The sequence below is a fragment of the Campylobacter concisus genome, from assembly GCF_003048445.1.
In the GTDB taxonomy this organism is placed as follows: Bacteria; Campylobacterota; Campylobacteria; order Campylobacterales; family Campylobacteraceae; genus Campylobacter_A; species Campylobacter_A concisus_BF.
Window position 1 is genome coordinate 57,672 of sequence record NZ_PIQW01000008.1, and the last position, 57,671, is coordinate 115,342.

General features: G+C 41.6%; 54 protein-coding genes (2 of these 54 cut by a window edge). 22 read left to right on the top strand and 32 right to left on the bottom strand.

The window, feature by feature from the left end:
- Positions 1–511, top strand: partial view of a hypothetical protein gene (locus CVT14_RS06075; RefSeq protein WP_107849934.1) — the 3' end only. It extends 770 nt beyond the left edge of the window; the window shows 511 of its 1,281 coding nt (coding positions 771–1,281); its start codon lies beyond the left edge, outside the window; the stop codon is at positions 509–511.
- A gap of 12 nt (positions 512–523) precedes the next feature.
- Here the strand turns inward: CVT14_RS06075 and CVT14_RS06080 are convergent, their stop codons facing one another.
- The 14 genes from CVT14_RS06080 to abc-f all read right to left on the bottom strand — a co-directional run bounded on the left by CVT14_RS06080 (position 524) and on the right by abc-f (position 16,446).
- A complete protein-coding gene (locus CVT14_RS06080; RefSeq protein ID WP_021089854.1) occupies positions 524–913 on the bottom strand; it encodes a YbgC/FadM family acyl-CoA thioesterase in 390 nt (129 codons plus the stop codon).
- 20 nt (positions 914–933) lie between these two features.
- Positions 934–1,449, bottom strand: a complete 516-nt coding sequence (locus tag CVT14_RS06085; protein ID WP_002940362.1) for a threonine/serine exporter family protein — start codon at positions 1,447–1,449, stop codon at positions 934–936.
- Complete coding sequence (locus CVT14_RS06090; protein WP_021089791.1) at positions 1,442–2,224, bottom strand: threonine/serine exporter family protein; 783 nt, start codon at positions 2,222–2,224, stop codon at positions 1,442–1,444. The genes CVT14_RS06085 and CVT14_RS06090 overlap by 8 nt, the downstream gene beginning before the upstream one ends.
- On the bottom strand, positions 2,208–2,687 hold the full coding sequence (locus CVT14_RS06095) for a DUF4149 domain-containing protein (protein WP_021089800.1): 480 nt from the start codon (positions 2,685–2,687) through the stop codon (positions 2,208–2,210). Before CVT14_RS06095 ends, CVT14_RS06090 begins: the two co-directional genes overlap by 17 nt.
- 10 nt (positions 2,688–2,697) lie before the next feature.
- Positions 2,698–3,510, bottom strand: coding sequence for a peptide chain release factor N(5)-glutamine methyltransferase (gene prmC / locus CVT14_RS06100; RefSeq protein WP_107849935.1), 813 nt, complete (start codon positions 3,508–3,510; stop codon positions 2,698–2,700).
- Positions 3,500–4,702 carry a M48 family metallopeptidase gene (locus tag CVT14_RS06105; protein WP_107849936.1) on the bottom strand — a complete coding sequence of 401 codons (1,203 nt, stop codon included), beginning with the start codon at positions 4,700–4,702 and terminating at the stop codon, positions 3,500–3,502. Before CVT14_RS06105 ends, prmC begins: the two co-directional genes overlap by 11 nt.
- Positions 4,703–4,710: 8 nt before the next feature.
- On the bottom strand, positions 4,711–5,823 hold the full coding sequence (locus tag CVT14_RS06110; RefSeq protein ID WP_021089847.1) for a hypothetical protein: 1,113 nt from the start codon (positions 5,821–5,823) through the stop codon (positions 4,711–4,713).
- A 3-nt stretch (positions 5,824–5,826) separates the two neighbouring features.
- The gene (locus CVT14_RS06115) at positions 5,827–7,200 is read right to left on the bottom strand and encodes a sodium-dependent transporter (protein WP_035170154.1); all 1,374 of its coding nucleotides are present in this window, start codon (positions 7,198–7,200) and stop codon (positions 5,827–5,829) included.
- Positions 7,201–7,352: 152 nt separating this feature from the next.
- Positions 7,353–7,805, bottom strand: a complete 453-nt coding sequence (locus CVT14_RS06120; RefSeq protein WP_021089816.1) for a hypothetical protein — start codon at positions 7,803–7,805, stop codon at positions 7,353–7,355.
- Between the two features lie 1,176 nt (positions 7,806–8,981).
- Positions 8,982–10,922, bottom strand: coding sequence for a BCCT family transporter (locus CVT14_RS06125; protein WP_107849937.1), 1,941 nt, complete (start codon positions 10,920–10,922; stop codon positions 8,982–8,984).
- A gap of 125 nt (positions 10,923–11,047) precedes the next feature.
- Positions 11,048–12,493, bottom strand: a complete 1,446-nt coding sequence (locus CVT14_RS06130) for a DKNYY domain-containing protein (RefSeq protein ID WP_107849938.1) — start codon at positions 12,491–12,493, stop codon at positions 11,048–11,050.
- The gene (locus CVT14_RS06135) at positions 12,493–14,004 is read right to left on the bottom strand and encodes a DKNYY domain-containing protein (RefSeq protein ID WP_107849939.1); all 1,512 of its coding nucleotides are present in this window, start codon (positions 14,002–14,004) and stop codon (positions 12,493–12,495) included. The genes CVT14_RS06130 and CVT14_RS06135 overlap by 1 nt, the downstream gene beginning before the upstream one ends.
- A 74-nt stretch (positions 14,005–14,078) precedes the next feature.
- Positions 14,079–14,513, bottom strand: a complete 435-nt coding sequence (locus tag CVT14_RS06140) for a hypothetical protein (protein ID WP_107849940.1) — start codon at positions 14,511–14,513, stop codon at positions 14,079–14,081.
- 1 nt (position 14,514) lies between these two features.
- Positions 14,515–16,446, bottom strand: coding sequence for a ribosomal protection-like ABC-F family protein (gene abc-f, locus CVT14_RS06145; RefSeq protein WP_107849941.1), 1,932 nt, complete (start codon positions 16,444–16,446; stop codon positions 14,515–14,517).
- A gap of 95 nt (positions 16,447–16,541) precedes the next feature.
- Between abc-f and CVT14_RS06150 the strand changes: the two genes are divergently transcribed.
- The 3 genes from CVT14_RS06150 to CVT14_RS06160 all read left to right on the top strand — a co-directional run bounded on the left by CVT14_RS06150 (position 16,542) and on the right by CVT14_RS06160 (position 19,056).
- Positions 16,542–17,861: an MATE family efflux transporter gene (locus CVT14_RS06150; RefSeq protein ID WP_107849942.1), complete on the top strand. Its 1,320-nt coding sequence runs from the start codon at positions 16,542–16,544 to the stop codon at positions 17,859–17,861.
- On the top strand, positions 17,816–18,499 hold the full coding sequence (locus tag CVT14_RS06155) for a M48 family metallopeptidase (RefSeq protein ID WP_107849943.1): 684 nt from the start codon (positions 17,816–17,818) through the stop codon (positions 18,497–18,499). Before CVT14_RS06150 ends, CVT14_RS06155 begins: the two co-directional genes overlap by 46 nt.
- Before the next feature lie 71 nt (positions 18,500–18,570).
- The gene (locus tag CVT14_RS06160) at positions 18,571–19,056 is read left to right on the top strand and encodes a tetratricopeptide repeat protein (protein WP_107849944.1); all 486 of its coding nucleotides are present in this window, start codon (positions 18,571–18,573) and stop codon (positions 19,054–19,056) included.
- A gap of 99 nt (positions 19,057–19,155) precedes the next feature.
- On the opposite strand, the gene CVT14_RS06165 is transcribed toward CVT14_RS06160, so the two are convergent.
- The 6 genes from CVT14_RS06165 to CVT14_RS06190 form a co-directional block, all read right to left on the bottom strand.
- Positions 19,156–21,222: a TRAP transporter permease gene (locus tag CVT14_RS06165; RefSeq protein ID WP_107849945.1), complete on the bottom strand. Its 2,067-nt coding sequence runs from the start codon at positions 21,220–21,222 to the stop codon at positions 19,156–19,158.
- 87 nt (positions 21,223–21,309) lie between these two features.
- A complete protein-coding gene (locus CVT14_RS06170; protein WP_002940425.1) occupies positions 21,310–22,251 on the bottom strand; it encodes a TAXI family TRAP transporter solute-binding subunit in 942 nt (313 codons plus the stop codon).
- A gap of 211 nt (positions 22,252–22,462) precedes the next feature.
- Complete coding sequence (locus CVT14_RS06175; RefSeq protein WP_021084837.1) at positions 22,463–23,335, bottom strand: carbon-nitrogen hydrolase; 873 nt, start codon at positions 23,333–23,335, stop codon at positions 22,463–22,465.
- Between the two features lies 1 nt (position 23,336).
- Complete coding sequence (locus tag CVT14_RS06180; RefSeq protein ID WP_021089315.1) at positions 23,337–24,263, bottom strand: cation diffusion facilitator family transporter; 927 nt, start codon at positions 24,261–24,263, stop codon at positions 23,337–23,339.
- A gap of 2 nt (positions 24,264–24,265) precedes the next feature.
- A complete protein-coding gene (locus CVT14_RS06185) occupies positions 24,266–25,234 on the bottom strand; it encodes an agmatine deiminase family protein (RefSeq protein WP_021089329.1) in 969 nt (322 codons plus the stop codon).
- The gene (locus tag CVT14_RS06190; RefSeq protein WP_021089339.1) at positions 25,231–25,476 is read right to left on the bottom strand and encodes a CBU_0592 family membrane protein; all 246 of its coding nucleotides are present in this window, start codon (positions 25,474–25,476) and stop codon (positions 25,231–25,233) included. The genes CVT14_RS06185 and CVT14_RS06190 overlap by 4 nt, the downstream gene beginning before the upstream one ends.
- 109 nt (positions 25,477–25,585) lie before the next feature.
- On the opposite strand from CVT14_RS06190, the gene CVT14_RS06195 reads away from it, so the two are divergent.
- The 5 genes from CVT14_RS06195 (at position 25,586) to CVT14_RS06215 (ending at position 28,917) form a co-directional block, all read left to right on the top strand.
- Positions 25,586–26,239, top strand: coding sequence for an amino acid ABC transporter permease (locus CVT14_RS06195; protein WP_107849946.1), 654 nt, complete (start codon positions 25,586–25,588; stop codon positions 26,237–26,239).
- Positions 26,226–26,894, top strand: coding sequence for an amino acid ABC transporter permease (locus CVT14_RS06200; RefSeq protein WP_107849947.1), 669 nt, complete (start codon positions 26,226–26,228; stop codon positions 26,892–26,894). The genes CVT14_RS06195 and CVT14_RS06200 overlap by 14 nt, the downstream gene beginning before the upstream one ends.
- A gap of 1 nt (position 26,895) precedes the next feature.
- Positions 26,896–27,633, top strand: a complete 738-nt coding sequence (locus CVT14_RS06205) for an amino acid ABC transporter ATP-binding protein (RefSeq protein ID WP_021084805.1) — start codon at positions 26,896–26,898, stop codon at positions 27,631–27,633.
- Between the two features lie 91 nt (positions 27,634–27,724).
- Complete coding sequence (locus CVT14_RS06210) at positions 27,725–28,582, top strand: cysteine ABC transporter substrate-binding protein (protein WP_087581880.1); 858 nt, start codon at positions 27,725–27,727, stop codon at positions 28,580–28,582.
- Positions 28,583–28,602: 20 nt separating this feature from the next.
- Positions 28,603–28,917 carry a TfoX/Sxy family protein gene (locus CVT14_RS06215; RefSeq protein ID WP_035142669.1) on the top strand — a complete coding sequence of 105 codons (315 nt, stop codon included), beginning with the start codon at positions 28,603–28,605 and terminating at the stop codon, positions 28,915–28,917.
- 67 nt (positions 28,918–28,984) lie between these two features.
- Here the strand turns inward: CVT14_RS06215 and CVT14_RS06220 are convergent, their stop codons facing one another.
- The 3 genes from CVT14_RS06220 to groES form a co-directional block, all read right to left on the bottom strand.
- A complete protein-coding gene (locus tag CVT14_RS06220; protein ID WP_021089309.1) occupies positions 28,985–30,352 on the bottom strand; it encodes a phosphomannomutase/phosphoglucomutase in 1,368 nt (455 codons plus the stop codon).
- 128 nt (positions 30,353–30,480) lie between these two features.
- Complete coding sequence (groL, locus tag CVT14_RS06225; RefSeq protein ID WP_002940160.1) at positions 30,481–32,115, bottom strand: chaperonin GroEL; 1,635 nt, start codon at positions 32,113–32,115, stop codon at positions 30,481–30,483.
- Positions 32,116–32,132: 17 nt separating this feature from the next.
- On the bottom strand, positions 32,133–32,393 hold the full coding sequence (gene groES, locus CVT14_RS06230; RefSeq protein ID WP_009293641.1) for a co-chaperone GroES: 261 nt from the start codon (positions 32,391–32,393) through the stop codon (positions 32,133–32,135).
- A 168-nt stretch (positions 32,394–32,561) separates the two neighbouring features.
- On the opposite strand from groES, the gene CVT14_RS06235 reads away from it, so the two are divergent.
- The 3 genes from CVT14_RS06235 to CVT14_RS10970 all read left to right on the top strand — a co-directional run bounded on the left by CVT14_RS06235 (position 32,562) and on the right by CVT14_RS10970 (position 36,727).
- Positions 32,562–35,102: a tryptophanyl-tRNA synthetase gene (locus CVT14_RS06235; protein WP_107849948.1), complete on the top strand. Its 2,541-nt coding sequence runs from the start codon at positions 32,562–32,564 to the stop codon at positions 35,100–35,102.
- Positions 35,103–36,263, top strand: a complete 1,161-nt coding sequence (locus tag CVT14_RS06240) for an MFS transporter (RefSeq protein WP_021089332.1) — start codon at positions 35,103–35,105, stop codon at positions 36,261–36,263.
- A 335-nt stretch (positions 36,264–36,598) separates the two neighbouring features.
- Complete coding sequence (locus tag CVT14_RS10970) at positions 36,599–36,727, top strand: hypothetical protein (RefSeq protein ID WP_021089323.1); 129 nt, start codon at positions 36,599–36,601, stop codon at positions 36,725–36,727.
- A gap of 232 nt (positions 36,728–36,959) precedes the next feature.
- Here CVT14_RS10970 and uvrB read toward each other — a convergent pair whose 3' ends face one another.
- Positions 36,960–38,936 carry an excinuclease ABC subunit UvrB gene (uvrB, locus tag CVT14_RS06245; RefSeq protein WP_021089311.1) on the bottom strand — a complete coding sequence of 659 codons (1,977 nt, stop codon included), beginning with the start codon at positions 38,934–38,936 and terminating at the stop codon, positions 36,960–36,962.
- A gap of 125 nt (positions 38,937–39,061) precedes the next feature.
- On the opposite strand from uvrB, the gene CVT14_RS06250 reads away from it, so the two are divergent.
- The 8 genes from CVT14_RS06250 (at position 39,062) to CVT14_RS06285 (ending at position 46,606) form a co-directional block, all read left to right on the top strand.
- Entirely contained in the window at positions 39,062–39,295 is a 234-nt protein-coding gene (locus CVT14_RS06250) for a hypothetical protein (RefSeq protein WP_021089317.1), read from the top strand.
- Positions 39,296–39,318: 23 nt separating this feature from the next.
- On the top strand, positions 39,319–39,555 hold the full coding sequence (locus CVT14_RS06255) for a hypothetical protein (RefSeq protein ID WP_009293636.1): 237 nt from the start codon (positions 39,319–39,321) through the stop codon (positions 39,553–39,555).
- Entirely contained in the window at positions 39,552–39,962 is a 411-nt protein-coding gene (locus CVT14_RS06260; protein WP_021089344.1) for a type II secretion system protein, read from the top strand. The genes CVT14_RS06255 and CVT14_RS06260 overlap by 4 nt, the downstream gene beginning before the upstream one ends.
- On the top strand, positions 39,962–41,812 hold the full coding sequence (locus tag CVT14_RS06265; protein WP_021089338.1) for a primosomal protein N': 1,851 nt from the start codon (positions 39,962–39,964) through the stop codon (positions 41,810–41,812). Before CVT14_RS06260 ends, CVT14_RS06265 begins: the two co-directional genes overlap by 1 nt.
- A 647-nt stretch (positions 41,813–42,459) precedes the next feature.
- Positions 42,460–43,518 (top strand): flavodoxin-dependent (E)-4-hydroxy-3-methylbut-2-enyl-diphosphate synthase, encoded by a 1,059-nt coding sequence (gene ispG, locus CVT14_RS06270; protein WP_021089343.1) that lies wholly within the window; start codon positions 42,460–42,462, stop codon positions 43,516–43,518.
- Between the two features lie 4 nt (positions 43,519–43,522).
- The gene (locus CVT14_RS06275) at positions 43,523–44,935 is read left to right on the top strand and encodes a replicative DNA helicase (protein WP_107849949.1); all 1,413 of its coding nucleotides are present in this window, start codon (positions 43,523–43,525) and stop codon (positions 44,933–44,935) included.
- A gap of 2 nt (positions 44,936–44,937) precedes the next feature.
- Positions 44,938–46,185, top strand: coding sequence for a ComEC/Rec2 family competence protein (locus tag CVT14_RS06280; RefSeq protein ID WP_107849950.1), 1,248 nt, complete (start codon positions 44,938–44,940; stop codon positions 46,183–46,185).
- 52 nt (positions 46,186–46,237) lie between these two features.
- A complete protein-coding gene (locus CVT14_RS06285) occupies positions 46,238–46,606 on the top strand; it encodes a hypothetical protein (RefSeq protein WP_107849951.1) in 369 nt (122 codons plus the stop codon).
- A gap of 29 nt (positions 46,607–46,635) precedes the next feature.
- Here CVT14_RS06285 and CVT14_RS06290 read toward each other — a convergent pair whose 3' ends face one another.
- From CVT14_RS06290 to CVT14_RS06325, 8 genes are read right to left on the bottom strand one after another with little or no spacing between them, the layout of a single operon-like run.
- On the bottom strand, positions 46,636–47,499 hold the full coding sequence (locus tag CVT14_RS06290) for an EamA family transporter (RefSeq protein WP_107849952.1): 864 nt from the start codon (positions 47,497–47,499) through the stop codon (positions 46,636–46,638).
- Entirely contained in the window at positions 47,496–48,731 is a 1,236-nt protein-coding gene (locus CVT14_RS06295) for a TolC family protein (protein WP_107849953.1), read from the bottom strand. Before CVT14_RS06295 ends, CVT14_RS06290 begins: the two co-directional genes overlap by 4 nt.
- Complete coding sequence (locus CVT14_RS06300; RefSeq protein WP_107849954.1) at positions 48,728–51,754, bottom strand: efflux RND transporter permease subunit; 3,027 nt, start codon at positions 51,752–51,754, stop codon at positions 48,728–48,730. Before CVT14_RS06300 ends, CVT14_RS06295 begins: the two co-directional genes overlap by 4 nt.
- A complete protein-coding gene (locus tag CVT14_RS06305) occupies positions 51,751–52,494 on the bottom strand; it encodes an efflux RND transporter periplasmic adaptor subunit (protein ID WP_107849955.1) in 744 nt (247 codons plus the stop codon). Before CVT14_RS06305 ends, CVT14_RS06300 begins: the two co-directional genes overlap by 4 nt.
- Positions 52,491–53,756, bottom strand: a complete 1,266-nt coding sequence (locus CVT14_RS06310) for a TolC family protein (RefSeq protein WP_107849956.1) — start codon at positions 53,754–53,756, stop codon at positions 52,491–52,493. The genes CVT14_RS06305 and CVT14_RS06310 overlap by 4 nt, the downstream gene beginning before the upstream one ends.
- Complete coding sequence (gene fliP / locus CVT14_RS06315; protein WP_196779718.1) at positions 53,756–54,478, bottom strand: flagellar type III secretion system pore protein FliP; 723 nt, start codon at positions 54,476–54,478, stop codon at positions 53,756–53,758. Before fliP ends, CVT14_RS06310 begins: the two co-directional genes overlap by 1 nt.
- Positions 54,479–54,489: 11 nt before the next feature.
- Positions 54,490–55,269, bottom strand: a complete 780-nt coding sequence (locus CVT14_RS06320) for a flagellar motor protein MotB (RefSeq protein ID WP_021089312.1) — start codon at positions 55,267–55,269, stop codon at positions 54,490–54,492.
- Complete coding sequence (locus tag CVT14_RS06325) at positions 55,269–56,036, bottom strand: motility protein A (protein ID WP_021089326.1); 768 nt, start codon at positions 56,034–56,036, stop codon at positions 55,269–55,271. The genes CVT14_RS06320 and CVT14_RS06325 overlap by 1 nt, the downstream gene beginning before the upstream one ends.
- Before the next feature lie 136 nt (positions 56,037–56,172).
- On the opposite strand from CVT14_RS06325, the gene glmU reads away from it, so the two are divergent.
- The gene (glmU, locus tag CVT14_RS06330; RefSeq protein ID WP_021089334.1) at positions 56,173–57,483 is read left to right on the top strand and encodes a bifunctional UDP-N-acetylglucosamine diphosphorylase/glucosamine-1-phosphate N-acetyltransferase GlmU; all 1,311 of its coding nucleotides are present in this window, start codon (positions 56,173–56,175) and stop codon (positions 57,481–57,483) included.
- Positions 57,470–57,671 carry the start of a bifunctional phosphopantothenoylcysteine decarboxylase/phosphopantothenate--cysteine ligase CoaBC gene (gene coaBC / locus CVT14_RS06335; RefSeq protein ID WP_107849959.1) on the top strand. 971 nt of this gene lie beyond the right edge of the window, so only the first 202 of its 1,173 coding nucleotides appear in the window; its start codon is at positions 57,470–57,472; the stop codon falls past the right edge of the window. Before glmU ends, coaBC begins: the two co-directional genes overlap by 14 nt.

The following is a 57,671-nucleotide window of genomic DNA, read 5'->3' on the forward strand; positions in this document are numbered from 1 at the left end:
TAGCGACTACTACGAGAGCTCGATCACTGGCAAAGATATAAATTTAAACGATACTTTGAGCAAAAAGTCTAAATTTGATAACGCAAGCGTCTTTTTAAACATCCCTATCGTCAAAGCCTCCCTTGTAGCAACGCAGATGAGAGGCTTTGAGATAAAGCCTTACGCGCTTTTAAGCACGCAGATAAATTTCTTGCCAAATATCTTTAGCGCCATCACGCAAAGAGATAGACAAAATCTCTTTGTGGCAAATTCGCTAAATTCGCTTGATGAGAGATTTTTAGGGCTTGGAGATCTTTTTGGAGTTGATTTTAGATACTCACAGATCGGCTACTCAAGTGCGCTGGGAGTGGAGTATATCTATACAAATTTCATAAACAAAAATGCTAGCAAAATTTTTGCTGAGAGGGTTGAGGGCTCGCAAGTTTTATATGATGTGAAAATTTATGATACAAAAAGCGATCACTTTAATGAGGCAAATTCGCAGGAGCAAAAGAGCACAAACGGGATTTAGCTGTTTTGTTTGCTAAAATTTAACCCCATTTATAAAAGCCTTCATGCTCTCATCTATCTTTGCTAGCCTGCCCTCTTTCATAAAAGCTAGCGTGATAGTCGCTTTAAAGAGCACTTTTTCGGTATCTTTTTCTTCAAATTTATAAATTTCTTGCTCTAAAACAAGGCTTGCCTTTTTAAGCTCTATGAGCCTTGTTCTCACAAAAACCTCATCGCCAAGCACGGCTGAAGCGAGAAATTTAGCCTCAAGAGCTGAAACGACAAAGTATCCGCTCTCTTTTGTAAAATTTAGCCCAGCCTTAAAAAACGCCTCACTTCTGGCTCGCTCGCAATATTTAATATAGTTTGTATGATAGACAATGCCGCCTGCATCGGTATCTTCGTAATAAATTCTTATCTTCACTGCAAAGCTCCTTTAAATTTTCATTTGCTCTTACTAGGCTTGCCTTTAGCGCCTCTAGTTATCGTAAGTGACTGATCATAAAACAAGATAAGCACCACCGAAACACCCACGCCAAGCGCTAGTGAGACCGTCGTAGTCGTGATAGCGTTATCAAAAAATATGATCAAATACTCATTTTTCTTAGCGATACTTGTCTCATTTAAAAATGAAAAAAGTGCCAATATCCCTTTATACGCAAAAACTCCTGGCACCATCGGCAAAAGCGCTGGAAATGCGATGATCTCAGCTGGCACCTTTAGCCGTTTGGCAAAGAGCATGCCTAAAATTCCACTCATAAAAGAGACAATGAGCGTTGCGACACTGATGTTGAAAAATCCCATCTGCATGATCCAAAAGCGGCTAGCATGCGCAAATGCAGCGAGCAAAGCGCAAAAGATGAGAGTTCTTTTTGGAGGCGAGCTAGCATAGGCAAAGCCAAGTCCAGCCACCGCAGCAAAGCCAGCATCTACAAGCGTTTCACTAAAAAGCTCAAACATTTAATATCTCCGCACTGCTAAGCGTTAGCGTGATATAGACGCCAACAGCCATGCAAAGTATAAGGATGCCCGTGCTTATGGCCCTGCTGATGCCAACAAGGGTGTTGTCATTTAGGATGTCAAAGACTGAATTTATGAGAAAAACGCCGGGCATCATAAAGAGCACAGATGAGCCTATCGCCACGTCGCTTGTATGTGTAAGCCCGTAAGATACGCCAAGATAGGCGATAAATGAGACGACAAAGGATGTTAGGACGTATTGAATTTTTAAATTTACACCCATTTTCGCAAGGGTAAATTTAAGAGTGTAGCCAACAAGCGTTGCAAAAAATATGCAAACAACCGAGCCAGCATCGCCTCCAAAAAGTCTGCAAAATGCCGCATTTGCAAGGCTTATCAAGATAAGTGAGCTAGCAAATTTATTTGCACTGACACTCATCACGCCATCAAAGCTCTCTTTAGCTTCATCTAAACTTAAACCCTCGTCTAAAATTTGCCAGCTAAGTGAGGATAGCTCAGAAATTCTATTAAAGCTAACCTGCCCTAGAGGGATCTTTCTCACATAAGTTCGGCGCAAGGAGTTATCCTGTGAGTCCATCACGCTAATGGTAAAATACTTCACAAAAATGGTCACGCTAACGTCGTAGCCGTAGTGATTGGCTATGCGGTCGACGCACTTTTCTACGCGCGCAGTGTATGTGCCAGCGCTCACCATCGCGGTTGTGTATTCGGCTAAAAAATTCGTTAAAATTTGGATATCAGGCTTGGCGTTCATCTTGACTGATCTTAAATTTCATAAAAAACAAAATGAGCTGCAAAACAAGCACCACTTTCATCACATATTCGCTTGCGCTATGCATCTTGGCAAACTCTGCTGTCTGCGTCGCATCAGCACCTAGGCTTTGAGCCTGCACGATAAAAGGCGTGAAGATAAAGACAAAGCTAAGTGCTAAGACTAAGTTTAAAAACGAGAGCATAAATGTGCTAAATTTTAGTGAAAATGCAAGCTTTTTTCTTAGATCAAAGAGCTCGCTAACTGCCACAAATGCGCTTACAAATAGCAAAACATAGTTAAATTTTAAAAATATCTTTGTCATCATCTGTCCGCTCATAAAATGCGTAAGCACCCCCTCGCCTATGATGCTTTGTGGGAAAAATATAACTGGTGCGACCAAAATTCCAAGCGTTAGCTCAGTGCCGATCACCGCTGCTAATAGTAAAAAATAGATGCTTCTCAATCTCTCTCCTTTATAGTTTTAAACTTGCGCAAAAGCCCCTGTCAAAGCCCGCTAAGTCCTTGTAAAAAGCGCTTTTAAAGCCATTAACTTTTAGTGCCATCTCCATGCTCGCTCTTTGATCATATCCCATCTCGCAGGCGATATTTTTTATGCTGCGATTTCTAGCGATAAGGATGATATTTTTTAAAATTTCATCTCCGACTTCGCCACCAAATAGCGCCTCATGCGGCTCGTTTATCACAAATTTATCAAGTTTATAGTCTCGTGCGATATAAGGCGGGTTTGAGACCAAGATGTCGATATCACCTGAAATTTCATCGATATAAGAGCACTTTACAAAATCGATCTTCTCGCTTACATTAAATTTAAGCGCATTTTTTTTAGCCAAATTTAGAGCCTTTTCATTTATATCGGTGGCTACTATTTTAGCGTTTGTTTTTAGAGCTAGCATGACACTTATTATCCCGCTGCCAGTGCCGATCTCAGCGATCTTTGGTGCTTTATAGCTGCTTGCAATCTCAAGCACTTTATCAACTAAAATTTCAGTCTCGGGGCGCGGTATCAAAACGCCACTTTCTACCTCAAACTCCAAGCCATAAAAGCCAGCCTTGCCAGTTATATATTCAAGTGGCTCATAATTTTCAAAGCGCTTTACGAGGGCAAAGTAGCCGCTCTCATCAAATTCGCTCTTTTGGTTTAAAAATATCCACTCGATGCTCACATCAAGGTAGCTCATGAGCAAAACCCTAGCTACTCTGCTTGGATTCTCACAAAGCGACTTTAGTCTTAAATTCGCCTCTTTAAGCGCCTCTTCAACTCTCATTTTCTAGCTCATTTATCCGCTCAAAAAGGCTTGGGTGCGAGTGATAGACAAATGAGTAAAGCCAGTGCGACTTTGGAAATGCTTTGTTTTCGCTGCCAAGCTTGGTTAGGGCGTTTATCATGTCGTTTTTGTTTGAAATTTCTTTTGAAAACTTGTCTGCGCCAAATTCATTTTTACGGCTAAAATATGAGATGATCGGCGAAAAAAGAAAGCTAAAAATAGGCGAAAAAAGCACCAAAAAGATGATGATACTAGCGCCATTTTGCCCTAACCCTATCGCCTCGTATGCGCCAGCACTAACGTTTCCAAAGATGAAAAATAGACAAAATAGCATAATGGCACTTAGCGCTATCATTTTTAGGATATCTTTATGCTTAAAGTGCCCAAGCTCATGCCCTAAAACCGCCACGATCTCCGCGGTGCTTAGCTTTTTTACGAGCGTATCAAAAAGCACCACTCGCTTTGTCGCTCCAAGCCCGCCAAAATAGGCATTTAAGCGGTTGTCGCGCTTGCTAGCGTCTATCGTAAAAACGCCACTACTTTTAAAGCCGCATTTTTTAAGCAAATCCTCTATCGAGCCTTTTAGCTCGCCATCTTCAAGCGGCGACATCTTATTAAAAATAGGCGCGATGAGCGTTGGGTATATTAAATTTATAATTAAAGCGATGCCAAAACTTAGCAAAAACGCCCAAAACCACCAAAACTCTCCAAGAAAATTTATACATAAAAGCACGAGCCAGACGAAGGCCGAGCCAAAAATGAGCATTAGCGCTAGCGACTTTATAGTATCAACTAAAAATATCTTTGCGCTCATATTTGAAAAGCCAAGCTTTTTGTCTTTTACAAAGCTCTCGTAGATATTTAGCGGTAGATCAAGCAGCGACGATATCAGCAAAAAGCTCATCACAAAGAGGATATTTTCAAACGTAGTGCCATCTTTTAGGCAAGCGCTTGAGAGCATTTTTAGCCCAAAGCTTATCCACGCAAAGAAGATAACGGCGTGATAGATGAGGCTAAAAATTTCAAATTTTAGGTTTGTCACGGCGGCGTCTGCGGCGTTTTTGTATTCGATCGCTTCAAGCACAACTGGCTCTTTTTTAGCTTCAGCCCTTACAAAGCCGATCTGTAAATTCGCCAAAAATAGTTTAAAAATCACATAAAAAATGTAAATAAATAAAAGTGTATAAAACATATTCTCCCTTAAATTTCATAAAGACTAAAGCAGCCATAGTCCGTTCTAACTGCGAGCTTGCCATCTATAAATTTAGCCTCGCAGTTTTTCACGACATGATCTAGCGTAAATTCCACCCTCACATCGCCGCTTTTTAGATTGGTGACGTAGGCTCTGCTTTGATCTACCACTACAAGCTTGCCAGCCTCCACGCAAAACTCGCTCGCTCTTAGATACTCGTCCTTTATCCAAGGCTGTTTTGTCACCTTTGCGCTCTTTATATCAAGGCAAAATAGCTTGTTTTCAAGATATTGCCTAATCAAAAGCGTGCTTTCGTCCAAAAAGCAAATTTTATCAAGCGCGCCAAATTCGGCTATTGCTTCGCTTAAAATTTCGCCATTTTTTGCGTTTAAAATTTGCAGTTCATTCTCTTTTGTGCAAAGCGCAAGCATGCTAGTATCCGCACTAAGAGCTGCGCAAAGTATCGGCACGTGGCTTTTTGTGCTGCATTTATACTCGCCAAGCTTTGAAATTTTACCCTCACAAAAGACAAAAATCTGCCCAAACATGCCAAAAACCGCCATATCATTTGAAGCGCAGATAAAGCTAGCTATCTCGCTACTTTTCTTAATATTTTGCTCGGCTAAAATTTCACTAAATTTAGCCTCTTTTGGCTCAAAAATGTAAATTTCATGATCAAGGTCTAAAAGCAAATTTTCGCTTGCACGCTGGGCGTCCCACACAAGCGGCTTTGGCAAGGCGATCTGCTCTTTTATAGCGCCGCTTCGATCAAGTCTCACCAAAATATCACTAGGCTTGCCTCCATCTTTTTGACAGCCACTTTTATAGACATAAATTTCATCTCTTACGCTTGCAAACGAGAGCGCACCAGTGTATCCGCCGCCGATATAGACATGCAGGCTCGCTTTGCCGGCTTTTGCCTTGCTATTTTGCAGGATAAAGCCCTTTTTTAGGCTCTCCCACTCTTTTTTAATGCAGGCTTTTTTAGCCTCTGTCTCGCTTGCAAATTCTTTTTTACTCTGCTTTGTTTTACCGCCTTTTTGACTCACACTCACCAAAGCTTTATCCTCTACACCAAGCCATAAACGCTCGCCGCTATCAAAATTTACAAGCTCACGCATATTTCACTTCAAAAAGTTGTCGTAAAAACTACTGATAAATAGCACCAAAATGACAAAAGGCACGATAAATTTGATATAGAAAAACCAAATATTTATGAGCTTTGCGTACTTTTCGCTGCCTTGCAAGATCTCTTTTTTCGCTTCATCTTTTAGCACCCAGCCGACAAATATCGCACATCCAAGTGAGGTCAGCACGAAAAATATGGTCGCACTTATCGCGTCGTATGCGTCAAAGATATTTTTACCAAAAATGCTCACATGGCTTAGTAAATTTGTAGCCATTAGCGATGGTAAATTCCCTAGCACAAAGATGATGCTAAGCACTAAAAATATAGCTTTTTTGCGTTTTATCTTAAATTTCTCTTGCAGCGTTGTAATGATCACTTCATATATCGGTAGCGACGTCGTAAGCGCAGCGATCATAAGAAGCGCGAAAAACGCCACCGCGAAAAATCCGCCAAAAGGCATGTGCGAAAAGACGATCGGAAGCGACTTGAAAACTAGGCTCGGCCCGCTATCTGGCGAGACGCCGTAGCTAAAGAGCGACGGAAATATCATAAAGCCAGCAAGCACGGCTATGACGGTGTTTAAGATGCCTGTGATGATAGAAATTTTAACTAAGCCCTCGTCTTTTTTCACAAAACTTGAGAGCGTTATCATCACGCCAAATCCGAGTGAGAGTGCAAAGAAAACCTGCCCCAAAACCTCTACAAAAAGCTTTAAGCTTATCTTTGAAAAATCAGGCGTTAAATAAAATTTCACACCACTCATCGCACCATCAAGCGTGATGTTTTTAGCGATCATGACGAGCATCAAGATAAAAAGCAGTGGCATTAGATATTTTGCTGAGCGCTCGATGCCGCCAACTGCGCCTTGCACCAAGATAGCGTAATTAACCAGAACAAAAACAAGGGTCGCAAAGCTGATGGCTAGCGGGTTGCTGACGATATTTTGCTCGTAAAATGCGCTAGTTTGCTCAAAGCTCACGATGTGCGATAGATCAAGCAAACCAAATGAAATTTGAGCGATATAGTTTAAGACCCAGCCTCCGATAACCATATAATAAGCCATGATGCCAAATGCGCCAACAAGGCCCATCCAGCCGACTATCTGCCACTTTTTGCTAATCTTTTTGCCATTTATCGTGCCGCCAAATGCATCAACGGCGTTGCACTTTAGGCGCCTACCGATGGCATTTTCAACCAAAATCATAGGAATACCAATGACTATCATCGCTATGCAAAACACGAGAACATAGGCCCCACCGCCGTTTTGACCGACCAAGTAAGGAAACCGCCACGTCGCGCCAAAGCCGACCGTAGCCCCTGCAACAGCTAAAATGTATGTAAGTCTTGAACTCCACGATTTTCTATCCATATTATCTACCTTTGTAAAAAATGTGGATTATATAAAAAAAATGATTAAATTTTGCTAGCAAAAGGCGATGCTTGCGTGTAAATTTGGCTTTTTTGCTAAATTTTAGGACTTTTATGGACGGAATTTATTTTTAAATTTGCGTGTAAATTTAATCAAAAAGTCTGTTTATCTAAAACACCAAATTCTACGTATCCCTCCATCGCAATGAGTAATATCCAGCCCTCTTTTGGGCTGCAAAAATAGTGATGTTGCGGGACATTTTCAACCATAAATTTTAAAAAATCATAAAAGCATTCAGGCGCAAATTTAAGCTCTAGGCTAGTTAGACTATCGCCGACGTAGCTTATCTCGCCACTTAAAATTTTACTTTGAACGCTTGTGTGTGAGCTTAGAAAATTTTTAATATCAGCGAATTTTTTATAATCAGCCGTTTTATAATCTTTTAAATTTTGTAAAAGCGGTTTTGAACCGACAAAGGTAAAATTTCGCTCTATAAAGTCTGCTACATCATCGCTTTTGTGCCATTTTTGACCCAAATTTGACAAAAAAGCAAGCACCTCATCATCAGCTGGTGCAAAATTTAAAACTGGACTTTTCTGGCTCATTTGCCTCCTTTTTGTAAAGTCGCTACGCCTTTGTAAAAGAGGGATTATATAAAATTTTATTTAAGCTTTTGATGTGATATTGCAATTTTACGTATCAAAACCTGTGCGTAGCACAGCAACTTCTAACGTGCGAGGGGCATACGAAGGTGCTGATGCACTGCATGCGGTTTATTATTGGGCAAGTATCAGGCAAATTTTAAAATTTCATGAACGAGTAATTTCGGCTCTAAAATTTGAGCTAAGCTGCAAGCGAAGCCAAATTTTAGTAGTCAATTCTTGCGAGTGAATGGAATTTTAAAATTTGAAAAAATAGTAAATTTATTTTTAAAATCTGTAATTTAAATTTTAAAATTAGAGCTGGCATATCACGGCTCTAAATTTAGTGGCGAATATTTATGAGCCCTAAATTTAGTAAGCTGCTAAGGCGAGTGAGTAAGATTTTAAAATTTTACTTGCAAAGTAAATTTATCCAAAAGGGGAGACAAGGGGACTTGAATTACGAAGCCGTCCCCTTATCCCCCTTTTTAAATCCCCCAAACCCCTCGCACGTTCAAGGTGCATGCAATTGTGCTAAAGCACTGCATGCGTTTTATGACAAAGAAACTCAAGCAAATTTTAAAATTTCATGAACGAGTAATTTCGGCTCTAAAATTTGAGCTAAGCTGCAAGCGAAGCCAAATTTTAGTAGTCAATTCTTGCGAGTGAATGAGATTTTAAAATTTAAAAGATAGCTTGATTAAATTTGTAAATTTCTTTTTATTTAAAAGGGAGACAAGTGGACTTGAATTTTGCTTCGCAGGCTCGCAACTGCAGGGCAGACACGAAGCCGTCCCCTTATCCCCCTTTTTAAATCCCTCGTCTGCTTGCAGTTACGAGGCGAAGCCCGAGTAAAAACCTCTCGCACGTTAGAGGTAGCATGCAATGGTGCTGGCGCACTGCATGCAGTTAAAAAACTACGGCATTTTTTATTTATCACGCCAGATAAGCATAAGGCAAATTTTAAAATTTCATGAGCGAGTAATTTCGGCTCTAAAATTTGAGCTAAGCTGTAAGCAAAGCCAAATTTTAGTAGTCAATTCTTAGGGGTAAATGGATTTTTAAAATTTGCGGAACAACTAGATTGAATTTGCAAATTTGCCTAGAAATTTTAAAAATCTAGGCAAATTTCATTCAAATTTACTCTCTAACGACGTGTAAAAACTGCATGTGTTTGCGGTATTGCTCTATGACATCATTTATCAGTGTGGCTTCGCTCCAGCCAAGCACATCGTAGTCCTGACCGCCCTCTTTTAGATAGACCTCGGCCCTGTAGTAAAGATCGTCGCCGTCAAGCTCTCTGGTGTAGTCTGGACTATGGCTCTTAGTGAGATAGACGCCATATCTAAAGTCCATCTCGTCGCCAAGTCCGACATTTAAATTTACAAAATTTTCGCCATTTGTGACCTTTGCTTCAAGGCCGTTTTTGGCAAATTCCTCTTTTAGCTCGTTAAAAGCTTTTAGTACAACCTCGTTTAAAAATTTCTTGCCATCTTTCTTGCCTGGTAGCGTAATGATCGCACTTAGGCGCTCTTGCCACGGCTTTGAAAGATCACTAATGGGCATGTTGCTAAAGTTATTTGTCTCTTTTTTGGTTAGATCCACACGTAACGCCTTAAATAGCCCATAAATGGCGCCAAGTAGCACTATGGAAAATGGCAGTGCTGTGGTGATCGTAAGTGCCTGAAGTGAGCCAAGACCACCAGCTAGCATCAAAAATGCTGCCACGACGCCCACTGTAACGCCCCAAAAGACCTTTTGCCAAACTGGCGTATCGTCTTTGCCGTTTGAGCAAAGCATGTTCATAACGATCGCTGCTGAGTCAGCAGAAGTGACGAAAAATATGACGATCATAAAGACTGCGATCACGCTTAGCACGCCTGAGAAGCTAAATTTCTCTAAAAACATAAATAGCGCTGAGGCTGAGTCAGAATTTACGGTCGTTGCTAGCTGGCTAAAGCCATTTTGCACGAGTGAGATCGCCGAGTTGCCAAAGAAGCTCATCCAAGCAAAGGTAAAGCCAGTCGGCACTAAAAGCACGCCTATAACGAATTCTCTTATCGTTCTGCCTTTTGAAATTTTAGCGATGAATAGCCCCACAAATGGCGACCAAGATAGCCACCAAGCCCAGTATAGCAGCGTCCAACCGCCAAGCCAGCTCTCGTTTTGCCTCTCATAGGCGTAGAGGTTAAAAGTGTTTGAGATGAGCGTAGAGATGTAGTCGCCGCTGTTTTGCACAAACGACTTTAGAAGCTGCGTCGTATCGCCCAAAAATAGTATCAAAAACATAAAACATATAGCTAGCGCGATATTTGCGTTTGATAAGATCTTGATGCCCTTATCCACGCCGCTTGCCGCTGAGATAGTAGCTGCAAAACAAAGCACTATTAGAAGCGTGATATGCATAGTCGGCAGGCCAAAAACGTGCGTAAGGCCAGCATTTACCTGAAGTACGCCATATCCCAGCGATGTCGCCACGCCAAAAAGGGTCGCTACGACGGCAAATGTATCGATGGCACTACCTATCTTGCCGTAAATTTTATCTCCGATGATCGGATAAAACGCCGATCTAAGCGTTAGTGGCAAGCCGTGTCTATACGAGAAAAAGGCTAGAATTAGCGCTACGATAGCATAAACTGACCATGCGCTCATGCCCCAGTGAAAAAATGTGATATTCAACGCAAGCTTTTGCGCTGCGATAGTTTGCGCGTCGCCAACTGGTGGGTTTAGATAGTGCATGAGCGGCTCGGCCACACCAAAAAATACTAGACCTATGCCCATGCCAGCGGCAAAAAGCATAGAAAACCACGAGATATTTTTGTGCTCTGGCTTTACATGGTCAGCTCCAAGCTTGATCTCGCCAAGCTTACTAAAGCCAAGAATGATGACGCTTAGCAGTATGACGGCAACGACTAGGATATAAAACCAGCCAAATTTGGCCGCGATGTAGTTTTGCATACCCTTAAAAAACTCATTTGAGAAATTTGGAAATATCGCTGCAAATGCCGCTATTAAAAATATGATAACAAGCGATGGGATAAATACTGAGTTGTTAAATTTTGACCTTTGAAATTTAAACATTTTTCTCCTTTTTATAAATTTCAGTTTTGCCTTAAAATAACAAAAAAGAGTAAATAGGTCAAATTTTCTCTTTAAATTTTTATGAAATTTTAAGCTTTAACCACCAAAAATAGCCACTTTGAAATTTATCTCAAGTCTCTTTCATCTCTCTTTGGTTTTGCAAGAGTTGTTAGCACTATGACGAAAAAAGCGATGCCAAATGTGATATACAAGATGATCTTTGGCGAGTCAAACTCTATCCTAGATCTAGCGACCTCTTCGCCGCTTGCCTCCACTAGCTCGCCGCGCTTTATCATCTCGCTGATATCTTTTGCGCTAAGCTCTTTAGACGGCCTTGTTAAAATTTCTATGACGCTAAGATCTGCCACCTCATAAACGCTATGTCTAATGCCATAAAATGGCTTTATACTGCTAAAAAAATAGACCTTATCGCCGTTTGCATAGACCGCGCCATACTCGCCATCTTTTACCAGTCCTATCTCGCGCCATGATGAGCTTGGGGCAAATTTATACAAAGAGACGGTTTGTGCCACTAAGTGCCTGCCGTGCTTTGAGCGCTGCCACTCTTCGCCTTGTTGTAAAAAATATGCTGAGCTATCATCTACAAAAACGTCAGCATAGAGCCTTTTTAGCTCGCCTTTTAGCTGGTAGTCTGAAATTTTAGCCTGCTCATTTTTACTGCCATCCCAAAAGTAAATTCCATTTTTGCTTGCAAAAAGAGGCCAAAACGAATGCACGTTATCCACGCTATAAATGGCGCTATAAGGCATATTTTGAGCGCTAAATTTGAGCTCATTTGCAAACGCCGCCCCACTTTTTGGCTCAAAAAGATATTCTATATCGTGCTTTGGGTCATAGCATATCTGGCGCGTCCCATCTGAATATCTTGCATCAAGCCTATAAAAGCCTAAAAACAAGCTTTTGCCGTCTGTGTAATATCCGCTAGCAGCGCCGTTTTCTGTCGTGATGTATCTTAGCTCGTTAGGATCTGCGTCAAGCTTTTCGCCCTTGTAGTAAAGCGTGCCGCCGTCTCTTGCAAAGCCAGCGTCAAATATAGGCTCTAAATTTGTGCTTTCAACCCTTTTTGTCCTGTAAAAATAAGGGCTATCATCGTAGCTTTTTATAAAGACGTGAACAAGGTTTTTCATAATGGCGCCAAATTCGCTAAATCCCGCCTCTTTCTCGCTTCTAGTGGCGCAATAATAGCTTATCTTGCCATCACTTAGATAGCCATTGCCAAGCACTTTTGTGCTGTTTGGATCAAGACCTGGCAAAATTTCTCTAGCGCAATAGACATGATTTTTATCAGCCGCCACATTTGAGTAATCATACGCGTGTTTTAGCTTTAAAACCCTAAAACTAGCCTCATCGACGCCTTTTAGCTCATACTTGCCACTGCCTGAAATTTGAACGTAAATTTTACCCTCTGGTGAGCGGTAAAACTCGCTATTATCAATGTTTGCAAAGCTTCTTTGATACTCGCCCTCATGCCATAGATAAAGCATCGCCAAAACAAAAAATAGCGTCAAAATGACAAAAAGATAAAGGATCTTAGTCGCAATTTTTCTCATTATCTATAATCATCCACCCTTTTTTTAAGCTCGCTGTTTTGCTTTTTGTTTTTAAAAATAGCGCCAACCACCGAGAGCACAAATGCGATGGCTAAAAATATCCAGTAGGCATATTTTTGCGAGTAATCATCAAAGTCGCTTATCGCATCGATCACCACCTCGCCATCAGCTGGCACCATAGCGCCTTGATCTACCATTTTTACTATCTCATCAAGTTTTAAATTCTCAACATTTGAGTCATAAGGACGAGTGAGGATTTCAACCACGCCAAGGTCGTTTATATCATAAACGCTGCTGTTAAAACGCCAGCCGTAACCGACATTATCAAAATAATATGTCTTATCGCCGTTTGCATAGACCGCTCCGTAGCCATCGTTTCTTACAAGGCCGATCTTTCGCCACTGTTCTTTTGTATCGAGCCTAACGATACAAGTGTGGCGTGAGCTTAGGCCGTGGCTAATTTTTGTGTTGTGCCAAATTTCATAGGTTTTTAGAAAATATGTCTTGCCATCACTTATCACCACGTCGCCATATAGCGGCGTTATCTCGCCTTTAAAAGGATCGTCTCCGTCTCTTACAAACTCGCCCTCATCTATGCTGTTATACCACTGCCACTTTCGCTCCCAGTGATAGATACCGCCTTTGCCACGAAAGAGCGCATGATAGGTGTGCCTGTCTTCTAGGTTAAAAAGTGGCTCGTATGGGGCAAATTTTGGGTCAAATTCATGGTTATTTGCATAGACCATGCCAGAATTTGGCTCATAAAGATAGTGAATGCGCCATATCTCGCCGATATCACGCATTTGTGGGCTAAATTTGATCCCTAGTTTTGTGCTGTCATAATAGACATTTTCTCCGTCAGTCGTAAAATGCATGCTCTTTCTGCCAGATGCCTGCTCGATGTAGCGCATTTTGCTGGCATTTGCGCCCTCTAGCTCTTTGCCCTCATAATAGACCTTTACTCCGTCACTTGCGTAGCCAAAGCCCAAGATCGCTGCTAAATTTACATTATCAACCTGCCTAAATTTATAGATATGAGTTTGCGCTTTTGGGGTATTAAACATTTTGTGTGAGACGATGTCCCAAAACTCTTTAAGTGCGGATATTTCGAGGTTTGTCTCGCTTTCGCTATCGCAAAAATATGTTACATTGCCATCGCCAAAGTAGCCATTGCCAAGCGCTCTAACGCCATTTGGATCAAGCCCACTCATCACGAGATTACCACAATATACAGCCTTATCGCTAGCGCCAACGTTTCTGTTGTCGTATTTGCCAGTGTCAATGTATCTAAATTTGCTGGCCCTCACGCCTATCAGCTCAAATTTACCGCCGCTTGGCACCATGGCGTAGACCTTGTCGTCTTTAACGTAAAAAAAGCTATTATTTAACTCTTTACTATCGCCAATGTCGTCATCTAAAACAGAAACTAACCCAAAGATAAAAAAGTAGGTAGCAAAAAATATCACAACAATGGCGATTATTACAGAGATTAGCGGATGTTTTTTTAGCATTTTAGCTCCGTTTCAAACAAATTTAGCGACCTTATCATGGCGCAAACCTTTCATACATTTAAATTTCAAAGTACCTATCCAAATATAAAATATCTAAAAATTAAAAACCTAAAATATGCGGATTTACCCATCCAAAATAGAAAACAAGTGGCTGCTAACATAACAAAAAGCCTATAAATGCTAAATTCCAACGTGATCCCATAATAGATAACTCCCAAAGCAAGAAAACAAAGATACAAGGCAACAAGCAAATAAAATAAATTTTCGATCCTTGCAAAAAGTCCTGACTCTTCGCTGCTTTTTGCGATTAGCCTAATTGTCTCTATCTTATTTAAAAACCCAACCTTTTTATATTTTATCCGGACTAGGTCGCCCACTTCATATTTATATATCTCAGGTGAAAATATCTCACTAAACCTCATCTTATCAACGATAATGCTAAGGCTTATAACAGAATTTTGCCTAACAACTCTCGTATTTAGCGCGCTTATCCTACCGATCTTTTTCAAGCTACTCTAGCTCCTCAGCGATCTCAAGCACATCAAAATACTCATTTTCTAGGCTTTCTAGCTGGGCTTTTGCACTTTCTAGCTCTTCATAAAGCTTAGTAAGCCCCGCTTCTTGATAAATTTTTGGATCGCTAAGCCCCTCATTTAGCTCAGCCACTCTTGCTTCAAGGGCTGAAATTTTATCTGGATATGTGTTTAAAATTTGCGTTTGTTTATAGCTTAGTTTTACGCCAGATTTGCTCTTTTGTTTGGCTTCATTTTGACTGTTTGTTAGCTCTTTTTCAAATTTATCAAGCTCTTTCATCTCATCTTCAAGCTCCAAATAGACGCTATACTCTTCGTGCAAGACATTTATCTTTGTCCCCTCAAATGCCCAGAGCTTATTTGCCATCTTATCGACAAAATATCTATCGTGACTAACTAGCAAGATAGCCCCCTCGAAGCTTTGCAAGTAGTCTTCTAAGATGTTGATAGTTGCGATATCAAGGTCGTTTGTCGGCTCGTCAAGCACCAACACATCGTAAGTTTTGGTAAAAAGCATCGCAAGCGCGACGCGGTTTTTCTCGCCACCACTTAAAACGCCTATCTTTTTATCTAAAAATTCCTTTGGAAAGAGGAAATTTTTAAGATAGCCATAGACGTGCATATTTCGCCCACGAACCAGCACGTGATCGCCGCCATTTGGGCAAAATGTCTCTATAAGGCTCTTGTCATCATCAAGGACATTTCTAGCTTGATCAAAGTAGCCTATACTCACCTCGCCTCTTTTTATCTCTCCGCTACTTGGCTTTTCAAGCCCTAGCAAAATTTTAAGCAGCGTGCTCTTTCCACTGCCGTTACGCCCCACAATGGCGATCCTCTCGCCCTGCAAGACCCTTGCGTCAAATTTTTCAAAAAGCATCTTGCCGTCTATACTTTTGCTTAAATTTTTAAACTCAAATAGCATTTTTTTGCGGTTTTGGCTCTGCGTTTGGTTGAAATTTTTACTAGCACGCTCAAGCTCTAGCCTCACGCGCCTTATCACACCTGGGTTTTTCTTTGCCTCTTCACGCATGGCGAGCACCCGCTCTTTTCTGCCCTCATTTCGCTTTAGCCTAGCTTTTACGCCGCGCCTTAGCCACTCCTCTTCAGCCTTTAGCTGCTTTAGCAGCGTCTCATGCGACTTTGCAAGGCTTGCTAAAATTTCCTCTTTTTTGGTTAGATAGTTTGCATATCCGCCCTCGAAATTTTTTAAGCTTGCATCCTCGACCTCAACGCACCTAGTAGCGAGGGCATCGATAAAATACCTATCGTGGCTTATAAAAACTATGCTTTGATTTGAGCTTTTAAGCATATCTTCAAGAAATTTGACCATATAGACATCAAGGTGGTTTGTCGGCTCATCAAGCAAAAGCACATCTGGCTTTTTAAGGATGAGCGCACCCAGTGCCACGCGGCGGATCTCGCCACCACTTAGCGAGCAAATGGGTCTATTTTCATACTCTTTTAGCTTAAATTCTTGCAAAATTCGCTCGATCTTATGCTCGATATTCCAGCCGTCTTTTGCCTCTATAAATTTTAAAAGCCTCTCTTGCTCTTTTAAAATTTCTTTGTTTTCTGGGTCGTTTGCTAGTAAAACACCGCTCTTTTCATACTCACTTATCGCGTCAAATATCTCTTTTAGCTCGTTATTTAGCGCATCTCTTACGCTAAATGTGGCGTTAAAATTTGGATTTTGCGCTAGCATCTCGACGCTTATCAAGCTCTGCACTATGCGTCTGCCACTATCTGCTGCCACCTCGCCAGAGATGATCTTCATAAGCGTGCTCTTGCCGCTGCCATTTTTGCCGATGATCGCTATCTTTTCATTTTCATTTACGCTAAGACTTACGCTGTTTAAAATTTCATTTGCGCCAAATTTTTTACTTACGTCTATTAGGTCGATTAATGCCATTTTTCTCTCAAATTTTAAATTTTTTGGATTATATCAAAAGGGAGCTAAAACCTAATTTGGCTATAATCGCCCAAAATTTAAAAAAGGAGAAATTTATGAATCTTTCTATGAAAAAGCTGGTCGTCCCTATATTTTTAGATATGTTTTTGCACTTTATAACGCTTATCATAAACACCTACATGGTGACAAAAGTGAGCGTGCATCTAGTTGGCGCCATGGGTGCGGGCAATCAAGTGATGGACCTTTTTATGACCATTTTTAACTTTTTAAGCATGGGCTGCTCAGTCGTCGTCGCACAAGCACTTGGAGCAAAGCAAAACGAGCTAGCTTCAAGCGTCATACACGCAAGCATCACGTCAAATACGGTCTTTGGCATCTTTTCAGCCATCATCATCTACGTCTTTGGCTACAACATCTTAAATTTACTAAACGTGCCAAGTGATCTCATAAACGATAGCTTCTCATACCTTCACATCCTTGGCTTTGCATTGCTATTTGATGGCATCGGCATGGTGCTAGCTGCGGTGCTTCGCGTCTATAATCTAGCAACTGCTGTGATGCTAACTTCGGTTTTGATGAACATCATCACCATCTTTGGCAACGCCATCGCTCTTTTTGGCTGGTTTGATCTGCCAAATTTAGGCCTGCAAGGTGTTGCTATCTCGACATTTGTGGGCAGACTAATAGGCCTTTTTGTCCTACTTTACATGCTCATACGCGTGGCAAAAGTTAGAATTTATCTTAGCAAACTGCTTGTCGTGCCGTTTGGAATTTTAAAGAAAATACTCTCAGTTGGCCTACCAAGCGCTGGCGAAAATTTACTCTGGATGGCGCAATACATGGTCGCTTTTGGCTTTATCGCGAGCATGGGCGAGGCAACTCTTAGCGTGCAGACGATCTACTTTCAGATCACACTTCTCATCTTGCTTTGTGGAGCTAGTATCAGCGTGGCAAACGAGGTCATCGTGGGGCATTTAGTGGGAGCTAGCGAGTTTAACGAGGCTTACGCAAGAACCTTTAAAGCCTTGTGGCTTGGAATTTCTATCACGCTCGTCGTCGTTTTGATCGCCTACGCCTTAAAGTATAAGATCATGGACGCGCTAAATTTAGATGAGAGCTTGCGCAAGATAATGCTACCGCTCTTTACCCTCTCGATCGTGTTAGAAGCTGGCAGAACCTTTAACATCGTCATCGTAAATGCCCTTCGTGCAAGTGGCGACGCGAAATTCCCGCTAGCGACTGGGCTTATCTTTATGTGGGGGCTTTCGCTGCCGCTTGGGTATTTTCTGGGCATACACCTTGGTTGGGGCATCGTTGGCGTTTGGATAGGATTTTGCGCTGATGAGTGGCTAAGAGGCCTTGCAAATACATGGCGCTGGAGAAGCAAAAAGTGGCAAGAAAAACGCCTAGTTTGAGACAAAAGAGCCTAATTTTAGAATTTTATGGCTTAAGCGTTTTAATAAATTTTAAAACAAATGTAAAGGCTGTGCGATTAAGAGTTGGCAAGGACGCTAAGATCACGCTTTCTATGCCATTTTATAGCACGCAAAAGATGGCTCTTAGCTTTCTAGAGACGCACAGAATTTGGCTTGAAAATGCTTACAAAAAAGCTCTTTTAAATTTGCCAAAAGATGATGAGATGAAATTTCTTGGGCAAATTTATAAGATCAAATTTGATGAGAGCGTAAATGTGCCATTTTTTGAAGATAAATTTATCATAACGCCAAATTTAAAGGCACTTGAGCACTTTAAAAAAGCAAGAGCAAAAGAGCTATTTTTAGAGCTTGTAAGCTACTATCAGCCTCGTATCAATAAGCCAGTTAGTCGCATCGTCATAAGAGATAGCAAAACTCGCTGGGGCAGCTGCAACCACAAAAAAGGCTATATAAACTTAAGCCTAAGGCTCATCGAAAAACCGCTCTCAGCCGTGCGATACGTCGTGCTTCACGAGCTTACTCACCTGCTCTATCCGCATCATCAAAGCAGCTTTTATAAATTTATAGAGGCCATCATGCCTGATTACAAAGAGCAAGAGCAAATTTTAAAATCATAATTATTTTTCATCAAGTAAGTGTAAATTTAATTATGTTAAAATTGCATATTACTTTACAAAAGGAAATTTAAATGAAAAAAATGATTTTTATCTCGCTTCTTGCAGCTTGCGCTCTAGCAGGCGACTTTGAAGATGGCTTGAAAGCTTATGCTGACTCAAATTTCACTGAGGCTTTATCTAAATTTGAAGCAGGTTGCGCGGCAAATGACGCAAGATCATGCGTAATAGCAGGTGCGATATACCAGGTTGGCAAAACTGACGTGCCAGATAGCAACAAAGCGCTAGAGTTTTACAATAAAGCTTGCCAAGGCGGTGAAAAAGAGGGTTGCTCAGCAGCCGGTGGAATTTATCTAAATAGCGATCCGCAAAAAGCAAGAGAGCTTTTTAACAAAGCTTGCGAGCAAAATGACGGCTACTCTTGTGGCATGATAGGCTCGATACTAATAGAAGCTAAGAAATTTAAAGAGGCTTACACATTTTTAGAAAAAGGTTGCAAGCTAAATGATAAGATGTCTTGCGAGTTTGCAGGCGATCTAAAACGCTCAAAACAGCTTTGATCTTTAGGCTTTTAAAACCTAAATTCTCACTTTTTACAAAATCAATAGAAATTTATAAATGAAATTTAAAAGTTTAGGCAAGAGGGCTCTTGCCTAGTGTTAAATCGCTCTTATTTGATCGAGCGGTTTATCTTTTATGCCCCACTGAGTCATAAAGACAAAGCCATAAAGCCCTGCGGCTACCATGTAAGCGACAAATTCGTTTGGCATCAGACCAAATTTCACGCAGATATTTGGCAAAAGAGCTAGTGGCACGACAGGGATAAGTAGCAACCTCTCCCAAATCCTAAGCTTTGTGACGTAGTAGCCTTGCAGCAAGCTAGAAAAGGCGAACATTCCCACTATCGCCATGCCAAAGACGAGCAAAATTTCAAGTGGATTGCTCATCCAGACTATCCCTTTTGAGTCAAGCGGATCGCCAGTATTTATGCTCTCAATAAGCATAAGTTTGTTGTTAAAGAAAAAGGCAAATGGCAAGATCGCTGTTCTTAGATCGTAAAAAAATCCTTGCACGCCAACGGTTATTGGATTTGCCTTGGCAATGCCCGCTGCTGCGTAGGCTGCGATGCCAACTGGTGGCGTGTCATCAGCTAAAATTCCAAAGTAAAAAACAAAAAGATGTACGGCGATGGCAGGGATCAAGAAGCCATTTTTATGCGCTAAAAACAAGATAACTGGTGCAACAAGACTTGAGACGACGATGTAGTTTGCTGTCGTTGGAAGCCCCATGCCAAGGATGAGCGACATAAGAGCCGTTAAAAGTAGGATCATCATGATATTATCGCCTGCTAAAAGCTCGACTAGATCAGAAAGTACTTGACCAAGGCCAGTTAGCGAGATAGAGCCCACGATGATGCCTGCAAGCGCGGTTGCGATGGCTATTGTGGTCATGCTCTTTGCAGCTGCGACCATCGCCCAAAATATATCCTCAAAGCCAAGAAGCACATCGTTTAGACCTACTTTTTCGCCTGAAGCTAGCTTTTTAGTTGGCTCTTGAAAGATCATTATCAAAAATAAAAATCCAATCGCATTAAATGCTGCAGCTATGGCTGACTCTTTTGCGATTAAAAGCGTATAAAGCAGGATCAAAATAGGCGTTATATAGTGAAGACCACTTACAAAAATTTTAAATCTTGAGTGAAATTCGCTCTGATTTATGCCTTTTAGTCCAAGCTTGACGCTCTCTAAATGCACGATGAAAAATAGTGACAAATAACAAGCAAATGCTGGGATAACCGCTGCCATCATGACATTTGTATATGTCATACCTAAAAACTCAGCGATGATAAAAGCAGCCGCACCCATGATAGGAGGCATGAGCTGTCCATTTACGCCAGCTGCAACCTCGATGGCTCCAGCTTTTGTGCGTGAAAGACCAGCTTTTTTCATAAGCGGTATGGTAAATGTACCAACGGTTACGACGTTTGCTGTTGAGCTACCTGAGACCATGCCAGTTAGGCCACTTGCGATGACTGAAGCTTTGGCTGGACCACCTCTATATTTGCCAAGAAGTGAGAAGGCTAAATTTATAAAGTATTGTCCAGCGCCTGCTCGCTCTAATAATGAACCAAAAAGAACAAAAAGATAGATAAAGCTAACACTAACGCCGATAGGCACGCCAAAGATGCCCTCGGTTGTCAAGAACATGTGTCCTGCGATCTTTTCAAAGCTAGCGCCTTGGTGAGCGATAATGTCTGGCATATAAGGGCCAAAGTGATCATATATCAAAAATAATATACAAATGATAGGAAGCGCTGGTCCCATGACACGCCTGCCAGCCTCGAGCAATACAATGATCGCTAAAAACGATATGACGATATCTTGAGTGATGTAGTCCCCTGTCCTATCAGCTAACTCGTAAAAATAAACCGCTGGATAAAGCACGGCAACAACGCCTACCACGCAAAAAACTAGGTCGTAAAACGGCAAACTTGAGTGAGCCTTTTTATGAAAAGTGACTGGATAGAGCAAAAATACAAGCCCAACCGCAAAAGCTAGGTGCACTGAGCGCGAAATGTTAGTATTTAGTGGGAAATACGCTATATAAAGCTGAAAAACCGACCAAGAGAAACACGCAAATGCGATGAAATAGTTGTAAAAATTGCTATTTATCTCTCTTGTCTTTACTTCGACAAATTGTTCTTCGTTGTCATTAACTTCGTTCATCTTTCTCCTTTAAAATTTAAATATATAAATTTAGAAGAAATTTGCATATTTAAATTTTATCCAGAGGCAAAAGCCCCTGGAGATGGATTATTTTAAGATGCCAGCCTCTTTAAATGCAGCCTCTGCAGCTGGGTGAAGCGGAGCTGAAAGACCTTGAACAAGATCTTCTTTTTTAACTGATTTTAGCGCTGGGTGAAGAGTTTTATACTCATCAAAGTTGTCTAAGATAGCTTTTATCACAGCTTTTACAGCCTCATCTTTTGTATCTTTGCTAGTTACTAAAACAGCTTTTACGCCGATAGTATTTACATCGTGATCGACGCCATCATAAGAGCCTTTTGGGATCACGCCTTTTGCAAAGTATGGTTTTTCTTTAAGAAGGTTATCGATCTCGCTGCCTTCGATGTTTAGGATATCGATCGGTAAAGATGTTGCTGCATCAGTGATATTTGCAGTTGGGTGACCAACGACAAAGCTATATCCGTCTATCTTTTTATCTTTTAGTGCGTGTGGACATTCGCCAACTGTTAAAACGCCGCGGTATCCTAGTTTTGAAACATCAAAGCCCTTTGCTTTAAAGACTTCAAGTGTGCTAACTTCGTTGCCGCTGCCTGGGTTTCCGACATTGTATTTTTTACCAGCAAATGAAGAGAGATCGCTTGTTAGACCGCTATCTTTTGCTACAACGAATGCAAGAAGCTCTGGATAGATCGCAACTACTGAGCGTAAATTTTCATCTTTTGCTCCGTCAAATTTGCCAGTGCCGTTATACTTATCGTAGACGACGTCACTTTGAACAAAGCCAAATGTGAGCTCTTTTTTAAGGACGTTATTTACGTTATAAACAGAGCCGCCAGTTGATTGAACAGAGCATTTTACGTCTGTATTTTTATTTGCCAAGCGGCAGATCGCTCCACCTATCGGATAATATGTGCCTGTCATGCCACCAGTGCCGATACTGATAAATTCTTTTGCTGAAAGTGTTGTTGCCAAAAGCAATCCAGCAAGTGCCAAAGAAGTAGTTTTCATCTAAAATCCTTTCAAAAAATTTAAGGCTATTTTATTCTATAAATTTAGCTTTGTATCTTTTTGATATGATATTTTTATGCCATTTTGGTAAAGTTGCAACTATTCTACACAATCAAGGCTTAAAAAAATATTTTCTTAAGAATAAATTTATATTTCTTTTACGAGCATTCTAAAATTTAAAGAGCTAGAAGTAAAATTTCTAGCTCTAAATTTAATCGATAAATCTTTTTGTGATATTTGCGTAGGCATCGATCCTGCGGTCTCTTAAAAATGGCCAAATTCTGCGCACTTCTTCGCTTCTTTTCATATCTATCTCAACGATCTTACAAAGCTCATCTGTGCTATTTGCGCGGAAAAGCTGCTCGCCTTGTGGCCCGAAAACAAAGCTATTTCCCCAAAACTTAATCCCATCCATCACGCCGCTATCATCTTTTTCAAAGCCCACGCGATTTACTGCAACAACTGGCAGGCCATTTGCCACGCTGTGACCTCTTTGCACCGCTACCCACGCTTCAAGCTGTCTTGACTTTTCATCCTCGCTATCGCCCTCAAACCAGCCAATAGCCGTTGGATAGATGAGAATTTTTGCCCCTTTTAGCGCCATTAGCCTCGCTGCCTCTGGATACCACTGATCCCAACAGACCAAAACGCCAAGCTTGCCAAGGCTAGTTTCAACTGGCTCAAAGCCAATGTCGCCAGGCGTGAAGTAAAATTTCTCGTAAAATCCAGGGTCATCAGGGATGTGCATTTTTCGGTATTTGCCAGCCACACTGCCGTCACGCTCGAAGACAAAGGCGGTGTTGTGATAAAGTCCGTCAGCTCTCTTTTCAAATAGCGAAGTGACTAAAACCACGCCATTTTCTTTTGCCACCCTACCCCAAAAAGCGACGTCTTCTTGCCAGTCGTTTGCGTGATCAAAGAAATTTGTATCCTCGCTTTGGCAAAAGTACTGCGTCTGGTGCAGCTCTTGGCAGACAACTAGATCAGCGCCACCTTTTTTTGCCTCAGCGATTAGCTCAAGTGTCTTTGCAATGGTCGCCTCTTTTGTCCCTTTAAATTCTTGTTGAAGTAGTGCTACTTTCATCTCATCTCCCTTCTTTGTCGTTATATGGGTCTAAATGCGTGGTTATCTGCCACGAAAATTCCTTAAATTTCTCTCTTATCTCAGCTTCAAGCGAGTCAGCCACCTCATGCGCGTCGTAAAGCGAGATATCTTTGTTAAAAACTAAATGCAGCGTTAAAAATATGGTATTTGCGCTCTGCCTTGTGTTTAGGTAGTGAAAGTCTGAAATCCTCTGCTTTGCCTTTATCATCTTGATGATCTCAGCTGTGATCTTGGGGCTTGCTGCGTGATCTAGCAAGACACCAAAGGCGTCTTTGCCAAGACTGATGGCGCTTTGAGCGATGTAGCCGCTTATTACAATACCAAAGATCGCATCTATCATCACAAATCCGCTAAATTTAATGATAAGCAGCGAGATGATGACTGCAAGGTTGCTAAAAAGGTCGACCTTATAGTGCAGCGCGTCTGCTTTAATGATAAGGTTGCCACTTTTTTTAGAAATTTGGTTTAAAAATAGCACCAAACATAGCGTCACAACTACCGAAAATACCATCACCCCAAGGCTTAAGCCAAGGTCTATCTCTAAATTTGGCTCGCTAAATTTCTTAACGCTCTCATAAAATATATATCCAGCAGCCAGCACGATGATAACGCACTCAAATAGCGCTGCCAAGGCCTCCAGCTTTGTGTAGCCAAAGTTAAATCTCTCATCGGCTTGCTTTCTTGACTTTCTAAGCGCAAATAAATTTAAAAGCGAGACGATAAAATCAAGCATCGAATCAATCGCCGAGCCAAGCACAGCGACTGAGCCGCTAAAAAGTCCGGCTGCAAATTTCACAAGTGCGAGCAAAAAGGCGCAAGCTCCAGCTGCGATAACTGCCTTATTTTCGCCCTGCGTGCACTCCTGCTTATTTATGCTGTTAAACTCATAATCAAACGGACTTGACAAGGCTAAGCCCTTTTGTATCTATTTTGACTTGAGCAGTGAAGTGAGCCATTTTGACGGACAAAAACTAGCGAATTTACACCGATGATCTTTCTATCAGGCAGCGCCTTGGCTAGTAAATTTAGCACCTTTTCATCGTTTTCGTCGTTATATGTTGGAACGATTAGTGCGCCATTTATAAAGATGAAGTTTGCGTATGTGCAGCCAAGCCTTTTACCATCATAAAATTTAGGCTTAGGAAGTGGCAGAGCAAGTAGCTTAAAGCCAGTTTTTTTAAGCTCATCTTCCATCCTTTTTAGCTCATCAAAGTGCTCATCACTCCCATCTTCGCAAGCTGCGTAAGCGATAGTATCAGGCGTGATAAAGCGAGCTAAAGTGTCGATGTGGCTATCTGTGTCATCGCCTTTTATAAAGCCATTTTCAAGCCAGATGATACGCTTTAGACCAAATAAATTTTTAAGCTTTTCTTCTATCTGCTCTTTACTAAGCGCTTTGTTTCTATTTTCATTTAGCAGGCATTTTGTGGTGGTTAAAAGCACGCCATCTCCGTTAAATTCAACACTTCCGCCCTCTAGTATCATATCAACAGGCTCAAGCTTAGTTTTGTAAATTTTAGCTAACTCTAAATTTAGGGCATCATCTTTTGAGCTCTTAAATTTACCGCCCCAAGCGTTAAATTTAAAGTCGTAACTTTTTACGCCGTCTTTTGTGCAAACATCGATCATACCGTAATCTCTAATCCAAGTATCGTCAGTCTCAAGCTTTACAAACTCAACATTTTTAAATTTCTTAAACCTAGCAAAATTTGCCTCATCAGGGCAGATGAGCACCACCTTTTCAAAGGGCGTAACAGCAGCCACAAGCTCCTCATAGCCCGCCAAAATCTCCTCTAAATAAGGCTCCCAGTCGCTCTTGCTATGTGGCAGCGATAAAAACAAAAGCTCCTGCTCTTCCCACTCTGCATACGCTCTCACGCTCTCTCCTTATAAATTTTATAAATTCCATATATCGTAATGATTATCCAAAAGACCTCTATCAAAAATGAGCCGAGGTTAAAGTGCACAAAAAGCGAGATTATAAGTAGCACCGCACCTGCTAAATTTATTATCTGGTAGGCTAGATCGCGGCTATTTAGGCGGCCGATCTGAAGTAAAAAGTAGCCCATCACGATACAAATCATCCCTAAAAAGCCGATGATCTGAAAAAGATCGATCAAATTTTATCCTTTTTGTAAGCTTAAATTTAAAGCGTGATCATATCTAATTAGTTTTAAATTTATGATTATGGGATAAAATATCTCCATTTTTCAGATTGGATTAAAGTTTATGGATTTTGAGTTTATTGAGAAATTTTACCCCCTTTTTGTAAGAGCTGGGATTCTCACCTGTCAGATCGCCTTTTTGGGGATCGTTTTTTCTATTTTGATAGGCATTTTTTGCATGGCTGTGAAATTTTACAAGCTAAAATTTCTCTCAAAACTAGTTGATTGCTACGTTGAGCTTTCAAGAAACACGCCACTTCTTATCCAGCTCTTCTTTTTATACTACGGCTTGCCAAAGCTTGGAGTGTCGATGAGCGGCTTTACCTGTGCAGTCGCGGGACTTAGCTTTCTTGGTGGCAGCTACATGAGCGAGAGCTTTAGACTTGGCTTTGAGGCGGTTAGAAGGTCACAGATAGAAGCAGGACTTAGCATCGCACTTAGCAAAAACCAGCTCCTAAGATATGTCATCTTGCCACAAGCCTTTAGTGTGGCACTGCCAAGCATCAGCGCAAACGTCATATTTTTACTAAAAGAGACCAGCATCGTTAGCATCGTAGCGCTTGCTGATCTAGTCTATGTCGCAAAAGATCTCATCGGGCTTTACTACAAGACAGACGAGGCGCTTTTTATGCTGGTTATTAGCTATCTTGTCATCATCTTGCCAGTCTCGCTGGCACTTAGCTACGTCGAAAAAAGGGTGAGAAATGCAAGGAGTTAGTATATTATTTGACACGCAAAATTTACTAAGGCTGTTTGAAGGTCTTGTGGTAAGCACCGAAATTTCGCTCATCTCTATAGTGATCTCCGTTATCGGTGGCCTCATACTTGGCGTTTTGATGAGCATGAAAAATAAATTTATCTATCTTATTTTAAAAATTTGCCTCGAGATCGTGCGCATCATGCCTCAGATCGTCTGGCTATTTTTATTTTACTTTGGCGTTAGCAAGGCTTTTGGGCTGCATATCTCGGCATTTACCGCCTCACTCATCGTCTTTAGCCTTTGGGGCGTTTTTGAGATGATGGATATCGTGCGCGGCGCTATCACCTCGATACCAAAGCACCAGTTTGAGTCAGCTGCCTCACTTGGACTTAGCAAATTTCAAATTTACTTTTATGTCATCATCCCTCTTGCCACAAGAAGGCTGGTGCCTGGAGCTGTAAATTTACTAAGCCGTATGATAAAAACGACCTCTATCGTCGTGCTAATCGGCGTTGTAGAGGTGGTCAAAGTCGGTCAGCAGATCATCGAGCGAAATGTATTTACAAATCCTATGGCGCCATTTTGGATATATACGCTCATATTCTTTTTATATTTTGCGATCTGCTATCCAGTCTCAAAACTATCAAAAAAACTAGAAGAAAAATGGAGCTAAAATGAGCGAAAATATCTTGGAACTTAAAAATTTAAACAAATTTTATGGAGAGCTTCACGCCTTAAAGGATATAAGCTTAGAGGTAAAAAGTGGCGAAGTGGTCGTGCTTCTTGGGCCATCAGGCTGTGGCAAGAGCACAACACTTAGATGCATAAACGGCCTTGAGAGCATCGCAAGCGGCGAGATCGTCATAGACGGCGAAGTGATAGATGCTAAATTTAAAGAGTGGCAAAGGATCCGCCAAAAGGTCGGCATGGTCTTTCAAAGCTACGAGCTATTTGACCATATGAACGTCATAGACAACGTCCTTCTTGGACCTTTAAAGGTGCAAAAAAGAGATAGAGCCGAGGCTGAAAAAACGGCTGATATGTGGCTAAGCAAGGTTGGGCTACTTGATAAGAAATTTGCCTATCCAAAGGAGCTAAGCGGCGGTCAAAAGCAGCGCATAGCCATAGTAAGAAGCCTTTGTTTAAACCCTGAGATCATGCTATTTGACGAGGTTACGGCTGCGCTTGATCCAGAGATCGTTAGAGAAGTGCTTGATGTGATACTAAATTTAGCCAAAGACGGCATGACGATGCTAATAGTCACTCACGAGATGAGCTTTGCAAGAGCGGTTGCAAATAAGATCGTATTTATGGACGCTGGAGCGATCGTGGAGATCAGCGAGCCAGAGGAGTTTTTTACTAATCCAAAGAGCGAGCGAGCGAAGAAATTTCTAAATTTATTCTCATTTTAGAAAAAATAAGAGATAATTTGCCGTTTTTTCAAAATGCGTTTAGAGCGAGATTTGACCGCTCTTATTTACTAAATTTTTCAAAGGAGAAAGAGTGAGAAAATTTAAATTTTTCTTATTAGCATTAGTCGCTACCGTCTTTCTAACGGGTTGTGGTGATGACAAAGGTGCGGACAAAGCGGCCGCTTCAAACCAAGCTGACACGATCGCAAAGATCAAAGAGCGTGGATATATAAGGATAGGCGTTTTTAGCGACAAACCGCCATTTGGCTACGTTGATAAAGACGGCAAAAACCAAGGCTATGACATCTATTTTGCAAAACGCATCGCAAAAGACTTGCTTGGCGATGAGAGCAAGGTTAAATTTGAGCTAGTCGAGGCTGCTGGCAGGGTCGAAGTACTCACAGCTGACAAGGTCGATATCACGCTTGCAAATTTTACAAAGACGCCTGAGCGCGCACAAGTTGTTGATTTTGCGCTTCCATATATGAAGGTCTCACTTGGCATCGTTAGCCCTGAGGGCGCTGTGATAAAGAGCGTCGATGAGCTAAAAGATAAAACTTTAATCGTCAATAAAGGCACAACTGCGGACGCATTTTTTACAAAAAATTATCCTGATATCAAGCTTTTAAAGTATGATCAAAACACCGAAACTTTCGCAGCTTTGGTTGATAAAAGGGGTGCGGCTCTAGCGCATGATAATGCCCTACTTTTTGCCTGGGCGAAAGAGACTCCTGGCTTTGTCGTTGGCGTTGAAGCGCTTGGCGATGTGGATGTGATAGCTCCAGCTGTCAAAAAGGGCAACAAGGCCTTGCTTGATTGGTTAAATAACGAGATCATCGAGCTTGGAAAAGAAAATTTCTTCCACAAAGACTATGACGCAACACTAAAACCGATCTATGGTGACAGTGTCAATCCTGAATCTCTAGTCGTCGAAGGCGGCAAACTCTAAATTCAAAGTGAGTGATCATAGTGAATGAATTTAATGAATATGTTCGCGATAGATTTTCTGAATTCGGCGATATTGTCATAAAATCCATGATGGGTGGATACCTTGTATATTTTAACGGTAAACTGATAGGTGACATTTGTAATAATGAACTGTTTTTAAAGAGAACGCCGACATCGGACAGACTTCTTGCAGACTCAGAACTACGTTATCCTTATAATGGCTCAAAGACGTTAATGCATGTATTCGAGAAATTTGAGGATGCGAATTTGATTGGAGAATTGTTGCGCGGCATGTATGCGGAACTGCCCGAAAAGAAACCAGCAAAAGCCAGATAAGTTGGATGTTTAAATAAAAATTTGAAAAGCATTTTGGAGTAAATTTAACCCAAAATGCTTTTATTGGCTACATTAAGCCCTTAAGCAAATTTGTCACTTTTTGCTCGATCTCTTCTAAGAATTCCTTGCTCTTAGCTTCAAATCTAGTAACAATAACTGGCGTTGTATTTGACGCACGCACCAGCGCCCAGCCATTTTCAAACTGAATTCTTATGCCATCAATATCAATGATATTTTTTATCCTTGGCAGGTCACAACCCTCGTTTTTCACGCACTCTTTTAACTTGGCAACTATCTTAAATTTAGCCTCGTCAGTCGTCTTTACCTTGATCTCATCGGTGCTAAAGACAAGTGGCATCTTATCAAGCTCGCCGTCAAGATCAAAGCCTTTATGCACTAGCTCAAGCACCCTCATCATCGCATAAAGCGCGTCATCAAAGCCAAAATAGCGCTCTTTAAAGAATATATGACCGCTCACTTCAGCTGCGAGATCTACGTTTAGCTCTTTCATCATCTTTTTTATATTACTGTGTCCAGTCTTGCCCATGAAGACTTCGCCGATCTTGGCGATCTCATCATACATATTTTGTGAGCATTTTACCTCGCCAAGCACCTTTGGATGTTTCATATTTAGCGCATAAAGATAGGCTAGCTCATCGCCTTTTATATCTCTTTTTGGCGTTATAACCGCGATCCTGTCACCATCTCCGTCAAAGCCAAATCCAAGGTCAAATTCCTTCTTTTCGATGAGCGAAAATATCTCTTTTAAATTCTCTTTTTCACTTGGGTCTGGGTGGTGATTTGGGAAATTTCCGTCTGGATCTTCATATAAAATTTTCGCATTTAGCCCAAGCGCCTTGACGATAGGCACCAAGCTCACGCCTACAGCGCCATTTGCGCAGTCGATGACAAAAGGCTTTTTGAAATTTTTAAGCTCACTAAATTCTTTTACAAAAAACTCAACGTATTTTTCTAAGATGTTAAATTTCTCACAGCTCTCATCGTCTGCTATTTGCTCACCAGAGGCGATTATCTCATTCACCTTATCTTTTAAAATTTGCAAATCTTTGCCAAAAAAACTATCTTTTTTAATGGTGATCTTAAAGCCGTTATAATCTTTTGGGTTGTGAGAGCCCGTGATCATGATGTTTGCATCGAAATAGTCAGCATAAACGCTAAAGTAGCCAACAGGAGTTGGTAGCAAGCCGATGTTATAAATTTTAAAGCCACCAGCCTTGTTTAGACCGCTTAGCAGATACCTAAAAAGTGTGCTAGCACTTAGCCTTGCGTCAAAGCCAACGCTTAAAGTTTTCACGCCAAATTCGTTAAATTTCTTACCCAAAGCAAGTCCTATAGCCTTGACACTGTCCTCTGTCAAGTCTTTTTCAAAAATGCCGCGGATGTCGTATTCTCTAAAAATTTCATCATATTTCATTGTAAACTCTCCCTAAAAAAATGCAAAAATGATACAAGAATAAATTTAAAAAGGAGTAAATAATTTTATAAATTTAGTGAGGTTAAAATTTAAATTCGAGCTAGAAAGCTCTAGCTCGAAAAGGGCTGCTACATCATGCCGCCCATGCCACCCATTCCGCCCATGTCAGGCATTGCAGGCATTGCTTTTTCTTCTTTTATCTCGCTGATAGTTGCCTCAGTTGTTAGTAGCAAGCTAGCCACGCTAACAGCGTTTTGAAGCGCAACTCTCTCAACTTTTACTGGGTCGATGATACCAGCTTCAAACATATTTACATATTCGCCAGTTGCAGCGTTAAAGCCAAAATTTGCATCTTTGCTTGTCTCAACAGCATTTGCTACCACGCCAGCGTCAAAACCAGCGTTCTCAGCGATCTGGCGAAGTGGAGCACGAAGCGCTCTTCTAACGATCTCAGCACCGATTGCCTCGTCACCTTGTAAATTTAAATTTACACTCTTTGAAGCGAGGATAAGAGCTGAACCGCCACCTACTACGATGCCCTCTTCAACAGCTGCACGAGTAGCGCTTAGAGCGTCATCTACGCGGTCTTTTTTCTCTTTCATCTCAGTCTCAGTCGCAGCACCTACTTTGATAACTGCCACGCCGCCGCTTAGTTTTGCAAGGCGCTCTTGAAGTTTTTCTTTGTCGTAGTCGCTTGTAGTCTCTGCGATTTGAGCTTTTATTTGAGTGATTCTAGCGTCGATCGCTGACTTCTCGCCTGCACCATTTACGATAGTTGTGTTATCTTTGTCGATAACTACGCTTGAAGCTTGTCCAAGGTCGTTTATAGTGGCACTCTCTAGTGTTCTGCCTAGCTCTTCGCTGATAACTTCGCCACCTGTTAAGATAGCGATATCTTCAAGCATTGCTTTTCTTCTATCGCCAAAGCCAGGAGCTTTTACAGCTGAGATGTTTAGCACGCCACGAAGTTTATTTACAACAAGCGTTGCAAGTGCCTCGCCTTCGATATCTTCAGCGATGATTAGAAGTGGTTTGCCACTCTTTTGTACTTGCTCAAGCACTGGAAGCAGGTCTTTTAGATTTGTGATCTTCTTGTCAAATAGCAATATAAATGGATTGCTTAGCTCAACTTGCATCTTTTCAGGGTTTGTGATGAAGTATGGGCTTAGATATCCGCGGTCAAACTGCATACCCTCAACTACGCTTAGCTCGTCTTGGATAGACTTTGCCTCTTCTACTGTTATGACGCCGTCTTTGCCGACTTTCTCCATCGCATCAGCGATAAGCTTGCCGATGCTCTCGTCTGAGTTAGCAGAGATAGTAGCGATCTGAGCGATCTCTTTTGAGCCAGAAACTTTTTTAGAGATATTTTTTAGTGCATCTATAAGAGCTGCCACTTCTTTATCCATGCCGCGCTTTACTTCGATAGGATTTGCGCCAGCAGTTACGTTTCTAAGACCCTCTTTAAATATCGCGTGAGCTAGCACAGTTGCTGTTGTAGTGCCGTCACCTGCTTGGTCGTTTGTCTTGCTAGCTACTTCTCTAACTAGGCTTGCACCCATGTTTTCGATAGTATCTTTTAGCTCAACTTCTTTAGCCACGCTAACGCCGTCTTTTGTGATGTTTGGAGCGCCAAAGCTCTTTTGGATAAGGACATTTCTGCCTCTTGGTCCCATTGTCACTTTTACAGCGTCATTTAGTTTTTTTACGCCCTCGTATAGGCGGTTTCTTGCATCATCAGAGTAAAAAATTTCTTTTGCCATTGTCTTTCCTTTTTAAATTATTTAATCACGCCTAAAATGTCGTCGATGTTTAAAACAAGATATGTTTTATCATCTAAATTCACCTCAGTGCCAGCGTATTTAGCAAATACTACTTTTTCGCCAACTTTTACGCCCTCAGCTTCAGCACCAACTGCTTTTACCTCGCCGCTTAAAGGTTTTTCTTTTGCGTTATCAGGTATAATTATGCCCGAAGCTGTCGTCTTTGTCTCTTCTACGCGTTCGACTAGGACACGCTTGCCTAATGGTTGAAAGTTCATTGTTCATCCTTTTAGTTTAATTGTCTTTTTTAGCACTCTTTATTTTTGAGTGATGAAATCCTAGCATTTTTTTCTGAAAAAGTCAATAATTTATAGTGAATTTTATTAAAAACTTTAGTCTAAGTGACTAAAGTTTTATGATATGTAAAACTAATATAAAGGAATTTTATGAAAAAAGTAGCTTACATAGTTGGCGCGCTTGTGCTCATAGTAGCTTGCATCTTTGGCTTTATCTTTAGCTCAATTGGCAACAAATTTATAGCCAGTAAAATAGAAAAAGAGGCGCTAGCTCGTGGTATTGATGTCAAATTTAAAGAGTTTAACCTTGGTCTTAGCACCTTAAATTTAGAAGTGACCGTGATGAACGCCATAAATTTAAAGGCAAATGGCGAGCTTTCCTTGCTTGCTCAAAGTATGAATTTAAACATGGATATAAACGCCGACAAGGCAAAGGCTAGCGAGCTTGGTCTAAAAAAAGATGTCGCTCTTAAAGCAAACGTGGCTGGTAAATTTAGCGACTTTAAGCTAGCGGCAACTGGCACGGCGCTTGGCTCAAATATAAATTTAAACGCAAATTTAAAAGACTATCTGCCAAAAGCCCTAAATCTTGACGCTAAAAATATCGAACTTTCTGAGATCTCAGCTCTTGCTAAAAAGCCAAATTTAGCTATCGGTAAGCTTGATCTAACGAGCAATATGCAAGGAGTTGATGAGAAAAATGAGCCCATCATTAACGCTCAAATTTTAGCAAGCGATGCAGCGATAAACAAAGAAATTCTTAAAAATGAATTTGGGCTAAATTTAGCAAAAGATATAAGCTTTAAAGGCGGCGTAAATGCTAAATTTGCAAATGAAAAAGTGAGCGCAAAAACCCTTATCATCGCACCTGAAGCCACTTTAAAAGCAAACGAGACGACTTATGATTTAGCTAGTAAAAATTTAAAGAGCGACTTTTCGCTAAATGTGCCTGATCTTGCCCTTTTTGGCAAGTTCTTAGGCGAGCAACTAAGTGGCGCTGTGGATGCAAACGGCGAAATTACAATGCAAGAAAATGCTCTTAAAAACTTAAAAGCTGAGATAAACGGGCTTGGTGGCAAGATAAATGCAAATTTTGATAGCAAAAACTTAGCCCTAAATGCAACTAACATCAAGCTAAAAGAGCTTCTAGCACTTGCCTTGCAGCCTAGCTACGCAGACGGGCAGATAAATTTAAACGCAAATTTTAGCGGATTTGACGAGCTAAAAAAGCTTGCGGGCGAGGCTAAATTTGAGATAAAAAATGGCCTTATAGATAAAGGGCTTGCAAAGCTTAAAAATGCGGCGAAATTTGAGCTAAAAGGTGGCGCCACAGCAAAAGGTGAGCTTGTAAATTTTGACGCAAACATGCTTAGCGACCTTGGCGAACTAAAGGATGTAAAGGGCGTTTATGACTTAAAAAACGGCCAAATTTTTAGCAAATTTGCCCTGCTCATTAGCGATCCTGAAAAATTTAAAGCGGTTAGTGGCTTTGAGGTGAGCTCAAAGATGGCGCTTGCGGGCGATATGAAGGTTAAAACAAGCAAGATAGATGAGCTAAATTTAGGCGGCGATGCCTTTGCTGGCAAGCTAAACGCCACCATAAAAAATGAAAATCTTGATCTTAGCCTAAAAGAGGCGCAGTTAGGAGAAATTTTAGCACTTAGCGGCAACGACAGGCTGGCAAACGCTAAGACGAATATCCAAGCAAAGGGGCAAAATATCTTTAGCAAAAGTCCAAGCGTCACCGCAACGATCGCTTTAAATGATGGCAAATTTAACGCCGCAGCGCTTAGTAAAATGCTTGATAAAAAATTCCCAGAAAATGAGAAATTTAGCTCAAATTTGAGCCTAGATTACAAAGGCGACGTAGCAAAATTTAGTGGCGACTTTTTTAGCTCGCTAGCTGATATAAAGGGCATAGATGGCAGCTTTGACGTGGGCAAAAGCACGCTAAACTTAAAGCTTCAAGCGGTAGTTTCGGAGCTAAATAAGCTTGCATTTTTAGCTGGCCGCGAGCTTCACGGTAAATTTGCAGCCCTCGTAACGGCAAATGGCAAAGTGGATGATCTAAGCGTGAAAGCCACTTCAGATGATCTATTTAAAGGCAAACTCGAGGCAAACTACAAAGGTGGCGTGCTTGATGCAGTGCTAAAAAACTTTGAAGTCAAGGGGCTAACGCAGACTTTAGGGCTAGAGCACCTCTATGACGGCAACGGCGATGCTAAATTTGACTACGAGACAAAGCAAAAGCTCGGTAAATTTGACATCTTACTAAAAGAGGGTCACCTAGCCAGCACAAATCTCACAAACAATATAAAAACCTTCACCGGCAAGGACATCACAAAAGAAATTTACAAAGACGGCAAAATTTATGGCGATATAAAGGGCGATAACGTCATCTTTAACGTAAATTTAAGCTCGCCAAAGAGCGACATAAAGGTTGCAAACGGCACTTACAATACCGCGACAAAAATGCTTAACGCGCCGCTTGTTTGCAGGCTCGAAAAGACCGATCTAAACGTGCAAATTTCAGGTACGACAGACAAGCTAAAATACGACGTCAGATCGCAGTATCTCGAAAATAAGGTCAAAAAAGAGATAGGTAGATTTTTAGATAAAAAGCTGGGCAAAGATGATGACGCAAGCGGCGAAAAACAAAATTTAAAGGGGCTTTTAAAAGGGCTATTTTAGATGAAAAAGGCGGAAAATTTAAAGTATCTAATGGGACTTGGGCACTTTTGTAGCGACATAAACCAAAGCGCGCTTGGTGCGATGCTGCCATTTTTTATCGCGAGCTACCACTACGACTACGCCACAGCCGCCTCGCTCGTGACCACCACAAATTTAGCAAGCTCGCTCATCCAACCACTTATCGGCCGCCTAAGCGACAAAAAAGAGCTACCATACGTCATCCCGCTTGGGCTACTACTTGCAGGCGGGGGCATGAGCCTAACTGGCTTTGTGACAAACTACTACATCATCCTAGTTTGCGTGATGATAAGCGGTATCGGCGCCGCGCTCTTTCACCCAAGCGCCGCAAGGATCGTAAACTACGCTTCAAACGCCAAAAATAGAGCCAAAAGCATAAGTATATTTTCATTTGGTGGCAACGTAGGCTTTGCAGTTGGGCCCATTTTAGTCGCCGTTTTTGTGGGAAATTTTGGTCTAAAAGGGACGCTAGTCTTCATCATACCTCAAATTTTGCTAACACTTTTATACCTCAAAAAGGGCAAATTTATAAAAGCGCTCGAAGGCAATCACAAAAAGCAAATTTCACAAAAAACAAGCGCTCTAAAAGACGATCTGGGTGCATTTTTGAGGCTTTGTGTCTGCATATTTTCACGCTCTATCGTCGCATTTGGCTTTTCGGCATTTTTTAGCATCTATCTCATCAAAATTTTTGGCCTTAGCAAAGAGGCTGCAAATGTAAATTTAAGTATGTTTTTTGCTGCAGGCGCGATCTCTACGCTATTTGGCGGAGCTCTAGCAGATAGATACGGCCTAGTTAGGCTCATCAAAATAAGCCTAAGCATCGCTGCGCCACTAGTCGTGCTAATGCTCTTTATCGACAGCTACGCGCTATTTCTCGTGGCCTCCATCTGCGTGAGTGCTTGCATCAGCCTATCTTTTAGCCCCTCTATCGCCCTTGCACAGCTTTATCTGCCAAACCAGATCGGCCTAGCCTCTGGCGTAACGCTTGGACTTAGTATAACAATCGGCGGTATATTCGCAACGGTCATCGGTAAGATCGCTGACATCTTTAGCCTAACGCACTCGTTTTACTTTATCGCAGCAGTTTCGCTCATCTGCGCGGTGTCGAGCTATTTTTTAAAGCCGGTTAGCAAGATATAAATTTACAAAAATAGCTTGCTAACAGCGGATAGAACAGCCTTGCTATCATCTCTGATGTTGTAAGCGATCTGGCCACCTCTTTTTGATGTCTCAAATGTTGCGGCTTTTACCAAGCTCTTTTGCTCAAAATGGCACTAGATAGCAGTGCCCCGAGCCACAGACTAGATCCTTTGCACACCCGACTTTGGCGCAAAGCTACGAGAAACGCAGTTAAATTTCTCGCCCCTAGAGCTGATTTTGTAAATTTTACTTTTTGGACTTTAAATTTTGTTGAGCAAGCGAAATTTGATACGAGCTGAAATTTAGACAAAACTTGCCAAAGAGAATAAGTTTTTTTGCTTCTCTACAAAAGCAAAGCTAAATTTAAAAATCCAAAAGAGCCAAACTATGGCATTTGGCAGCAGTATTTTGTGATAGATTTAAATGTTGTGCAGTTAAAATTTGCGCAGACCATAGACACGTAGAAATTTAAATTTTAGCTACCAAAACATCAAGGCAAAGTATCTTGTGATGATTTTAAATGCTATGAAGAAATTTCTGACCAAAAATAGAATAAGTAAATTTAAGCCATCAAGACAAGAAAATTTTTGTTTCAGACAAGGCGGATGAGCAAAAACGAGGGAGCGTATATATGATACGTGACCGAAGTTTGAAGCGATATCCAACGCAGTATAAAACAAAAAGGGCTTGTCTTTTTTAAAGTTTTCTCATCTTTGCTATCTCATCTCTTAGCGCCGCCGCCTTCTCAAACTCCAGCTGCGCCGCCGCTTCAAGCATCTGCTTTCTTAGCTCTTTTACTATCGCAGCTCGCTCGCTAGCTGGCATCTTCTCTAAATTTTTACCACGCTTGTAAATTTCACCATCATCCTCAACGTGCAAGCTCTCTTCGATATTTCTGCTAGCAGAGTGCGGCGTGATGCCGTGAGCTTTGTTGTATTCATCTTGAAATTTACGCCTAGCTGTCGTCGTATCGATCGCCTCTTTCATCGAGTGCGTGATCTTTTTGGCAAACATTAGCACCTTGCCATTTACATTTCTAGCCGCACGCCCCATCGTCTGTATAAGGCTCGTTGTCGAGCGCAAAAAACCCTCTTTATCGGCGTCCATTATCGCTATCAGGCTCACTTCAGGCAGGTCAAGCCCCTCACGGAGCAAATTTATGCCTATTAGCATGTCAAATTCGCCGCTTCTAAGCCCTCTAATGATCTCATTTCGCTCGATCGCATCGATGTCTGAGTGCATATACTTGACCTTTATGCCAAGCTCGATATAGTAGCGGCTTAGCTCCTCGGCCATCTTTTTAGTTAGCACCGTAACTAGCACTCGCTCACCTCTAGCGATGACCGCCTTTGCCTCGTCAAATAGCGCCTCGACTTGATTGTCACTATCTTTTATCTCGATGATCGGATCAAGTAGCCCAGTAGGTCGCAAAATTTGCTCATAGACGTGGCCCTGGCTGATACCAAGCTCATATTCGTTTGGCGTGGCTGAGACAAAGAGAAATTTCGCCTTTTTGCTTATAAACTCGTCAAATTTAAGCGGCCTGTTATCAAGCGCTGAAGGCAAGCGAAATCCATACTCCACAAGCACCTCTTTACGGCTCCTATCGCCTGCGTACATACCCCTAAACTGCGGCAAGCTCACGTGGCTCTCATCGACGATGACTAGATAGTCTTTGCCACTTATCTCAAAGTAGTCAAACATCGAGTATGGCGTCTCTCCGGGCTTTTGACCGGTTAGGTGGCGCGCGTAGTTTTCGATGCCCTTACACATGCCAGTGCTTGCCATCATCTCAAGGTCAAACTCCACCCTTTGTTTTAGTCTTTGCGCCTCGACTAGCTTGCCCTGCTCGTTAAATTCTTTTAAACGCGCATCAAGCTCCTCTTCGATCTCTTTCATCGCGATCTTTAGCCTATCAGCGCCCACGATGAACTGGCTGGTGGCGTAAAGCGTAAATTTGGAGATATCCTTTAGCCTTTTGTTGTCAAGCACGTCAAAATGATACATCGCATCGATCTCATCGCCAAAAAACTCGACCCTTAAGGCTTCGTCGTTGTAGTAAGCTGGGTAAATATCCACCACATCGCCATTTACACGAAAATCCCCCCTATCAAAGTAGTTGTCATTGCGCTTATAGCCCATATCCACAAGCTGCTCTAAAAGCTTTCTTTGGCTTATCTTCTCACCCACGCTAAGATATGCCACCATCCCTTTATACTCGCTTGGATTACCAAGGCCGTAGTTTGCAGAGACTGAGGCCACACAGACGACATCATCAAAGCTTAGCAAACTAGCCGTCGCAGAGAGGCGCAAGCGCTCAAGCTCCTCATTTACTGAGCTATCCTTTTCTATATATAGGTCGCTTCTTGGGATATAGGCCTCTGGCTGGTAGTAGTCGTAGTAGCTTATGAAGTACTCGACGTGGTTTTTTGGGAAAAAGCCCTTAAATTCGCTGTAAAGCTGAGCGGCTAAGGATTTGTTATGCGTCATTATAAGCGTTGGCATGTTTAGCTCGCGTATGACATTTGCCATGGTAAAGGTCTTACCAGATCCTGTCACGCCTAGAAGAGTTTGGTATTTATTGTCTGATTTTATACTTTTTACTATCTCTTTTATCGCTCTTGCTTGATCGCTGCTTGGGCTAAATTTAGATGAAATTTCAAATTTACTCATTAACTACCTTTAAATTTGGGCGAATTTTATAGCAAAGATAGTGCTTTGTCAAATGAGAATTTTAAAAAGAATTTAGCCTCTGCGTGTTAGAATACGGCATTAATTATTATTTTAAAGGAACCTTTATGTTTGAAGATAATGCGATCTTAACCACACTAAGCGATAAAGTAAATGACCTCATCACAAAATACGATGAAGTTTGCAAAGTAAATGAAGAGCTACGTAACGAGATCGTAACATTAAAAGCACAAAATGAAGCAAAAACCAACCAGATCATGCGCCTAGAAGAGGATTTAGACAAGAAAAATAGCGAAGCTGATGATGTAATGAAAAAGATCGAAGCTGTCCTTGGTAGATAAGCTAGGCATTTTTGGCATAAAAGATGAAACAGATCACGCTCACCGTATCATCTCGCGACTACACAATAACGCTTGATGATGATTTTGCTGAAGTTTTTGAGCGTGACTGGCAGAAATTTATGGGGGGAAAGAAATTTATCGAGCCACGTGAGCTTATAAACGCCTTTGTCGAAAAGAGCTACGAGAGCTACACAAATTTGCGCGTCGTAAAGGACGTCACAAAAGAGATAGAAGAGATACTAAAACCGGAAAATAAATGAAAAAAAGAGCTTTTACCCTAATAGAAATTATATTTGTCATCGTCATACTTGGCGTCTTAAGCGCTATTGCTATACCAAAACTTTTCTTTACTAGAAGCGACGCCATAGTCGCAAATGCGAAAACGCAAATCGCTGCCATAAAAAGCGGCATCTCGCTAAAATACAACGATAGCGTCCTAAAAGGCACTCCAGCATATCCAGACGCGCTTGATGATGGGAACAAACTTTTCAACAAAGTAATAAGCGTAAATATCGCAGACAGCGGCACAAAAAACGGCTGGCATAAAACTGGAGCAACCACTTATACCTTCAAACTAGACGGACAAACAGCAAATTTCACTTACAAAAACACAACTGGCGAATTTAACTGCGAGAGTAGCGACGGACTTTGCAGTGCTCTTGAGTGATGAGATACTACGAGGTCGTATTTAGCGGGGTAAATTTAGCTGCGCTCACATATAAAAGTGAGCTAGATATTGCGCCATTTCGTGCCGTCACTGCAAAACTTAGGGGCAAAACCCTAGTTGGCTTTATCCTGCGCGAAGTGGGCGAGCCAAGCTTTAAAACAAGCTTTATTGATGAAATTTTACCCATTAAGCTAAACGATATCCAAGTAACATTAGCTAAATTTATCGCCTACTACTACACCTGCGAGCTTGGCGTTGCTATAAATTTATTTGAACCACAAAGCCTTACTGATGATGAAATTTATAGTGGCGAAAGCGACTTTAAATCGCCAAATTTAAGCCCAAAGCAGCTTGAAGCGCTAAATTTTATAAACGAGCGAAAAAGCTCGCTCATCTTTGGCGACACAGGAAGTGGCAAAAGTGAAATTTACATAGCTAAAATTAGAGAAATTTTAAACGCAGGTAACCAAGCGCTATTTTTAATGCCTGAAATTTCACTAACACCGCAGATGCAAAAGCGCTTAGAAAGCTTCTTTGGCGAGGCTGTGGCTGTGTGGCACTCTAAGATCACGCCAAAGAAAAAAGAGCAAATTTTAAAAGACATCAAAAGTGGCAAAGCAAGGCTTATTGCAGGTGCAAGATCTGCCCTATTTTTGCCACTTGAGAAGCTAAAACTCATCATCATCGACGAAGAGCACGACGATAGCTACAAAAACACAGGCTCAAAACCCCACTACAACGCAAGAGATCTCGCACTCTTTTTAACTAGCAAATTTGACCTGCAAGTGGTACTTGGAAGCGCCACGCCAAGCCTTACGAGCTTTTACAAGCAAGAATGTTTTCGCCTAAAAGGGACATATTTTGCGTCGCAAAAGAGCTATATATTTGACGAGAGCGAGACTGGCATAAGCGAAATTTTAAAAGAGCAGATCGCAAAGACGCTTGAAAACAAAAAACAAGCCGTCATCTGCCTGCCAACAAGGGCAAATTTCAAATATCTTGTCTGCAAAAACTGCGGCGAGACGGTGAAGTGTCCATTTTGTAGCATCGGTATGAGCTACTATAAAAAGCAAAACGTGCTCAAGTGCCAATACTGCGAGCACAAAATGGCCGTGCCAAAGACCTGCCACCAGTGCGGTAGCGAGATGATAGAGGCTAAAAAGATCGGCACGAGCGAGCTTTTAGAGCGGCTGCAAGCTGAGTTTGCAAACGCTAGGATCGCTAAATTTGACAGAGACGAGATCACGACGCAAAATAAGCTCGTAAAGGCTTTAAAAGAATTTAACGACGGCAAGATAGATATCCTGCTTGGCACGCAGATGTTAAGCAAGGGGCATGACTATCACAACGTCGAGCTAGCCGTCATCATGGGCTTTGACGAGCTTTTAAATTTTCCTGATTTTAGAGCCAGAGAGCGGACGCTTGCCCTTGCCATGCAAGTAGCTGGCAGAGCCGGCAGAAACGGAGCTGGCAGGGTCATCATTCAAAGCAAACAAAGGGAGTTTTTTGAAAGTTATATCAGCGACTATGACGCATTTTTAAAGGAGGAGATCAGCTACCGAGAGGGGCTGTATCCGCCATTTACGAGGCTGCTTCGTGTGGTCGTTTCGCACAAAGATGAGAGCACAGCAAAGGGCGCAATGAACGAATTTGTGCAAAGACTAGAGCCACTAAAAGGCGATGAACTAGAGATCGTGGGATATGGCAAGTGCCAGGCTGAGTATCTTGTGGGTAAATTTAGATATGAAATTTTACTTCGTTCAAACTCACACACCATGCTTTTAAAAGCGGCAAACCTCTGCAAAAGCGAACTTAGCGATATCGATATAGATCCGGTGAATTTTAGTTAGAAGAAGAATTTAATAAAGCAAATTTTAAATTTAGCAAGTTGCTAAGGCGAGTGAGAAAATTTTAAAATTTGCAAATTTGCCTTGTGAAGTCAGATAAATGTCAAGTAAATTTTAAAATTTCATGAACGAGCAATTTCGGCTCTAAAATTTGAGCTAAGCTGTAAGCGAAGCCAAATTTTAGTAGTCAATTCTTGCGAGTGAGTGGAATTTTAAAATTTGCAAAATGGATTTTTAAAATTTAAAGCTTTATTTCTTTGTTAAGGGGGAAGAGGCTTGAATTACGGTCTGCTTGCAGTTGCGAGCTTGCTAAGCAAAGAAGCTCCCTTCCCCCTTAACAATCCCCTAAACCCCTCGCACGTTCAAAGTGCATGCAATTGTGCTTCGCACTGCATGCGTTTTGTGTAATAGAAAGTCAGACAAATTTTAAAATTAGAGCTGGCATATCACGCTTCTAAATTTAGTGGCGAATGACCATGAACCCTAAATTTAGTAAGCTGCTAAGGCGAGTGAGTGAAATTTTAAAATTTGCATTTACAATAAAGAGACCTGAATTGCAAACTGCCTGCATTTAAAAACTTTATTAATTTTTCAAGCCTTTTAAAAGCCATTTTTTTTTATAATCCCCAATAAAATTTAAAGGCAAAATTTTGCAACGATACCCGACAAAACAGATAAAAATTCGCGATGTTTTAATAGGCGGTGACGCACCGATCTCCGTGCAGTCGATGACATTTTCAAAGACAAAAGACGTAAAAGGCACACTTGAGCAGATACAAAGGCTATATTTTGCAGGCTGTGACATCGTGCGCTGCGCAGTTTTTGACAAAGAGGACGCCAGCGCGTTAAAAGAGATCGTCGCTGGCTCACCCATCCCAGTCGTTGCAGACATTCATTTTAACCACACCTACGCGCTCATCGTTAGCGAATTTGTCGATGCTATCCGCATAAATCCAGGCAACATAGGCTCAGCTAAAAATATAAAAGCAGTCGTTGATGCCTGCAAACAGCGAAATTTACCTATCCGCATAGGCGTAAATTCTGGCTCGCTTGAAAAGCAGTTTGAGGATCGCTATGGCCGCACGGTTGAGGCTATGGTGGAGAGTGCTTTATACAACATCAAGCTTCTTGAGGATTTTGACTTTACGGACATTAAAATTTCGCTTAAATCAAGTGACGTCGAGTGCACTATGCAAGCATATAGAGCGCTTCGCCCAAAGACAAACTACCCATTTCATCTAGGCGTAACAGAGGCAGGTACAACTTTTCACGCGACTATCAAGTCCGCGATCGCACTTGGCGGGCTTTTGCTTGAAGGCATCGGCGACACGATGAGAGTTAGCATCACGGGCGAGCTTGAAGAGGAGATCAAAGTCGCAAAGGCGATCTTAAAGGATAGTGGCCGCCAAAAAGAGGGGCTAAACATCATCTCATGCCCAACTTGTGGGCGTTTGCAAGCTGATTTAATGGCTGCAGTAAAGCTCGTAGAAGAAAAGACAAAAGGGATAAAAGAGCCACTAAATGTCTCAGTGATGGGCTGCGTAGTAAATGCTATCGGCGAGGCAAAAGGCGCAGACGTCGCCATAGCATTTGGCAAGGGAAATGGCATGATCATGCGCCACGGCGAAGTGGTCGCTAGACTGCCTGAGAGCGAGCTTGTGGATAGATTTTTACAAGAGATCGACGACGAGATAAAGAGCAGAGGATAAAGCAGTGGCAAAAGAGAGACTTAACGAGATAGAATTTAGCAACCTTTACGACCTTGATATGGAGCGAGCCATACTAAGCTCGATCATCGCAAACAACGATGCTTTGGGCGAAATTTTTGACACGATCAAGGCTGGCGACTTTTACCTAAAGGCTCACGCACAAATTTACAAAGCGATGGTTGATTGTCTAAACGGCGACGTGCCTATCGCATCGACATTTATCAAAAACAAGCTTGGCGAAAACTACGATGACAACGTCATGGCGAGCATTTTGGCCACAAACTCGATCATCGACATCCAAAGATACGCAAACGAGCTAAAAGAAAAATCGATAAAACGAAGTCTAGTCAAGATCGCTCACGATATCCCAAGTAAGGTAAATGAGGACAAAGCTAGCCGCGATATGGTCGATGAGCTAAGTCAAGAATTTTACTCTCTTGTCGATGGCAGCGGCACTGGCAGCATCAGAGATAGCGAAGATATCATAAAAAGCTTGATCGTGCATATGCAAAAGCAAGCTGCCCTAAATGAGCGCGATATCATCGGACTAAACACTGGCTTTAAAAAGTTAAATGAGATGATAAAAGGCTTTAAAAATGGCGACCTCATCATCATCGCAGCACGCCCTGGCATGGGTAAAACGACGCTTTGTCTAAATTTCATGGGGCACGTTTTAAAAAGTGGCGCTGGCGTCGTCTTTTTCTCACTTGAGATGCCAGCAGAGCAGATCATGATGAGGATGCTAGCCGACAAGACCTCGATCCCTCTTCAAGAGATAATGACAGCAACCTTGGACGACGAGAAGCTCGCTCACTTTAGCCACGCATGCAGCGAATTTTCGCACGCCAAACTCTTTGTGCACGATAGCGGATACGTAAATATCCACCAAGTAAGGACGCAGCTTCGCAAGCTAAAGTCGGCCCACCCTGAAATTTCACTCTGCGTCATCGACTACATCGGCCTTATGATGAGCACAAACAACTATGCCGATCGCCACATACAAATAGCTGAAATTTCTCGTGGCTTAAAGCTTCTAGCGCGCGAGCTGGATATGCCTATCATCGCACTTTCGCAGCTAAACCGCGGCCTTGAAGCACGCGCGAACAAGCGCCCTATGCTAAGTGACCTAAGAGAGTCAGGCGCGATCGAGCAAGACGCTGACATCATCCTTTTTGTCTATAGGCACGAGGTCTATCTTGAGCAAGAGGAGAACGAGAAAAAGAGCAAGGCAGCAGCCGATGGCAAAGAGTATAAAAGCGAGCATGTTTTTAACAAGCTTCAAGAAAACGCGGAGATCATCGTTGGCAAAAACAGAAACGGCGAAGTGGGATCTATCGACGTGCTCTTTCAAAAGCAGTACTCTCGCTTTTGCGATATCGCCACCACACCGGTGCAATCAACTGAATTTAAAGAGTAAATTTGCCAAAAAGCAGGCGTGTATTTTATTTTCTCCTGCTTTGCCTTTTGCTTTTTTGTCTAAATTTAGCGCTTAAATTTCATGAATATAACGCTTTTATGGAGCTTGGCGAGCAAGACGTCCTAGGCAAAGTAAGCGTAAATTTCACCAAAGAGAAAAACGGCAAAAAGCGCCAGATCATCAGGATCGACACCTCAAATTTTAGCTTTTACACAACCGCTTCTAAAAAAGACGAGATCAGCCTTTATGACGTAGTAGCGCTTAGCGTTCAGCCAATAGACGTTAGTTTTAAAAACTATCTTTCTGGCTCATTTTACATGCCAAGCTACGATAGAGCCGTTATCAAAAAAGACGAGAGCCTAAGGCAAAGAGCTATAAATTTCATCTTCGCTCAGCACGAAAATGCCAAAATTTCGCAACTTTACTCAGCGCTTTTTCTTGGCACAAATGTCTTTGGCGAGCTAAGAGATGACGTCTCAAACTGGGGCGTGGCGCACCTCATCGCCATTAGCGGATATCATCTTGGCGTCATAAGCGCGGTTTGCTTTTTTATTTTAAAGCTCGTTTTTAAGCCCATCTACGCAAGATATATGCCTTACCGCTCATACATTTTTGACTTTACTATCGTCATATTTTTGGTGCTTTGCTTTTACTTTTATATGATCGGCTTTATAGCAAGCTTTTTGCGGGCATTTTTGATGAGCGTGGCTGGATTTTACATGATCTGCAAAAAGATAAAGATCTTAAATTTCTACACGCTCTTTGGCGTTATTTTATTTAGCGTCGCCCTATTTCCGCAGCTTCTTTTTAGCGTTGGCTTTTATTTTTCATGCCTTGGCGTCTTTTATATCTTCGTCTATCTTTTATACTTTGCGCCCAAATTTAGCCTGCTAGCAAACTCGCTACTTTTAAATTTATATGTCTTTTTTGCGATGGAGGTTGCGGTGCTCTATTTCTTTCCACTTATTAGCCTCTTGCAGCTTAGCGTGCTTGTCCTAAACTACATATTTGGCGTATTTTATCCACTAAGCTTTTTGCTTCATATATTTGGATATGGTGGCATTTTTGATGAAATTTTAAGCAAGATGTTAGCTTTTAGACTAAGCTCTGGTAGTCTTCACATAAGCACATTTGTCTTTTTAATCTATAACGCCATCACGCTTTTATGCGTTAAATTTAAGCCAGCAGCACTTTTGCCACCACTATTTGGCGTGACATCGCTTTTGCTCTTTTTGCTAAATTTTTCGTAGCCAAAGTTTTATTTAAATTTGCCGATATGCTTTTAAATTTAAAGGCGAGGCGATGCAGATAAACTCAAATTTTATAAATTTAACTAAAAATGGCTCTTCAAATAGTGCAAATTTAAAGAGCGATGAAGCAAATTCAAAAAGCGAAAATTTACAAAGCGACAAAAGCGCTATCTTACATGACGCTTCAAATTTAGTTAGCGAGACAAATAACGAGAGCGAGAGTAGCGCCGATGTCATAAAAAAGCAGTTAGAAAAACTGCAAAAACAGCTAAAAGAGATTGAAGCTGCGATAAAGCAAGCAAGTGCGAGCAAAAACCCATACGCAAAAGAGCTGGTCGCCTCGCTTCAGACCAAAAAAGGAGCTATCTTTGCTCGGATAATGCAGCTAAACGCCCAGCTTGTAAAGATGCAAGGCGCTTAAAAAGCTCAAATTTAACCCTAAATTTAACCTCACGCAGCCTTTACGCCGTAAAATTTTATCACTCTATTGTGAATTAATAGCGAGATATACATTATCACAGCTCCTAAAATAAGCCTTGTTAGGTTGGTGTCCTTTTGCCAAAAGACCAAATTTACGATGATAGCAGCTGGTATGAGGGCGTTATTCATGATGGCAAGCACGCCGCTATCGACCTCGCAAGCCCCTTTGTTCCACATAAAATAGCCAACCCCGCTAGCAACCGCTCCAAGCCACAAAAGCACCAAAGTTTGGGTTAGATCAACGTGAAATTTAGCTGGATTGCCAAGTGTTATGAGTGCGATCACTGCTACAAAAAACGCTCCAAAGTGAAAGTAGCCAAAGACCTTTTTTTGATCCACGTCATATCTCTCCAAAAGCGCCTTATAGGCACTCTGCCCTGCTCCAAAGCAGATATTTGCGCCTTGCACCAGCAAAAAGCCCTTTATCGCCCCTTCGTTTATCGCGCCATACTTTATGACAAGCGCGCCAAAGACCGCAACACCAACGCTAAAGAGATAAAGCGGTCTAAATTTAAAGCTAAATGCGTCATATATGAGCGTCACATAAAATGGCGTAAAAATGGTAAAAAGGGCGACTTCTGGCACGCTTAGATATAAAAACGAGTTGTAGTAGCAAAGATACATAAGCCCTATTTGCACCGCTCCTATGCCCATTATGCCAAGGGCGAGCTTGGGGCTGACGCCTCGAAATTTCGTAAATGGCAAAAAAACTAGGCTTGCAAGCGTCACACGCACAAAAACAGCCAGATAGCTATCGACCTTGCCAGCTAAAAATTCCCCTATCAAGCTAAAGCTAAACGCCCACAAAATGGTCACAAAGATCAGTTTATTCATTCTATCACCACCTCATTTATATTTCTTGCGCATTCAAAAAAGTATTCAAGCTTGTTTAGCTCGAGCAAATCGCCATTTAAAATGAAATTTGCCCTGTCGCTAAAATTTTTCTCACTTACAAACAAAAACTGCTCAAATTTTACCTTGCCGCTAAGATAGCCATTTAGCAGGTCATTAAAGTCGCTATCAAGGCTATCTTGCTTAAGTGAGTCTAAATTTAGCCTAGCGCTTAAACCCTCTATCACGCCCCTTAGATCCTTTAGCCTAGCTATTATCCTGTTTTCTTCATCGCTTAGATCAAGCGCGGCCTTTTGCTCCTCTATGCGCTTAGTTTGGCTTTGCTTGCTAAGGCTTAGGCTATCTGGCAGCTTCCACTCAAACTCCACTCTAGGCTTGTTTGCATCAGCATACGCATCAACCATCTGTGAAGTCGTCCTCTCGCCTTTTTTAAAGCTGTTATTATTCACACTTTGCGTATCTTTTAAGTAAATTTTTGGAGCAAATTTGCTCTTTTGCTTCTCATTTTCTTGCTCTTTTATATATTTTTCTTGCCCCATAGCCCCAAGTTTGGCGCTTATATCATCTTTGCTAAAATCAGGCATCATTATCTTTGAGCCAGCATTAAAGCCGATCTCGCCGTTTGAGAGTAAATTTATCCTTGAGTTTAGCTCAGCTAGCTTAAGTCCAAGCTCGTCAAGCTCAGCTCTTTTTTTATTTAGTGTGAAATTTATCGCATCAAACTCGCTCTTATCTATCTCGCCATACTCAAACCAAAACTCATTTTCAGCCGCAGCCTTTGCAAAGCTATCTACAAATTTTGTCTCTAAATTTATAAGAGAATTTAGCGCAACAGCGTTAAAATAGACCTTTGCGACCTGAAAAGCAGTGAGATTCATCAGCTCTTCATCTTTGTAAATTTTCTCCACGCCCTTGTGGTCTAAAATCTTATCCGAAGCCTCGCTCGCACCGCCGTCAAAGATGAGATACTCGACCTTTGCCGTGATCGATCCAGCCTTTGTCATATATCCGCCCTTTAACTCGTCAGGCACAAAGGTATATCTGCCATCAAGGGATAAATTTAGCTTGTTGCTCTTGTTTTTATTTATATATTCGTTTTTATTAAATTCTTTCAAGCTCTCAAGCTTCGCACTTTGCGCCAGAGCGATGATCTCTAGTAAATTTCCAGCCCAAAGAGGCAAAGCAAAGAGCAAAACCGCCAAAATCTTCTTCAAATTCTCTCCCTTTCATAAAATTTTCTTATAAATTTATCAAGATTATAGACCCATGCAAAAAGCACTGGCACGACAAGCAGGCTTAGCAAGGTCGAGCTAATGAGCCCAAAGATGATGCTTATAGCCATAGGTGAGTTGGCCTCATAGCCAGCGCCCCTGCTAAGAGCTAGTGGGAGCATGGCAAATATCATGGCAAAAGTGGTCATCAAAACGGCTCTTAGTCGCTTTTTAGCAGCCATTTTCACAGCTTCGTTTGCCTCCATGCCGCTATTTGCAAAGTGGTTTGCAAAATCAACGACTAAGATGGCGTTTTTACCGACCATACCAAAGAGCAAGATGACGCCAACCATGACAAATAGGCTAAATGGATTGTCGCTTATAAAAAGTCCGATCACGACGCCACAAAAGGCAAGTGGCATGGCAAGCATGATGAGAAATGGTAGCAAAAAGCTCTCATAAAGCGCAGCTAGCACCATGTAAATAAGCACCGCGCTAGCACTCACCGTAAAGATAAAAGAAGCGTTTGTATCGTCCATGAGCTCAACAAATCCCAAAAATTTATACTTGAAATTTGCAGGCAAAATTTCATCAAGCTTCTTTGAAATTTCATTTGCCACGCTATTTAGCGGAGCATTGTTTTTGGTATTTGCTAGAAATTTGATCTCATCGGCTCTATTAAACCTTGAAATACTAGCTGGCTTTTGCTCAAAACTAATCGTCGCCACATCGCCAAGTGTCACGAAAAAGCCCTCATTGCTTCTTATCTTGGTCTTTAAGATATCATTTGTATCGCTTCTAAATTTATCATCAAGGCGCATATAAAGCTCATACTCTTTGCCATTTTCGTTTTCAAAAACAGAGACCTCGTTCTGGCTAAATGCGCTATAAACGGCACTTGCAACGCTGGCTTTGTCTAAATTTAGCCTTTTTGCCTTATCTTCATCGATAGAAATTTGCACGCGTGTTAGCAGATCTTCTTCGGGCGAATTTACGTCCGTTGCGTCATTTATCTCTTTTAGCATCTTGCTGATCTTTGGCACAAATTTCTCTAGCTCTTTGCCATTTTCAGAGGTGATAGTAAGCTTAACTGGCTGCACATCGCCGCCTTCAACCACCGGCAAGTCAGCTACAATGACGCTCATATCGTCACTTTTTAGCTTATCACGAAACCTCTGCATGATGGCATTTTGTCGCTCGTGATTAGCTCTATCTTTTAGCTCCTTTAACCTAACGTAAGCTTTTACAAGATAAGGCTGCTTGGCGTCTGTGTAGCCAAGGATGAAGTAGGCGTAGGCCACTTGCTTGTCTGAATTTACAAGTGCGATCTTATCTTTTAGATTTTGCTTACTAGCCTCCAGACTAAGGGCGGGATCAAGCTTAAAGTAGATATTAAACTCCGAGTTATCCTCACTTGGCATGAAGTCGCCACCTACAAATTTAGCCAGTCCAAACGAGCAAACAACGACCACAAGCGTTATGGCTAAAAATATGAGCTTAAATTTAAGCGCTAAAGTTAAAAGCTTCTCGTAGCCATTTTCAAGCGCTTCAAAAAATGGCTCGCTCTTTATATAAAATTTGCTCTCCTTAGCATTTACAAACCTAGCACTAAGCGTTGGCACAAGAAATATACTCACAAAAAACGAGATGACGATACCAGCTGCTACGCTCATCGCAAATGAGTTAAAGTACTTGCCAACGATGCCACTCATAAAGGCTATTGGCACAAAGACGCAAAGCAGCACGAGAGAGATCGCAAAGACGCTAAATGCTATCTCTTTTATGCCTGCAAAGCTTGCTTTTAGAGCATTTGGCTCATCTTTTAGCCGGCTAGCGATGTTTTCAGTGACGACTATCGCATCATCGATGAAGATGCCGATGCCAAGCGTAAGGGCTATAAGGCTTAAGCGGTTGATGTCGTAGCCTAGGGCATTTATGATGAAAAATGTCGCCACGATGCTAGTTGGTATCGCCACGACTGAGATGATGGTGATCGAGAAATTTCTTAAAAACAGATATACGATCACGATGGTTAGTAAGACGCCTAGGATCATATCAAAGGCGGTTTGATCGATGTGCTTTTGTATCACTTCGCTCTTATCGTAGGCTATTTTTACGTCGTATTCGCTGCCAAGCAGGCTTTTAAACTGATCTAGTTTTGACTTGGCTAGAGCGATCACTGTTAGAGCGTTTGCGTCTGGAGCTAGCTCTAGACCCAGCAAGACGCCACTTTTTTTATCCATTATCGCTGCTTCGTTTGCGTCTTTGTAAGCAAGATCAACGCTTGCGATATCTTTTAAAAATACCCCTTGTTTGATCGTTAAATTTCTTATCTCATCTATGCTTTTGGCGCTGAAATTTGACTTGATCGCCATTTGGATCTGCTCATTTTCTATCTTGCCAAGTGGCGCTTTTAGATTTTCAACCTTTATCAAATTTGCCACTTCATTTGCACTAAGGGCGTTTTTATCAAGCTTAAATCTATCAAGTAAAATTTTCACCGCTGGCTCTAAAAAGCCATTAGTCTTGACCTTTGAAACGCCGCTTATGCGCTCTAAAAATGGCTTTGCCACGTCATCGATCTCTTGCATGAGCCTAGTTTCGTTGCCATCAAGCCTTGTGATAAAAAGGCTAAATACAGAAGAAGAGAGCCCGTTTAGCTTTTCTATCTCGTAGTTTGCGCCAACTCTCGCCTTTTGCATCTTGTCGCGGACGTCGTTTGTAGCGCTCTCTAGGTCTTTGTTTAGCTCAAATTCTATGCTTACCACGCTTAGGTTGTCAAAGCTGGTTGAGTAAAGCTTTTTTATCCCCTCGATGCTTGAGACCTCGTCCTCGATCTTTTGCGTGATCTTTGTCTTGATGTAGTTCATATCGCCGTTTGCGTAGGTCGTGATCTTAACGATTGGGATATTTACTTGCGGGTATAAATTTACATTCATCGTCTTTAGCGAGTAGATGCCAAAGACAACGAGGCTTAAGAATATCATAAGTGTAGTTATGGGGCGGTTTATGGCAGTTTTTATCATTTATTTTCGCCGATTATCACTTTTCCTTGACCAAACATACCTGGTTTTAGCCCCACATCGTAAGCTTCGGCGTAAAATTTTCTGGTCTCTCTTTTTATCTCTGGGTAAATTAGCGCGATTTTTACCTCTTTTTCTTCGCTTGTTGCGTCAAGCTTAAATTTAAAAATGTCGCCAACTTTTACTAAATTTGCGTATTTCTCATCGATCGCTATTAAAATTTTAGCCTCCTCGGAGTTTAAGACAAAGGCTGGCTGAAGCGGCGAAGCGCTCTCGCCAAGCTCGACATTTTTACTAGCTATGACGCCATCAAAAGGGGCTTTTAAAACGGCCTTTTTAAGATGATCATCTGCATTTAAAATGGCTATCTCCACACTCTGCACCCTAAGAGCTGCCTCATCAAATTTATACTTTACCTCATCAAATTCCTGCTTTGAAGTGACATCCTTTACTTGACTAAATTTATTAAAGGTGCTTTTAGCAAATTCTTTGGCGTTTTTGGCAAGCGCTAGATCGTTTTTTGCCTTTTTTAGAGCGATCTCAAGGCTTGTTTGATCAAGACTAGCTAAAACGTCACCCTTTTTAACGTGGCTTGAGACATCTACAAAAATTTTATCCACCTTGCCACTGCTCTCAAATGCAAGCTTTGAGCTTTGCTTAGCATAGACTTCAAAATCAGCAAAAATCTCCTCTGCTGCAAATGAAAAGATGCAAAATATCATTAAAATTATCAGCTTTTTCAATCCCTAATCCTCTCTAAAATGCTCTCCCCACTCTCAAAAAAATACTCCGCTTTTTTGATCTCTAGCTCATCTTTCGCCCCTTCAAAAAGGCTAATGGCATCAAATTTCTGAGAGAGCGCCTCAAGCAAGTCGCTATACCCCAAAAGTCCAGAGTTATACTTCTCAAAGCTCGCTCTAAGCGCAAGATCGCTTGCTTTTACATACTCGTTTAGCGAGGCGATCTTTGAGCTAAGAGTTGCGATCTCGTTTTGTAAATTTTTAAGTTTAGTCTCGTTTTCGCGCTTTTTATACTCTAAATTTAGCCTCGCTTCATCAAGCGCGATCTTGCTAGCTTGGCTCATCTTACTAGTTGCAAAAAAGTCAAAAATTTTCCACCTAAAGCTAACGCCAAATTTATTGCCGTGCGTATCTTCTTTTAAATATTTATCAAGATATGGGCGATAAGCGCTATATTTGCCAAGGTCGATGTCGTAGTTATTTTTGTAAAATCCATAGGTATCATAAAGCGAAATTTGGGGCAAAAAGCCAGCTCTTGTCTCGCTAAGCTTAGCCTCGCTTAAAGAAATATCTTGATTTAGTCTGTCAAGCTCGGCGTTTTTTGAAGCTAAATTTGAGCTAATATCAGCCATTTTTGCCCCGCTAAGTGGCGAAATTTGCTCGCCTGTTAGCAAATTTATCTCATTTAAAATTTGCTCCATTTTGTTTTTGTATTCAAGCTCCGCGCTGTTTGCCAAGTGGTATTTTGCCCGCACATTTTCTAGCTCATCTTTTGGGGCAAGTCCTGCAATGTTCGCCTTTTCAAGCTTGTCTAAAACGCCTTTTAAGAAATTTGCCTGAGCGTTTTTAGCTGCTATTATATTTTCAAGTGCGCAGGCGTTAAAGTATAAATTTACAGCCTTAAAGGCAAGATAGTTTTTAGCTTCATCACTCGCGATCGCAGCTTTGTTTTTTAAAAGATGGCTCATCTTTAACCTAGCCTCTCTCGCCCCGCCGTCGTATAGTAAAAAATCAATCCTTGCTAGCACGCCAGCTGACTCTTTAGCGACTATGCTTGGGAAGGTGCTTGCGTTTTTGCCGTATGAGCCCTCTAGGCTGAGGCTTGGCAAGTAGGCACTTGATGTCGCTTCGTCACTTAAATTTGCTCTTTTTAGTTCAAGCTCTTTGATCTTTGAAATTTCGTTTTGAGTGGCCTTGTTTGCTATCTCGCTTAAATTTGATCCAAATAGTGCCAAAGGCAAAAGTGCTAATAAAATTTTTTTCATCAGTGAAAGCTCTTTACTAAATTTCCTATTAGCAAATTCCAGCCATCAACTAGCACAAAGATGAGTAGCTTAAATGGCAGCGAGATCATGACAGGAGGGAGCATCATCATACCCATAGCCATCAAAACGGAGCTTACGACCATGTCGATAACCAAAAATGGCAGATAGAGCAAAAAGGCGATTTCAAAAGATGTCTTTAGCTCGCTTATCATAAAGGCTGACATCGCGATGCTTAGCGGGATATCCTCAATATTTGCTGGATTTTGCAAATTTCTTATCCTAAAAAATAGCGCAAGGTCCTTTTCTCTAGTGTTTTTAACCATAAATTCTTTAAAAGGCTTTAAGCTCTTATCAAGCATCTCCTCATAGCCTATCTGCTCGGCTATATAAGGCTTTATGCCCTCATCGTAGCTTCTTTGACCAACTGGCTCCATGATAAAAAATGTAAGCACCATCGCAAGCGAGATAAGCACCGTTGAAGGCGGCACTTGCTGCGTGCCCATCGCTTGACGCAAAAATGAAAAGACAATGACAAGGCGCAAAAAGCTCGTCATCATAAAGATGAGTGAAGGAGCGAGTGCTAGTGCGGTGAGGATTAGTAAAACATTTAGTGAATTTACAAGCTGTTCAGCATTTTGCGGTGAATTTAGGCTTAAATTTATAGTTGGTAGCGCAGGGTCAGCGCCAAAAACCACACAAAACAAAACCGCTAAGCTAAGCAGTGCTTTCACGACTAATTCCTCGTATCAAGGATACTTTTCTTAGTAGCCTCTTTATTTTTTGGCTCGAGCGAGACGAAGTGAATTTCTACTCTATTGTTTTTGGCTCTGCCCTCGTCTGTGCTGTTGCTAGCGATCGGATCAAAAGAGGCTCTGCCAGAAGTGATAAGTCTCTCTTGTGGTACGCCGTCACTTACTAGCTCTTCAAGCACGCTTAGCGCCCTTGCAGTAGAGAGCTGCCAGTTGTTTTTGTATATAGAGTCTTTGCTTGGATTTGTATTATCAGTGTATCCGATGATATCCGTTTTTACTTCATTTGGCATTTTGGCTATGATCATGCCTATTCGCTTTAAAAAGAGCTTTGCATCCTCGCCAGAAATTTCAGCACTATCTTTGTCAAAGAGCATCGCAGCTGGAAGCCTAACGATAAAGCCGTCCTCGCTCTCCTCCATCGTGATCTCAGGTGCCCCACTAGCCGTTAGTAGCTCATTTATCTTTTTGACAGTCGCACTCATCTCGTTTTGAGCGCCTTTTTGAGCTTTTGGCTTTGGAGTGCGTCTGCTTTCAGGATCTGTCTCCTTTTCTACCTGACTATCTGGTCTCGCGCCACCTTCTAGTACGCTTAGCGCACCAGCTAGTGAGCCAACAGCAGCCTCCATCTTTTTAGCGTCCATCGTAGCCATAGAAAGGAGCAAAACGAAGAAGCAAAGCAGAAGCGACATAAGGTCACCAAATGACGCTAACCACTCAGGCATGCACTTTGGGCACTCTTCTGGTTTTATTAACTTACCCATTATTCAAACTGACTTTTTCTATCTTTTGGAGGTAAAAATGCTAAAAGCTTAGCCTCAAGCGTTCTTGGGTTATCACCTGCTTGTATCGCCATGATGCCCTCTAAAATGACTTGTTTCTCAAGCGCCTCATCAGCATCGCGGATCGAGAGGATATTTGCAACAGGTGCGCCGATGATGTTACCTATCATTGAGCCATAAAGTGTCGTAAGCAAGGCAACCGCCATAGATGGACCGATCGCACTAGGATCTGACATATTTAGAAGCATCGCAACAAGACCAATGAGCGTTCCGATCATACCCATCGCACCTGCAAAACCACCTACTTGCTCGAAAATTTTGATGTTATTGGCATGTCTTGTGCTAGTTTGATCTATATCGATCTCCAAAAGCGCTCTGATCGCATCTGGCTCGTTACCATCGACCGCCATAGAAAGACCCTTTTTTAAAAACTGATTTGATTCATTATTTACTTCGCTCTCAAGTGCTAAGATGCCATCTCGCCTAGCCTTGGTTGAATAATCAACTACTTTTTTTATAGTCTCAGGTAAATTTACAACAGCTGATGGCTTAACAGCGACACCATAAAATTTACCAACACCTTTAAGCGTCTCCATCTTGAAGCCAACCATCATAACGCCGATAGTACCACCAAAAACGATCATCACAGAAGGGATATCGATGTATGGTCCTATACCAACGCCTATCGCCATTGATCCAAACAAAAGCACCAGGGTCAAAACCCAGCCGACGACGGTTCCTAAATCCATTTAAACTCGCTTTATTTATAAATTCTTAAGAATTGCTATTTTATTAGCTTTTTGTTGAAACAATCGTTAAATTAAAAAAAATGTTTGCCATTTTTTGCTACAATCTGCGAAATTTTTAACGTTAAAAGGCTTAAAAATGAACAATAATACTTCAATCATAATCCTAGCTGCTGGTCTTGGTACTAGGATGAAATCAAAACGCCCAAAAGTCCTATTTGAGCTATGTGGCGAGCCAATGATCATTCACATATTAAAGCAAGCTTATGCGATCACAAATGACGTTAGCGTCGTGCTTCACTACGAAAAAGAGTTGATCAGCAAAAAGATAAAAGAAATTTTCCCTCAAACTAAAATTTTCGAGCAAGATCTAGCAAATTTCCCAGGCACTGCTGGCGCGATAAAAGGCGTAAATTTAAGCGGTGAAAAGGTGCTTGTCACTTGCGGCGACATGCCACTTGTTAGATCAACCGATCTTATGCGTCTAGCAAATGCCGAAGCAGACGTGGTTATGAGCTCATTTGAAGCGGCAAATCCTTTTGGCTACGGCAGAGTCATCATAAAAAACGGTAAAGTTGAGGCCATCGTCGAGCAAAAAGATGCGAGCGAAGCGCAGCTTGCTATAAAGAGCGTAAATGCTGGCTGCTACTGCTTTAAACGCGAGGCGTTAGAGCAAATTTTACCGCTCATAAGCAACCAAAACGCGCAAAAAGAGTACTATTTAACGGACGCCATAAAAATAGCAAACGAAAATGGCTTAAAGTGCGTTGCAGTAAATGTAAATGAGCAAAATTTCATGGGCATAAATGATAAATTTCAGCTAAGTATCGCTGAAAAAATCATGCAAGATGAGATCAAGCAAAATTTGATGAAAGCTGGCGTTTTGATGCGCATGCCTGAGAGCATTTTCATAGACAGCAGAGCTAAATTTGAAGGCGAGTGCGTGCTAGAAGAAAACGTAAGCATCCTTGGCGAGTGCGTCATCACTGAGAGTATCATCAAAAGCTCATCGGTGATCGAAAGCAGCGTCATCAAAAACTCAGACATCGGCCCGCTAGCTCACATAAGGCCAAATTCTGAAATTTCTGACACGCACATAGGAAATTTCGTCGAGGTTAAAAAAGGCGTTCTTAGCGGCGTAAAAGCTGGACATTTGAGCTATCTTGGCGACTGCGAGATAGAAAGTGGCACAAATATCGGTTGTGGCACGATCACATGCAACTACGACGGCAAGGCAAAATACAAAACCAAAATCGGTAAAAACGTCTTTGTAGGCTCAGATACGCAGCTAGTTGCCCCTGTAAATATCGCTGATAACGTCATCATCGCAGCTGGCAGCACTATCACAAAAGACGTTGAGAGCGGCGCTCTAGCTATCAGCAGAGGTCGCCAAGAGAATAAAAGCGGCTTTTTTGAGAAATTTTTTGGCAAAGACGATGTTAAAAAATAAGAAAATTTTACTTGCCGTTTGCGGCAGTATCGCCTTTTATAAAGCTTACGAAATTTTATCGCTGCTTAAAAAGCAAGGCGCTGATGTTTATGTGGCTTTAAGTGACGGAGCGCTTGAATTTTGCAGTGTAAGCGGCTTTGAGGGGCTAAGTGAGCATAAAATTTTAAGCTCACAAACGCAAAACTGGC

What these genes read in the sequence shown, in the direction of transcription:
- CVT14_RS06085 (WP_002940362.1), bottom strand. Translation starts at nt 1,449, where the DNA reads ATGTTTGAGCTTTTTAGTGAAACGCTTGTAGATGCTGGCTTTGCTGCG.
- CVT14_RS06090 (WP_021089791.1), bottom strand. Translation starts at nt 2,224, where the DNA reads ATGAACGCCAAGCCTGATATCCAAATTTTAACGAATTTTTTAGCCGAA.
- prmC (WP_107849935.1), bottom strand. Translation starts at nt 3,510, where the DNA reads ATGAGAGTTGAAGAGGCGCTTAAAGAGGCGAATTTAAGACTAAAGTCG.
- CVT14_RS06105 (WP_107849936.1), bottom strand. Translation starts at nt 4,702, where the DNA reads ATGTTTTATACACTTTTATTTATTTACATTTTTTATGTGATTTTTAAA.
- CVT14_RS06110 (WP_021089847.1), bottom strand. Translation starts at nt 5,823, where the DNA reads ATGCGTGAGCTTGTAAATTTTGATAGCGGCGAGCGTTTATGGCTTGGT.
- CVT14_RS06115 (WP_035170154.1), bottom strand. Translation starts at nt 7,200, where the DNA reads ATGGATAGAAAATCGTGGAGTTCAAGACTTACATACATTTTAGCTGTT.
- CVT14_RS06120 (WP_021089816.1), bottom strand. Translation starts at nt 7,805, where the DNA reads ATGAGCCAGAAAAGTCCAGTTTTAAATTTTGCACCAGCTGATGATGAG.
- CVT14_RS06125 (WP_107849937.1), bottom strand. Translation starts at nt 10,922, where the DNA reads ATGTTTAAATTTCAAAGGTCAAAATTTAACAACTCAGTATTTATCCCA.
- CVT14_RS06130 (WP_107849938.1), bottom strand. Translation starts at nt 12,493, where the DNA reads ATGAGAAAAATTGCGACTAAGATCCTTTATCTTTTTGTCATTTTGACG.
- CVT14_RS06135 (WP_107849939.1), bottom strand. Translation starts at nt 14,004, where the DNA reads ATGCTAAAAAAACATCCGCTAATCTCTGTAATAATCGCCATTGTTGTG.
- abc-f (WP_107849941.1), bottom strand. Translation starts at nt 16,446, where the DNA reads ATGGCATTAATCGACCTAATAGACGTAAGTAAAAAATTTGGCGCAAAT.
- CVT14_RS06150 (WP_107849942.1), top strand. Translation starts at nt 16,542, where the DNA reads ATGAATCTTTCTATGAAAAAGCTGGTCGTCCCTATATTTTTAGATATG.
- CVT14_RS06155 (WP_107849943.1), top strand. Translation starts at nt 17,816, where the DNA reads ATGGCGCTGGAGAAGCAAAAAGTGGCAAGAAAAACGCCTAGTTTGAGA.
- CVT14_RS06160 (WP_107849944.1), top strand. Translation starts at nt 18,571, where the DNA reads ATGAAAAAAATGATTTTTATCTCGCTTCTTGCAGCTTGCGCTCTAGCA.
- CVT14_RS06165 (WP_107849945.1), bottom strand. Translation starts at nt 21,222, where the DNA reads ATGAACGAAGTTAATGACAACGAAGAACAATTTGTCGAAGTAAAGACA.
- CVT14_RS06170 (WP_002940425.1), bottom strand. Translation starts at nt 22,251, where the DNA reads ATGAAAACTACTTCTTTGGCACTTGCTGGATTGCTTTTGGCAACAACA.
- CVT14_RS06175 (WP_021084837.1), bottom strand. Translation starts at nt 23,335, where the DNA reads ATGAAAGTAGCACTACTTCAACAAGAATTTAAAGGGACAAAAGAGGCG.
- CVT14_RS06195 (WP_107849946.1), top strand. Translation starts at nt 25,586, where the DNA reads ATGGATTTTGAGTTTATTGAGAAATTTTACCCCCTTTTTGTAAGAGCT.
- CVT14_RS06200 (WP_107849947.1), top strand. Translation starts at nt 26,226, where the DNA reads ATGCAAGGAGTTAGTATATTATTTGACACGCAAAATTTACTAAGGCTG.
- CVT14_RS06205 (WP_021084805.1), top strand. Translation starts at nt 26,896, where the DNA reads ATGAGCGAAAATATCTTGGAACTTAAAAATTTAAACAAATTTTATGGA.
- CVT14_RS06220 (WP_021089309.1), bottom strand. Translation starts at nt 30,352, where the DNA reads ATGAAATATGATGAAATTTTTAGAGAATACGACATCCGCGGCATTTTT.
- groL (WP_002940160.1), bottom strand. Translation starts at nt 32,115, where the DNA reads ATGGCAAAAGAAATTTTTTACTCTGATGATGCAAGAAACCGCCTATAC.
- groES (WP_009293641.1), bottom strand. Translation starts at nt 32,393, where the DNA reads ATGAACTTTCAACCATTAGGCAAGCGTGTCCTAGTCGAACGCGTAGAA.
- CVT14_RS06235 (WP_107849948.1), top strand. Translation starts at nt 32,562, where the DNA reads ATGAAAAAAGTAGCTTACATAGTTGGCGCGCTTGTGCTCATAGTAGCT.
- CVT14_RS06240 (WP_021089332.1), top strand. Translation starts at nt 35,103, where the DNA reads ATGAAAAAGGCGGAAAATTTAAAGTATCTAATGGGACTTGGGCACTTT.
- uvrB (WP_021089311.1), bottom strand. Translation starts at nt 38,936, where the DNA reads ATGAGTAAATTTGAAATTTCATCTAAATTTAGCCCAAGCAGCGATCAA.
- CVT14_RS06250 (WP_021089317.1), top strand. Translation starts at nt 39,062, where the DNA reads ATGTTTGAAGATAATGCGATCTTAACCACACTAAGCGATAAAGTAAAT.
- CVT14_RS06255 (WP_009293636.1), top strand. Translation starts at nt 39,319, where the DNA reads ATGAAACAGATCACGCTCACCGTATCATCTCGCGACTACACAATAACG.
- CVT14_RS06260 (WP_021089344.1), top strand. Translation starts at nt 39,552, where the DNA reads ATGAAAAAAAGAGCTTTTACCCTAATAGAAATTATATTTGTCATCGTC.
- CVT14_RS06265 (WP_021089338.1), top strand. Translation starts at nt 39,962, where the DNA reads ATGAGATACTACGAGGTCGTATTTAGCGGGGTAAATTTAGCTGCGCTC.
- CVT14_RS06285 (WP_107849951.1), top strand. Translation starts at nt 46,238, where the DNA reads ATGCAGATAAACTCAAATTTTATAAATTTAACTAAAAATGGCTCTTCA.
- CVT14_RS06290 (WP_107849952.1), bottom strand. Translation starts at nt 47,499, where the DNA reads ATGAATAAACTGATCTTTGTGACCATTTTGTGGGCGTTTAGCTTTAGC.
- CVT14_RS06300 (WP_107849954.1), bottom strand. Translation starts at nt 51,754, where the DNA reads ATGATAAAAACTGCCATAAACCGCCCCATAACTACACTTATGATATTC.
- CVT14_RS06310 (WP_107849956.1), bottom strand. Translation starts at nt 53,756, where the DNA reads ATGAAAAAAATTTTATTAGCACTTTTGCCTTTGGCACTATTTGGATCA.
- CVT14_RS06320 (WP_021089312.1), bottom strand. Translation starts at nt 55,269, where the DNA reads ATGGGTAAGTTAATAAAACCAGAAGAGTGCCCAAAGTGCATGCCTGAG.
- CVT14_RS06325 (WP_021089326.1), bottom strand. Translation starts at nt 56,036, where the DNA reads ATGGATTTAGGAACCGTCGTCGGCTGGGTTTTGACCCTGGTGCTTTTG.
- glmU (WP_021089334.1), top strand. Translation starts at nt 56,173, where the DNA reads ATGAACAATAATACTTCAATCATAATCCTAGCTGCTGGTCTTGGTACT.